61 protein-coding genes and 1 pseudogene (2 of these 62 only partly in view) are annotated in these 53739 nt (G+C 63.3%); 30 read left to right on the top strand and 32 right to left on the bottom strand.

Annotated features, from left to right (window positions below):
• Both JVX98_RS17200 and JVX98_RS17195 read right to left on the bottom strand, forming a co-directional pair.
• Positions 1-230 carry the 5' portion of a hypothetical protein gene (locus tag JVX98_RS17200; RefSeq protein WP_192447501.1) on the bottom strand. The gene continues 112 nt to the left of window position 1, outside the view, so only the first 230 of its 342 coding nucleotides appear in the window; it begins with the start codon at positions 228-230; its stop codon lies off the left edge, out of view.
• Positions 231-445: 215 nt separating this feature from the next.
• Positions 446-784, bottom strand: coding sequence for a hypothetical protein (locus tag JVX98_RS17195; RefSeq protein ID WP_205239277.1), 339 nt, complete (start codon positions 782-784; stop codon positions 446-448).
• A 218-nt stretch (positions 785-1002) separates the two neighbouring features.
• Between JVX98_RS17195 and JVX98_RS17190 the strand changes: the two genes are divergently transcribed.
• A complete protein-coding gene (locus tag JVX98_RS17190; protein WP_043610924.1) occupies positions 1003-1605 on the top strand; it encodes a superoxide dismutase in 603 nt (200 codons plus the stop codon).
• 81 nt (positions 1606-1686) lie between these two features.
• Here JVX98_RS17190 and JVX98_RS17185 read toward each other — a convergent pair whose 3' ends face one another.
• The gene (locus tag JVX98_RS17185; RefSeq protein ID WP_205239276.1) at positions 1687-2379 is read right to left on the bottom strand and encodes a YafY family protein; all 693 of its coding nucleotides are present in this window, start codon (positions 2377-2379) and stop codon (positions 1687-1689) included.
• Between the two features lie 130 nt (positions 2380-2509).
• Here JVX98_RS17185 and JVX98_RS17180 point away from each other — a divergent pair, with 130 nt between their 5' ends.
• The 4 genes from JVX98_RS17180 (at position 2510) to JVX98_RS17165 (ending at position 5576) form a co-directional block, all read left to right on the top strand.
• Positions 2510-3145 carry a LysE family translocator gene (locus JVX98_RS17180; RefSeq protein ID WP_205239275.1) on the top strand — a complete coding sequence of 212 codons (636 nt, stop codon included), beginning with the start codon at positions 2510-2512 and terminating at the stop codon, positions 3143-3145.
• Positions 3146-3374: 229 nt separating this feature from the next.
• Positions 3375-3821 carry a cytochrome c gene (locus JVX98_RS17175; RefSeq protein ID WP_205239274.1) on the top strand — a complete coding sequence of 149 codons (447 nt, stop codon included), beginning with the start codon at positions 3375-3377 and terminating at the stop codon, positions 3819-3821.
• A 106-nt stretch (positions 3822-3927) separates the two neighbouring features.
• Positions 3928-4842: a cytochrome c gene (locus JVX98_RS17170; protein ID WP_205239273.1), complete on the top strand. Its 915-nt coding sequence runs from the start codon at positions 3928-3930 to the stop codon at positions 4840-4842.
• A 59-nt stretch (positions 4843-4901) separates the two neighbouring features.
• Complete coding sequence (locus tag JVX98_RS17165) at positions 4902-5576, top strand: nitroreductase family protein (protein WP_043610916.1); 675 nt, start codon at positions 4902-4904, stop codon at positions 5574-5576.
• Between the two features lie 52 nt (positions 5577-5628).
• Here the strand turns inward: JVX98_RS17165 and JVX98_RS17160 are convergent, their stop codons facing one another.
• The 8 genes from JVX98_RS17160 to JVX98_RS17125 all read right to left on the bottom strand — a co-directional run bounded on the left by JVX98_RS17160 (position 5629) and on the right by JVX98_RS17125 (position 14547).
• On the bottom strand, positions 5629-6216 hold the full coding sequence (locus JVX98_RS17160) for a DJ-1/PfpI family protein (protein ID WP_205239272.1): 588 nt from the start codon (positions 6214-6216) through the stop codon (positions 5629-5631).
• 10 nt (positions 6217-6226) lie between these two features.
• On the bottom strand, positions 6227-6730 hold the full coding sequence (locus JVX98_RS17155) for a GNAT family N-acetyltransferase (protein WP_043610912.1): 504 nt from the start codon (positions 6728-6730) through the stop codon (positions 6227-6229).
• Between the two features lie 214 nt (positions 6731-6944).
• Complete coding sequence (locus JVX98_RS17150; RefSeq protein ID WP_043610910.1) at positions 6945-7358, bottom strand: helix-turn-helix domain-containing protein; 414 nt, start codon at positions 7356-7358, stop codon at positions 6945-6947.
• Between the two features lie 123 nt (positions 7359-7481).
• Positions 7482-8357 carry an alpha/beta fold hydrolase gene (locus tag JVX98_RS17145; protein WP_205239271.1) on the bottom strand — a complete coding sequence of 292 codons (876 nt, stop codon included), beginning with the start codon at positions 8355-8357 and terminating at the stop codon, positions 7482-7484.
• Between the two features lie 235 nt (positions 8358-8592).
• A complete protein-coding gene (locus JVX98_RS17140) occupies positions 8593-9060 on the bottom strand; it encodes a hypothetical protein (RefSeq protein WP_205239270.1) in 468 nt (155 codons plus the stop codon).
• A gap of 104 nt (positions 9061-9164) precedes the next feature.
• The gene (locus tag JVX98_RS17135; protein ID WP_205239467.1) at positions 9165-11501 is read right to left on the bottom strand and encodes a glucose/quinate/shikimate family membrane-bound PQQ-dependent dehydrogenase; all 2337 of its coding nucleotides are present in this window, start codon (positions 11499-11501) and stop codon (positions 9165-9167) included.
• Between the two features lie 430 nt (positions 11502-11931).
• On the bottom strand, positions 11932-13437 hold the full coding sequence (locus JVX98_RS17130; protein WP_205239269.1) for a YdiU family protein: 1506 nt from the start codon (positions 13435-13437) through the stop codon (positions 11932-11934).
• 153 nt (positions 13438-13590) lie between these two features.
• Positions 13591-14547, bottom strand: a complete 957-nt coding sequence (locus JVX98_RS17125; protein WP_205239268.1) for a homocysteine S-methyltransferase family protein — start codon at positions 14545-14547, stop codon at positions 13591-13593.
• A 238-nt stretch (positions 14548-14785) separates the two neighbouring features.
• Between JVX98_RS17125 and JVX98_RS17120 the strand changes: the two genes are divergently transcribed.
• The gene (locus JVX98_RS17120) at positions 14786-15400 is read left to right on the top strand and encodes a TetR/AcrR family transcriptional regulator (protein WP_192447490.1); all 615 of its coding nucleotides are present in this window, start codon (positions 14786-14788) and stop codon (positions 15398-15400) included.
• Between the two features lie 59 nt (positions 15401-15459).
• On the opposite strand, the gene JVX98_RS17115 is transcribed toward JVX98_RS17120, so the two are convergent.
• The 5 genes from JVX98_RS17115 to gstA form a co-directional block, all read right to left on the bottom strand.
• Positions 15460-15978 carry a DUF1697 domain-containing protein gene (locus JVX98_RS17115; RefSeq protein ID WP_205239267.1) on the bottom strand — a complete coding sequence of 173 codons (519 nt, stop codon included), beginning with the start codon at positions 15976-15978 and terminating at the stop codon, positions 15460-15462.
• A gap of 69 nt (positions 15979-16047) precedes the next feature.
• Positions 16048-18156 carry a S9 family peptidase gene (locus JVX98_RS17110; protein WP_205239266.1) on the bottom strand — a complete coding sequence of 703 codons (2109 nt, stop codon included), beginning with the start codon at positions 18154-18156 and terminating at the stop codon, positions 16048-16050.
• A gap of 147 nt (positions 18157-18303) precedes the next feature.
• Positions 18304-18516 (bottom strand): 4-oxalocrotonate tautomerase family protein, encoded by a 213-nt coding sequence (locus tag JVX98_RS17105; protein ID WP_192447487.1) that lies wholly within the window; start codon positions 18514-18516, stop codon positions 18304-18306.
• Positions 18517-18525: 9 nt separating this feature from the next.
• The gene (locus JVX98_RS17100) at positions 18526-18921 is read right to left on the bottom strand and encodes a nuclear transport factor 2 family protein (protein ID WP_192447486.1); all 396 of its coding nucleotides are present in this window, start codon (positions 18919-18921) and stop codon (positions 18526-18528) included.
• On the bottom strand, positions 18918-19532 hold the full coding sequence (gene gstA / locus JVX98_RS17095) for a glutathione transferase GstA (protein WP_205239265.1): 615 nt from the start codon (positions 19530-19532) through the stop codon (positions 18918-18920). Before gstA ends, JVX98_RS17100 begins: the two co-directional genes overlap by 4 nt.
• A 136-nt stretch (positions 19533-19668) precedes the next feature.
• Here gstA and JVX98_RS17090 point away from each other — a divergent pair, with 136 nt between their 5' ends.
• Complete coding sequence (locus JVX98_RS17090) at positions 19669-20070, top strand: helix-turn-helix domain-containing protein (protein WP_192447484.1); 402 nt, start codon at positions 19669-19671, stop codon at positions 20068-20070.
• A 3-nt stretch (positions 20071-20073) separates the two neighbouring features.
• Here the strand turns inward: JVX98_RS17090 and JVX98_RS17085 are convergent, their stop codons facing one another.
• Positions 20074-20994 (bottom strand): LysR family transcriptional regulator, encoded by a 921-nt coding sequence (locus JVX98_RS17085; RefSeq protein WP_205239264.1) that lies wholly within the window; start codon positions 20992-20994, stop codon positions 20074-20076.
• Positions 20995-21141: 147 nt separating this feature from the next.
• Between JVX98_RS17085 and JVX98_RS17080 the strand changes: the two genes are divergently transcribed.
• The 3 genes from JVX98_RS17080 (at position 21142) to JVX98_RS17070 (ending at position 22818) form a co-directional block, all read left to right on the top strand.
• The gene (locus tag JVX98_RS17080) at positions 21142-21414 is read left to right on the top strand and encodes a DUF2798 domain-containing protein (protein WP_192447482.1); all 273 of its coding nucleotides are present in this window, start codon (positions 21142-21144) and stop codon (positions 21412-21414) included.
• A 166-nt stretch (positions 21415-21580) separates the two neighbouring features.
• The gene (locus tag JVX98_RS17075; protein ID WP_156134166.1) at positions 21581-21946 is read left to right on the top strand and encodes an SH3 domain-containing protein; all 366 of its coding nucleotides are present in this window, start codon (positions 21581-21583) and stop codon (positions 21944-21946) included.
• Between the two features lie 113 nt (positions 21947-22059).
• Positions 22060-22818, top strand: coding sequence for a trans-aconitate 2-methyltransferase (locus JVX98_RS17070; protein WP_205239263.1), 759 nt, complete (start codon positions 22060-22062; stop codon positions 22816-22818).
• A 60-nt stretch (positions 22819-22878) separates the two neighbouring features.
• On the opposite strand, the gene JVX98_RS17065 is transcribed toward JVX98_RS17070, so the two are convergent.
• Positions 22879-25038, bottom strand: coding sequence for an inverse autotransporter beta domain-containing protein (locus JVX98_RS17065; protein WP_205239262.1), 2160 nt, complete (start codon positions 25036-25038; stop codon positions 22879-22881).
• 166 nt (positions 25039-25204) lie between these two features.
• Positions 25205-25891, bottom strand: a pseudogene (locus JVX98_RS17060) (NmrA family NAD(P)-binding protein); the annotation flags it as partial.
• Positions 25892-25893: 2 nt separating this feature from the next.
• Here JVX98_RS17060 and JVX98_RS17055 point away from each other — a divergent pair.
• Positions 25894-26208 (top strand): helix-turn-helix domain-containing protein, encoded by a 315-nt coding sequence (locus JVX98_RS17055; RefSeq protein ID WP_246765035.1) that lies wholly within the window; start codon positions 25894-25896, stop codon positions 26206-26208.
• 61 nt (positions 26209-26269) lie between these two features.
• Here JVX98_RS17055 and JVX98_RS17050 read toward each other — a convergent pair whose 3' ends face one another.
• Positions 26270-27148, bottom strand: coding sequence for a VOC family protein (locus tag JVX98_RS17050; RefSeq protein ID WP_205239260.1), 879 nt, complete (start codon positions 27146-27148; stop codon positions 26270-26272).
• Between the two features lie 299 nt (positions 27149-27447).
• Between JVX98_RS17050 and JVX98_RS17045 the strand changes: the two genes are divergently transcribed.
• The gene (locus JVX98_RS17045) at positions 27448-27870 is read left to right on the top strand and encodes a universal stress protein (protein ID WP_043620117.1); all 423 of its coding nucleotides are present in this window, start codon (positions 27448-27450) and stop codon (positions 27868-27870) included.
• 65 nt (positions 27871-27935) lie between these two features.
• Positions 27936-28280, top strand: coding sequence for a TraR/DksA C4-type zinc finger protein (locus JVX98_RS17040; protein WP_205239259.1), 345 nt, complete (start codon positions 27936-27938; stop codon positions 28278-28280).
• Positions 28281-28282: 2 nt separating this feature from the next.
• Here the strand turns inward: JVX98_RS17040 and JVX98_RS17035 are convergent, their stop codons facing one another.
• Positions 28283-28753 carry a GNAT family N-acetyltransferase gene (locus JVX98_RS17035; protein WP_205239258.1) on the bottom strand — a complete coding sequence of 157 codons (471 nt, stop codon included), beginning with the start codon at positions 28751-28753 and terminating at the stop codon, positions 28283-28285.
• Between the two features lie 243 nt (positions 28754-28996).
• Between JVX98_RS17035 and JVX98_RS17030 the strand changes: the two genes are divergently transcribed.
• Entirely contained in the window at positions 28997-29653 is a 657-nt protein-coding gene (locus JVX98_RS17030; protein ID WP_043620113.1) for a hemolysin III family protein, read from the top strand.
• Positions 29654-29660: 7 nt separating this feature from the next.
• On the opposite strand, the gene JVX98_RS17025 is transcribed toward JVX98_RS17030, so the two are convergent.
• From JVX98_RS17025 to JVX98_RS17015, 3 genes are all read right to left on the bottom strand, one after another.
• Positions 29661-30185 carry a hypothetical protein gene (locus JVX98_RS17025; protein ID WP_052201899.1) on the bottom strand — a complete coding sequence of 175 codons (525 nt, stop codon included), beginning with the start codon at positions 30183-30185 and terminating at the stop codon, positions 29661-29663.
• 106 nt (positions 30186-30291) lie between these two features.
• Complete coding sequence (msrB, locus tag JVX98_RS17020) at positions 30292-30699, bottom strand: peptide-methionine (R)-S-oxide reductase MsrB (RefSeq protein WP_192447476.1); 408 nt, start codon at positions 30697-30699, stop codon at positions 30292-30294.
• Between the two features lie 84 nt (positions 30700-30783).
• A complete protein-coding gene (locus JVX98_RS17015) occupies positions 30784-32376 on the bottom strand; it encodes an EAL domain-containing protein (protein ID WP_246765034.1) in 1593 nt (530 codons plus the stop codon).
• Between the two features lie 421 nt (positions 32377-32797).
• Between JVX98_RS17015 and JVX98_RS17010 the strand changes: the two genes are divergently transcribed.
• From JVX98_RS17010 to mucR, 8 genes are all read left to right on the top strand, one after another.
• Positions 32798-35158: a putative monovalent cation/H+ antiporter subunit A gene (locus tag JVX98_RS17010; protein ID WP_205239256.1), complete on the top strand. Its 2361-nt coding sequence runs from the start codon at positions 32798-32800 to the stop codon at positions 35156-35158.
• Positions 35155-35574, top strand: a complete 420-nt coding sequence (locus tag JVX98_RS17005) for a Na(+)/H(+) antiporter subunit B (RefSeq protein ID WP_192447473.1) — start codon at positions 35155-35157, stop codon at positions 35572-35574. Before JVX98_RS17010 ends, JVX98_RS17005 begins: the two co-directional genes overlap by 4 nt.
• A complete protein-coding gene (locus tag JVX98_RS17000; RefSeq protein ID WP_192447472.1) occupies positions 35574-35951 on the top strand; it encodes a Na+/H+ antiporter subunit C in 378 nt (125 codons plus the stop codon). The genes JVX98_RS17005 and JVX98_RS17000 overlap by 1 nt, the downstream gene beginning before the upstream one ends.
• A gap of 7 nt (positions 35952-35958) precedes the next feature.
• The gene (locus JVX98_RS16995; RefSeq protein ID WP_205239255.1) at positions 35959-37521 is read left to right on the top strand and encodes a Na+/H+ antiporter subunit D; all 1563 of its coding nucleotides are present in this window, start codon (positions 35959-35961) and stop codon (positions 37519-37521) included.
• A complete protein-coding gene (locus JVX98_RS16990) occupies positions 37518-37994 on the top strand; it encodes a Na+/H+ antiporter subunit E (protein ID WP_043620102.1) in 477 nt (158 codons plus the stop codon). Before JVX98_RS16995 ends, JVX98_RS16990 begins: the two co-directional genes overlap by 4 nt.
• The gene (locus JVX98_RS16985) at positions 37991-38374 is read left to right on the top strand and encodes a cation:proton antiporter (protein WP_205239254.1); all 384 of its coding nucleotides are present in this window, start codon (positions 37991-37993) and stop codon (positions 38372-38374) included. The genes JVX98_RS16990 and JVX98_RS16985 overlap by 4 nt, the downstream gene beginning before the upstream one ends.
• A 14-nt stretch (positions 38375-38388) precedes the next feature.
• Positions 38389-38730, top strand: coding sequence for a monovalent cation/H(+) antiporter subunit G (gene mnhG, locus JVX98_RS16980; RefSeq protein WP_192448289.1), 342 nt, complete (start codon positions 38389-38391; stop codon positions 38728-38730).
• A gap of 401 nt (positions 38731-39131) precedes the next feature.
• Complete coding sequence (gene mucR, locus JVX98_RS16975; RefSeq protein ID WP_043620098.1) at positions 39132-39563, top strand: exopolysaccharide biosynthesis transcriptional regulator MucR; 432 nt, start codon at positions 39132-39134, stop codon at positions 39561-39563.
• Between the two features lie 210 nt (positions 39564-39773).
• Here the strand turns inward: mucR and JVX98_RS16970 are convergent, their stop codons facing one another.
• Positions 39774-40469: an isocitrate lyase/phosphoenolpyruvate mutase family protein gene (locus tag JVX98_RS16970; RefSeq protein WP_205239253.1), complete on the bottom strand. Its 696-nt coding sequence runs from the start codon at positions 40467-40469 to the stop codon at positions 39774-39776.
• Here JVX98_RS16970 and JVX98_RS16965 point away from each other — a divergent pair.
• Positions 40463-41086, top strand: coding sequence for a substrate binding domain-containing protein (locus tag JVX98_RS16965; protein WP_205239252.1), 624 nt, complete (start codon positions 40463-40465; stop codon positions 41084-41086). The two genes, JVX98_RS16970 and JVX98_RS16965, sit on opposite strands and share 7 nt — an antisense overlap.
• A 233-nt stretch (positions 41087-41319) precedes the next feature.
• On the opposite strand, the gene JVX98_RS16960 is transcribed toward JVX98_RS16965, so the two are convergent.
• The 3 genes from JVX98_RS16960 to JVX98_RS16950 all read right to left on the bottom strand — a co-directional run bounded on the left by JVX98_RS16960 (position 41320) and on the right by JVX98_RS16950 (position 43263).
• Entirely contained in the window at positions 41320-41742 is a 423-nt protein-coding gene (locus JVX98_RS16960; RefSeq protein ID WP_192447469.1) for a SufE family protein, read from the bottom strand.
• A 173-nt stretch (positions 41743-41915) separates the two neighbouring features.
• Positions 41916-42632 carry a hypothetical protein gene (locus JVX98_RS16955; RefSeq protein WP_205239251.1) on the bottom strand — a complete coding sequence of 239 codons (717 nt, stop codon included), beginning with the start codon at positions 42630-42632 and terminating at the stop codon, positions 41916-41918.
• A 184-nt stretch (positions 42633-42816) separates the two neighbouring features.
• Entirely contained in the window at positions 42817-43263 is a 447-nt protein-coding gene (locus JVX98_RS16950) for a DUF5330 domain-containing protein (protein WP_205239250.1), read from the bottom strand.
• A 643-nt stretch (positions 43264-43906) separates the two neighbouring features.
• On the opposite strand from JVX98_RS16950, the gene JVX98_RS16945 reads away from it, so the two are divergent.
• The 4 genes from JVX98_RS16945 to JVX98_RS16930 all read left to right on the top strand — a co-directional run bounded on the left by JVX98_RS16945 (position 43907) and on the right by JVX98_RS16930 (position 47832).
• Entirely contained in the window at positions 43907-45472 is a 1566-nt protein-coding gene (locus JVX98_RS16945) for a HAMP domain-containing sensor histidine kinase (protein WP_192448287.1), read from the top strand.
• Positions 45444-46406 carry a peptidoglycan-binding domain-containing protein gene (locus JVX98_RS16940; RefSeq protein ID WP_192447466.1) on the top strand — a complete coding sequence of 321 codons (963 nt, stop codon included), beginning with the start codon at positions 45444-45446 and terminating at the stop codon, positions 46404-46406. Before JVX98_RS16945 ends, JVX98_RS16940 begins: the two co-directional genes overlap by 29 nt.
• A 78-nt stretch (positions 46407-46484) precedes the next feature.
• Positions 46485-46844, top strand: a complete 360-nt coding sequence (locus JVX98_RS16935) for a DUF1491 family protein (RefSeq protein WP_205239249.1) — start codon at positions 46485-46487, stop codon at positions 46842-46844.
• A gap of 64 nt (positions 46845-46908) precedes the next feature.
• A complete protein-coding gene (locus JVX98_RS16930; protein WP_205239248.1) occupies positions 46909-47832 on the top strand; it encodes a MerR family transcriptional regulator in 924 nt (307 codons plus the stop codon).
• A gap of 65 nt (positions 47833-47897) precedes the next feature.
• Here JVX98_RS16930 and JVX98_RS16925 read toward each other — a convergent pair whose 3' ends face one another.
• Positions 47898-48971: a DUF2336 domain-containing protein gene (locus tag JVX98_RS16925; protein WP_205239465.1), complete on the bottom strand. Its 1074-nt coding sequence runs from the start codon at positions 48969-48971 to the stop codon at positions 47898-47900.
• 294 nt (positions 48972-49265) lie between these two features.
• Here JVX98_RS16925 and JVX98_RS16920 point away from each other — a divergent pair, with 294 nt between their 5' ends.
• The 3 genes from JVX98_RS16920 (at position 49266) to JVX98_RS16910 (ending at position 50915) form a co-directional block, all read left to right on the top strand.
• On the top strand, positions 49266-49970 hold the full coding sequence (locus JVX98_RS16920) for an SH3 domain-containing protein (protein WP_205239247.1): 705 nt from the start codon (positions 49266-49268) through the stop codon (positions 49968-49970).
• A 169-nt stretch (positions 49971-50139) separates the two neighbouring features.
• Positions 50140-50421: a hypothetical protein gene (locus JVX98_RS16915; protein WP_192447462.1), complete on the top strand. Its 282-nt coding sequence runs from the start codon at positions 50140-50142 to the stop codon at positions 50419-50421.
• 323 nt (positions 50422-50744) lie between these two features.
• Positions 50745-50915 carry a hypothetical protein gene (locus tag JVX98_RS16910; RefSeq protein ID WP_164475067.1) on the top strand — a complete coding sequence of 57 codons (171 nt, stop codon included), beginning with the start codon at positions 50745-50747 and terminating at the stop codon, positions 50913-50915.
• A gap of 181 nt (positions 50916-51096) precedes the next feature.
• Here the strand turns inward: JVX98_RS16910 and JVX98_RS16905 are convergent, their stop codons facing one another.
• From JVX98_RS16905 to JVX98_RS16895, 3 genes are all read right to left on the bottom strand, one after another.
• Entirely contained in the window at positions 51097-51642 is a 546-nt protein-coding gene (locus JVX98_RS16905; protein ID WP_043620085.1) for a membrane protein, read from the bottom strand.
• Entirely contained in the window at positions 51635-52222 is a 588-nt protein-coding gene (locus tag JVX98_RS16900; protein WP_192447460.1) for a DUF1214 domain-containing protein, read from the bottom strand. Before JVX98_RS16900 ends, JVX98_RS16905 begins: the two co-directional genes overlap by 8 nt.
• Before the next feature lie 147 nt (positions 52223-52369).
• Positions 52370-53739 carry the 3' portion of a transglycosylase domain-containing protein gene (locus JVX98_RS16895; RefSeq protein WP_246765033.1) on the bottom strand. Its footprint extends 847 nt past the window's final position, so the window shows 1370 of its 2217 coding nt (coding positions 848-2217); its start codon lies beyond the right edge, outside the window — the gene reads right to left on this strand; it ends in the stop codon at positions 52370-52372.

Genomic DNA, 53739 nt, shown 5'->3' with positions numbered 1-53739 from the left:
TTGCACACGACAGCCTGAACCTTGGCCGGTGGAACGCTGATCAGCAAGGCGCCGTATTCGCGGTCGGCTTTTGACCACTTCTTGCTGACGCAATCCTTGTGAAGCGCCTTTTGCATGGCCGGGCTGCCCTGGACAGCGGTCTGCAGGCGGGCATATTCGTCCTGTGATGGTGCGCAGGCGGCAAGGGTCGTGAGGGCAACAACAAGTGAGGCGATGCGTAGGGACTTCATGACAATCTCCGGTTGGTGTTGTCCCGGTAATTGCATGTGTATCGATTCGCAACTCGTTGTGGCCGACGGAGGCAGGTTGTGACGGGCTGGAGATCGCACCACGGACCGTCGCCACCGCGACCGGCTTACGACGTCGAGTGCCTGCGCCTCGTGGCCCAGTCAGGCATAGCCGGCCCGGCCGCGATAGCTGTCGCCCGCGACCCTCGCTCATTGATCTACTCTGCCTTCGTCGGAACGGCGATGTTGACCGTATCTGGTGTCAGTTCGCCGCCGAGCTCCACCGTCTTCTTCTGCTTGTCGAAGACGCAGATCTGGGTCACGGCGGTGTCGGATCCCTTGGGCGTGCCGATCACCAGCGCCAGGCCGAAGCTTTCCGAGCCGAAGGGGTCGACGACGGCGCTTGCCTTTTCCAGCGACGCGGCGGCCGCCAGGCACTTTTCGGAGACCTCTGCCCGGAAACTTTCCCATGCATCGCCGGAGGAGGCGGCAGCCGTAGACGCAATGAACGTTGTGGCGGCGGCGAGGGCGAAGGCGGTAATCAGGCGCTGCGGCATGGACTGTCCTTTATGCATGGTTGCAACGGTCGCGAAGCTGCACGCGAACCGTGGCGTGAATGTGCTCGAAAGTGTCATGCTTTCAAAATGATGTTGAAAGTATATTCCGTGAGTTGAGGAAAAATTGGCATTGCATCGGTTGCCTCCATGGGGGTCGGTGCCTATGTTCCCGCTCACGGATTTCCCGACGAAATTCCATGCCAAGAGGAGATGCCCACATGGCTTTCGAATTGCCGAACCTTCCCTATGACTACGATGCGCTGGCGCCCTACATGTCGCGCGAGACGCTTGAGTACCACCACGACAAGCATCACCTCGCTTACGTGACCAACGGCAACAAGCTTGCCGAAGAGGCCGGCCTTGCCGACCTGTCGCTCGAGGAAATCGTCAAGAAGTCCTACGGCACCAACCAGCCGCTGTTCAACAATGCCGGCCAGCACTACAACCACGTCCACTTCTGGAAGTGGATGAAGAAGGGCGGCGGCGGCACCAGCCTGCCGGCCAAGCTCGAAGCGGCCATCAAGTCCGACCTCGGCGGCTACGACAAGTTCCGCGCCGACTTCATCGCCGCCGGCACCGGCCAGTTCGGCTCGGGCTGGGCCTGGCTCTCGGTCAAGAACGGCAAGCTTGAAATCTCCAAGACCCCGAACGGCGAAAACCCGCTCGTGCACGGCGCCTCGCCGATCCTCGGCGTCGACGTCTGGGAACACTCCTATTACATCGACTACCGCAACGCCCGTCCGAAGTACCTCGAAGCCTTCGTCGACAGCCTGATCAACTGGGATTACGTGCTCGAAATGTACGAAGCGGCTTCCAAGTAAGCTGCCCGTCTTCGATGCATGACGTTTGGACCCGGCGCTCGCGCCGGGTCTTTTCGTTTGCGCTTGCCGGAACTGTGCAGATCAAGCCGCTGGCGGCGTCTTCCAGCCGCTGACCCAGAGCTCTCTCAGATGATTTCCTTCGCCGGAAAAGAACGCTTCGACCGCCTCGCAATGCTCGACGCGGTCGGCACGAAAGTTGCGGATCGCCTGGCGCAATTCGCACCAGCCGACGATGTTGGCGGTTTCCGAATAGTAGATCAGCGCGACCGGCCGGATCGTGCGTTCCGTGGCGCGGCCCATTTCGTCGCGATAGTCTAGCTCGAGCTTCTGTTCGTCGCGGATCGCCCGACGCACCAGGGCGAGATCGATGCCGGCGGGCGAGGGGGCGATCGTTCCCCAGGCATGCAGCGCCTGCGAGCGGAACGCCAATCTGAGCGGTTCGGGCACGGCGGCGGTGATCTTCTGGTTGACGCGACCGGCGGCTGCCTTCAGTTCCTCGTCGCCGGTTCGTGCCAGCAGCGCCAGAGCCAGGGCGATCGCTTCCGTTTCCTCGATCGAAAACATCAGCGGCGGCAGGTCGAAGCCGGGCCTGAGAATATAGCCGATGCCGCGGCCGCCTTCGATCGGCACGCGCATCGCCTGGAGTGCGGAGATATCGCGGTAGATCGAGCGCACCGTCACCTCCAGCGTCTCGGCCATTTGCGCGCCGGTCACGGGCTTTCTCGCAAGCCGGAGAATCTGGATGATCTCGAAAAGCCGTGCCGCCTTGCGCATAGAAAATCTCCCCCGTCGTCAACGCTCCTGACACACCCTTGTCAGTTGCCGGGATCTATACCATCAGCCAACGGATTGAAAAAACAGCAATTCGATTGAGAAATGAAAACCCGGACGACGGACAACTGACATGACCTACACGGAAAATCTCTGGCTCTTCTTCACCCTCTTGTTCGGCATCATCATCGTGCCGGGCATGGACATGGTCTTCGTCCTGGCGAACTCGCTAACGGGTGGGCGGGCCTCCGGCCTGTCTGCGACCGCCGGCATCATGGCGGGCGGCGTGCTGCATACGCTTTATGCAGCACTCGGCGTCAGCGTTATCCTGCATCTGGTGCCCGGCCTCTTCAACGTGCTGCTCGTCGCCGGTGCCGCCTACATCGCCTGGATCGGTTTTTCCCTGGTCAAAAGCTCGATCACCATCGGTGGCATCGAAGGCTCGGGCAAGCTCTCGCGCTGGGCAAGCTTTCGCCAGGGCGCGCTGACGAGCCTGATGAACCCCAAGGCCTATCTCTTCATGCTGGCGGTCTATCCGCAGTTCCTCAAGCCGCAGTTCGGGCCGATCTGGTCGCAGGCCCTGATCATGGCGGCGATGATCGCTGCGACGCAGCTCGCCGTCTATGGCGGTCTTGCCCTTGCTGCAGGCCGCGGCCGGGACTTTCTGGTCGGCAGCCCCGAGACGACCGTGTGGATCGGCCGGGCCGCCGGGGCCGTGCTCGTTCTGGTCGCCGCCTTCACCGTGTGGCAGGGTTGGTCGGCGCGGTGATGCCGCCCCGGTTTCTGCAAGTATAAACATGAATATTAAAGTCATGTTATTGACAGGCTCGTGGAGATCCCCGAATTGCGCCGATCGACGGAAATTCCTTTGTCCTAACAAGAGCATCAAATAAATGTTACTTCCGTCGAATACTCAAAATGACATCATGCCGGCGCATTGGGCATGAAGGCCAGGCAGGCAGATTCGCCGATTAGATTTCATTGACCGGGAGATCCTGATGAAAATACGCGCACTCATGTTGGCTGCCGCACTCGCGGGCCTGGGTGTTACTGCCGTGACCGCAGCCGACGAGCCGCAGGTGGCTCGCCAGCAGGCGATGAAGAAGGTGGGTGCCGCGACCGGCGCGCTTGCCGGCATCGCCAAGGGCGAAAAGCCCTATGACGCCGAGGTGGTCAAAGCGTCGCTGACGACGATCAGCGAAACGATGAAGACCTTCCCGGACCATTTCCCGGCCGGCTCGGAAACGGGCCATGAGAGCGAGGCAAGCCCGAAGATCTGGGAAAACATGGATGACTTCAAGGCCAAGGCCGCCAAGCTCGGCACGGATGCCGGAGCGGTGCTGGCACAGCTCCCGGCCGACCAGGCAGCCGTTGGCGCGGCCCTCGGCGGCATCGGCAAGGACTGCGGCAGCTGTCATGAGAGCTACCGCCTGAAGAAGAATTGATAGGCGATAACGTCCTATCCGGCTGAATGAGGAGGCACGCGACGTCCCGCCGCGTGCCTCCATTCGTATTGAGCACGCTGTTTTCGGCAGGGCATGAGGGGAGACTATGGGTCGTCGGGCGAGAAAGCTGGTTTCGGGTCTTGTTGTGCTGGGCGTCGTCGGCGGTGCCGCCTTCTGGTGGCTGACGAAGCCGGCACCCTGGAGCGCCTCCCATTGGGAGGGCCTGGGTGAGCCGGATCTTGCCAATGGCGAACAGGTCTTCTGGGCCGGCGGCTGCGTCAGCTGTCATGCCGGCAAGGGTGCGGAAGGCGACGCACGCCTGGTGCTTTCCGGTGGCGCACCGCTGAAGAGCCCGTTCGGCACCTTCCACGCGCCGAACATCTCGTCGGACGAAACCGCCGGCATCGGCGCATGGACGCTCGCGGAGTTCGGCAACGCGATGACCCGTGGGGTGGGGCGCAACGGCGAGCATCTCTATCCGTCGTTTCCCTATGGTTCCTATGCGCGCATGACGGCAAAGGACGTCAACGACCTCTGGGGCTTCATGAAGACGCTGCCGAAGAGCACGGAGGTTGCGCCGCCGCACGAACTGCCGTTCCCCTACAACATGCGGATCGCGTTGGGTGGCTGGAAGTTGCTGTTCCTCACCGACAAGCCACGCGCCGCGGTGGACGCGAACGACCCGAAGCTTGCCCGTGGGCAATACCTCGTCGAGGGGCCCGGCCATTGCGGCGAATGCCACACGCCGAGGAATGCGCTCGGCGGCTTCGAGCCGGACCAGTGGCTCGCCGGCGCGCCGAACCCGGAAGGCGAGGGCCGTATCCCCGATATCACGCCCGGCTCCAAGAGCATCGGCAGCTGGAGCGCCTCGGATATCGCCTCCTATCTGGAGACGGGCTTCACGCCGGAGTTCGATTCCGTCGGCGGCTCCATGGTGGAAGTGCAGAAGAACATGGCGAAACTGACGCCGGCCGATCGCGAGGCGATCGCCGCCTATCTGAAGGCGGTACCGTCGCTCTAAGGCCTTGATCTGAGAGGCAAGGCGCGCTCAACTCCGCTTCGCAACGAGGAGGAGACTGAATGCGCCCACACGAAACCGCGCCCTACGACCAGTGGATCGAACGCAGCCCCGAGGAGATGGTGGCGCGCGCCGCGGACTTCTATGAGGAGGTCAACCGCCGCCGGACCACGCGCTATTTCAGCGATCGCCCGGTGCCGCGCGAGGTCATCGAAACCTGTCTGAAGGCGGCCGGCACGGCACCGAGCGGTGCCAACCATCAGCCCTGGCATTTCACCGTCATCGAGAGCGCCCGGATCAAGGCCGAGGTGCGCCACGCGGCGGAAGAGGAGGAGCGCATCTTCTATCGGGACAAGGCCCCGCAGGAGTGGCTCGATGCGCTGGCGCCGCTCGGCACCGACGAAGATAAACCCTTCCTAGAGACCGCTCCCTACCTGATCGTCGTCTTCTCGCAGAAGCGCGGCGGCCCCAATCCGGGGGATCTGAAAAAGAACTACTACATCAACGAAAGCGTCGGTATCGCCACCGGCATCCTGATCACGGCGCTGCATCACGCGGGCGTTGCGACACTCACCCATACGCCGGCGCCGATGAACTTCCTCAACGAGATCTGCGGCCGGCCGGACAGTGAAAAACCGTTCCTGATCCTGGTGGTCGGCTATCCCGCCCCGGATGCGACCGTGCCGGTCGCCGGCAAGGTGAAGAAGCCGCTCGATCAGATCTCCAACTGGCTCTAGGCAGTTTTCAAACAAAAGAGAGGCCGCTTTCCGCCCCGAAACGGAAAGCGGTTTACCCGATGCTGCCGCTGTCGTCCGGCCCATGCTCCCGCCCGTAAAGTGCGAGAAAGCCGTCGAGCTCGGGTGAGCCGAGGCCAAGGCCATGCAGGATCTCACCGGTAAAGCTGATCGGCGCCGTGCCGGCGGCGGTGACGACATGGCCGCTACGCATCGCCTGCGACTGATCGCGATAGTGCGAAGCACCATGATAGCCGGTCAGCGCCGCAAGGCTTTCAGCGCTGTTGCCGGTGTGGTCGACGCGGTCGAGAAGACCGCATGTCGCAAGGGCATGGACGCCGCCGCAAATGGCTGCGACCACACGCTTGTTGCGATCGAAGGCGCGGATCGTCGAGGAGAGATCGGGCGCCTCGTTCGTGTCCCAGATGGCGCCGCCACAGATCACCAGCCCATCGAAGCCGGCCGGATCGAGGGCATCGACCGAGAGATGCGCTGAAACGTCGAGGCCACCCATCGAGGTGACGCGCGCGCCGTCGACGGTGGCAACCTCGATATCGACGCCGAGATGGGTGCGCGCCGCCGCCATCAACAGCGCGCATTCCCAATCGGCGAAGCCTTCGCACAGGACGATTGCAAGACGCATCGGCAGCTCCTCAGCCAAGCTTCTGCATATAGCGCATGCCGGTCACCGGGCGAGGGACGAAGCGTTCGGATTCGTAGAAATGGTGTGCCTGGAAGTTACCCGTGGCGGCGCTGACCGAAAGGAAGTCGCAGCCGGCCATCTTCGCCTGCTCGCGCGCCTTGGCAACCAGGTGGCGGCCGATGCCGGTGCCGCGGTTTTCCGGGCGAACGAAGAGGTGATGCAGCTCCATGCCGCGCGCGCCTTCGGCTGCCCGGTAGATCGGCACCAGGATCGCGTAGCCGATCAGCCGGTTGCCGGCCTCGGCGACGAGCGCCGTGATCCAGGGCATGCGACCGAAGAGATCGCGCTCAAGCTGTTCCGGCGTGATCGGGGCGGCGTCGCCGTGATGGGCGGAAAGCTCCGCGATCATGTCGCGCAGTTCCGGCAGGTCGCGCTGCTTGGCTGAGCGGATCGTCACCATCGGCGGGCGTGTCGCCGGGGTCGCATGAAGGGTAGGGATGGCGGTCTGTAGCATGTCTCGGCTCCTCGGGTTTTCTCGCCATCAGGAGCCGGAAAAACAAAAGCCGCCTGATGGCGGCCTTGTTGAATATGATCAGCAGGCCGCTCCTATCGGAACAGCCAAAAATACACGCGGCAAATGGGTGCGTTCTTGATCATGGGCGCTAGATTGTTTGTTTTCGCACTTTTGTCAACGGGGATTTTTCAAGGCGACTAATTAAGCTGCCGCCTCAGTGTTCGCTCTCGCACATGGAATGGTCGGCGAGCGCCCGGATCACGTAGCAGTCGCCGACGGTATGGTTGCCGTCGCAGGCGACGATGCGTTCCAGTTCCTGCTCCAGCTTCTTCAGCCGCGCGATCTTCTCGCGGACCGTCGTGAGGTGCTCGCTGGCGATGCGGTCGGCCTCGCCACAAGGGCGCTCCGGATGCTGGCTGAGGGCGAGCAGATCCTTGATCGAATCGATCGACAGGCCGAGGTCGCGCGCATGTCGGATGAAGGCCAGCCGCTCAAGCTCGCTTTTCTCGTAGCGCCGCTGGTTGCCTTCGGAACGCTCCGGTGCCGCGATCAGCCCCATCTGCTCGTAATAGCGGATCGTCGGGATTTTGACGCCGGTGCGCCGGGAGAGATCGCCGATGGAATACATGTTCGCCTCAAACCTATAGCTTCTGGAGCATTAGATAGTTGAGCCTAACCCTGTGTCAATGGCAAGAAGGAGGAGGGGCCGGTCCCGGCCCCTCCGAATGCTGGACACTGCGAGCCGGTTTGACTAGTCGCGGTGGTTCTCGAGGAACGAGAGCAGGGCTTCGTCGAAGAGATCGCTTTCTTCCAGCTGCGGCGTATGCCCGCTCTCCTCGAAGAGCCGCACCGTCAGGTCTCTGAAGTCCGCCCGATATTCATCCCAGCTGAAGGCAGGAGCGACGAGATAGTCCGAGCGGCCGAGCGCAAGCAGCACCGGCGCCGCCAGCCTGTTCAGACCCTTTCGGATATCGATGTCGCGAAAGACCTCGCCCCAGAGATGGTCGAACACCGCATGGTTGACCGTGACATCGCGCCAAAGCGGCGCTGCGTCGAAGTCCGGCTGATGCCAGCTTTTCGCGCCGAGCCGGATCAGCAGGGCTTTGAAACGCGCCTCAGGCCGTGCGGCGATGTCGTCGCCAAGCTTGGCCATCTCCCGTTCGAAGATCGCCTTTCGCGCAGGCGACACGGTTTCTTCCCAGATCCGATCGGCGAGCGCCATGTGGCGGGCCGAATGGCTCGGGCCGGTGCCGACCATGATCACGTGGCTGACCCTCTCCGGATGCCGCTTGGCATATTCAAGCGCCATGCAGCCATGGCCGGAATGGCCGAGAATGGGGAAGCGTTCGAGACCCAGATGCGCCCGCATCCGCTCGATGTCGTCGAGCACCGTCTCGAAACCGATGTCGACAGCGGCATAGTCGGTCCGCGCCGGCGCGAAGCCGCGATGGTCGATGAAGACCAGCTGCAACCTCTCGCGAAGCGCTTGGGAGAAGGTGCGCGGGTAGTAGGTGGCGCTGCCGACGACGAGCAGCGGCATGCCGCTGCCTTCGATCCGATAGCTGAGGTCGAAGGGGCCGGCGCGAAGGCTACCGGCTTCGGAAACAAATCCGTCTTTGGTGGTCATGAGGATGATCCTAGCGATGGCCGGTGAACGGTCATATCCATGTCAGGCGTTCAGGCGGCCGGAAAAGCCATGCCAAAAACCGCCGAAAGGCGGCCGTGGCGTCGGTCGTTTTCTGCCGGTGAACGTCGCTAACGGATCAGGCGCATGGATCTCGGTCCTCTCTGGAGGATCGCTGGATATCATCGATTGTCCGAACGAGACAAGCCGATCGGCACAAGTGGCCCAAGCGGCCCAGTCAGAGGATGTCGCCGCCGCCATTGGCGATATCGGCGTTCGCCGTGTCGCGCTGCTGCTCGACACCCATTGCGCGCTCGATGGCCTTGCGGATCTCTTCTTCGGCGGCTTGCCGCTGCTCAGGCGGCATCTCCTTGAGATCACCTTCGGTCAGGCCCATTGCCTTGAGAACCTGTTCGCGGATTCTCTCGACGAGGCTCTTCTTCGCTTCGTTCAGAAACTCGTCGCCGACCGAACCGTCCGGAGCCGCAGGGCCTTCCTTGGCGGAAATCGAAGCCGTGCTCTCGCCGTCCCGGGTCGCCGTCATCCACAGCGCGTTGGAAAGCGCGTTCGATGTCGAAGGCGGCGCGATCGTTGGGGCCTGGCGTGGGCGCGCATCACTGCCGCTCTCTTCGATCGGCGTGATGGTGCCCCCCTGCTGGCGGCGCTGGGAGAAGTAGTAGCTCGAGATGCTGTTGTCGATCTTCATGGGAATCCCCCGGAATCTGTCGTCCGGGGGAAGCTGCTGTCGCGGGCTTGCGCGGAGCTTGCTTTTGCAACCATCTAGCGAGAATTAGGGATATCTCGCGCGCCTCACGGCAGGGTGTAGGCGATGATGTAGTCACCCGGCCTGGTGCCGACCGAGCCGTGGCCGCCGGCGACGATCAGCACATACTGCTTGTCGCCGACCGCATAGCTCATCGGTGTCGATTGGCCGCCGGCGGGTAAGCGCGCTTCCCAGAGCTGGCGCCCGGTCGTCAGGTCATAGGCGCGCAGGTAATCGTCGACCGCGGCACCCAGGAAGGCGACGCCACCCTTGGTGATCATCGGCCCGCCGATGCCGGGAACGCCCACCTTGAACGGGAACGGCAGCGGCGTCATGTCCTCGACCGTACCGTTCTTGTGCTTGTAGGCGATCTTGCCGGTCCTGAGATCGGCGCCAGCGACGTAACCCCATGGCGGCGCCTGGCAGGGAATGCCGAGCGGCCCGAGGAACGGCCCCATGAACACGCCGTAAGGCGCGCCGTCGTTGCGGTTGAGGCCCTGTTCCGAGCCCTTTTCGTCCTGGCCCTTCGGCGGCACCTGGTCGCGGGGCACGAGCCGTGAGGTGAATGCGAGGTAGGTCGGCATGCCGAACATCACCTGCCGTTCCGGATCGATCGCCACGGAGCCCCAGTTGAAGGTGCCGAAGTTGCCGGGATAGACGAGCGTGCCCTCGATCGACGGCGGCGTGTAGCGGCCCTCGTATTTCAGCGACCGGAACGCGATACGGCAGGCAAGCTGGTCGAACAGCGTGACGCCCCACATGTCCTTTTCCTGCAGCGGCGCCGGCATGAAGGTGAGGCCGGAGACCGGCTGGGTCGGGGCGGTGAAGTCCTCCGGGATCGCGCCGCCCGGCGCCTGCACCTCTTCGACCGGGATGATCGGCTCGCCGCTCCTGCGGTCGAGCACGTAGATGTCGCCCTGTTTCGTCGGGCCCACCAGCGCCGGCACGACGGTGCCGTCTTCCTTGGTGATGTCGAGCAGCGCCGGCTGGGCCGGCACGTCCATGTCCCAGAGATCGTGATGCACGGTCTGGCGCACCCAGCGCACCGCGCCGGAGTTGATGTCGAGCGCGACGATCGAGGACGAGTACTTTTCGACGTGCTCGCTGCGGCCCATGCCGAGCTGGTCGGGCACCTGGTTGCCCATGGGAGCGTAGACGAGGCCGAGGCCCTCGTCATAGCTCATCACCGACCAGCTGTTCGGCGAGTTCGTCGTGTAGGTTTGCCCCTCTGGAAGCGGTGTCGTCACGTCAGGATTGCCGCTGTCCCAGTTCCAGATCAGTGCACCCGTGTTGATGTCGAAAGCGCGGATGACGCCGGACTGTTCCTGGGTGGAATAGTTGTCGTTGACCGCACCGCCGATGATGAGCTTGCCGCCGACGGCAACCGGCGGCGACGTTGAATAATAGTAGCCGGCCGGATTGTATTTCATGCCCGTTTCGAGATGCAGCACGCCGTTGTCGGCAAAGCTGGTGCAGACCGAGCCCGTCGCGGCATCGAGCGCAATCAGGCGCGCATCCGAAGTTGGGAGATACACGCGTTCGGCGCAGGGGCTGCCCGGGGCTGCAGCCGGGTCGGCCCAATAGGTAACGCCCCGGCAGGTCTGGTGCTGGCGGTCCGGGTTCATGCCGGAATTGCTGTCATATTTCCACTTCTCTTCACCGGTCGCCGCATCGAGCGCGATCGCCCAGTTGTGCGGCGTACAGGCATAGAGCGTGTCTTTGATCTTGAGCGGCGTTACCTGATAGGTGGTTTCGCCCACGTCGTCGGGGCGTTTGACGTCGCCGGTCTGGTACTGCCAGGCGACCCTCAGCCCCGCGACATTGTCAGGCGTGATCTGATCGAGCGGCGAATAGCGCTGACCGTAGGCGGTGCGCCCGTACTGGTGCCATTCGTCTGGCGGTACCGAGCCGCCGAGCGGCGGATTTTCCGCGACGACATCGCTTGGCAGATCGCCGCGGATGTCATGCGGGTCCTGCATGATCGCGTATCCGGCGACACCGACCGACACCAGCACCGCAAAGGCCAACGGCCAGGCGCTCACGGCATAACGCTCGCCTGTCGGGCTCTCGAAGCCGAGCGGCCGGCGCACGGCAGGCAAGAGCAGCCAGAGCCCCAGAAGCACGAGGACGCCGCCGCGCGGGCCGAGCTGCCACCAGTCGAACCCTACTTCCGAAATCGCCCAGCCGAGCGAACCGAGGATCATGAACGCATAGAGCCAGATCGCCGCCGATCTCCGCGTGAACAGCAGCACCGCCGTCAGCAGGAAGCCGATGCCGATTGCGAGGTAGTAGGGGCTGCCGCCAAGCATGAGCAACTTGGCGCCGCCGCCGCCAATCGCGAGGCCGATGAGAGCAAAGACGATGGCCGTCAGTACGAGCATGATGGAACTCCCGCATCGAAGAACGGTGCCATGGCACCTTTCCATTGCGGCGGTCCTCGCCGGACCGCGTGAGACAGGTGGGTTTCGAGGCGGCGGTCGCGCGCATGTCGCGGCCGCCCGGTCAGGCAAGGCGCTGAGCGCCTGTCCTTCTAGCACCTAACGCGGCACCTCTGCCTTTCAATAGCCACATTCCGCAACGCGGAAATTTTCGCAGGCCCGCAATAAGCTTGCGCTCAAGCGAGGGACGGCCGAGCGTGAGCCACGCGCGTTGAACCGCTGCGGATAGCGCGTCCGAAAGCGATCAGCCGAAGGTCACTGCGTAAAAACAGTGGCATAGAGCGATTGGGTGAATCTGTCTGGCAGCGGATGCCCAGGGACTGTGGGAGCACAGGCATGGCGTGCCGCATTCCCTTATGGCGCCCCCGCATGGCGCCTATGTGCCGCAGAAGGTGCGCTGGACTTCCTCTTGCGGGCTCGGCGGAGCCTGGTAGCGGGCAAACTGCGGCTGGTCGGCATAGGGATTGGCGGTTACTTCGACCAGGGCCTCGAAGAGCGAGAAGTCCGCATCCTCGGTCGCGGCAGTGATCGCCTCTTCGATCCGGTGGTTGCGCGGAATATAGGCCGGGTTGACCGCCTTCATGGCGGTCGCGCGTTCATCCGGCGTCGCCTGCTCGCGGCTGAGACGCTGACGCCAGTCCTGCAGCCACGGGCCTATTGCCTCGGCCGAGGCAAAGGTCGAGGCGAGCACGGCGTCGGCGGCCGGGTCGCGGGCGCTGTCGCATAGCCGCCGGAAGGTGAGGGTGAAATCCGCCTCTCCCTGATGCATGGCCGTCAGCAGCGCCTGCAACAGGTCGAGGTCTCCCTCTTCGCTCATGGCCAATCCGATCTTGCGCCGCATGCCGTCCAGCCAGTGGCGCTGGAAGATCGCGCCGTATTCGCCGAGCGCATCGTTGGCCAGTTCCACCGCCGTATCCTGGTTGTCGTCGAACAGCGGCACCAGCGTTTCGGCCAGGCGCGCCAGGTTCCATTGCCCGATCGCCGGCTGGCTCGCATAGGCGTAGCGACCGACCTGGTCGATCGAGGAAAACACCTTCTTCGGATCGTAGGCGTCGAGGAAGGCGCAGGGGCCGAAGTCGATCGTCTCGCCCGAGATCGTCATGTTGTCCGTGTTCATCACGCCATGGATGAAGCCGACATGCAGCCAGCGTGCGATCAGCTCCGCCTGGCGCGCGGTCACCGCCTTGTAGAAGGCGAGATAGGGCCGTTCAGCGTCCGTGACCTCGGGGTAGTGGCGATCGATCGCGTAGTCGGCAAGCACCTTCACCGATTCCATGTCTCCGCGCGCTGCGAAGAACTGGAAGGTGCCGACGCGCATATGGCTTGTCGCAATCCGCGTGACGATTGCGCCGGGCAGGATCCGCTCGCGGTAGACCGGCTGTCCGGTGACGACGGCGGCAAGCGCCCGTGTCGTCGGAATGCCGAGCGCGTACATTGCCTCGCTGACGATATACTCGCGCAACACGGGGCCGAGCGCTGCGCGCCCGTCGCCGCGCCGTGAAAAGGGCGTCTGGCCTGGTCCTTTGAGCTGGATGTCGCGCCGCTTTCTGTTGCGGTCGATCACCTCGCCAAGAAGGATCGCGCGGCCGTCGCCGAGCTGCGGCACGAAGGTACCGAACTGATGGCCGGCATAGGCCATGGCAATCGGATCGGCACCGGCGGGAAGGCGGTTGCCTGAAAAGATCTCGGCGCCCTCGCGCTCGAGCGTCGCCACGTCCAGCCCGAGCTCCTCGGCCAACGGCTTGTTGAGCTTGATCAGCCAGGGCTCTGCGACGGGTGTCGGCGCAACACGCGCGAAGAACTGCTGTGGCAGGCGCGCGTAGCTGTTGTCGAAGGCAAGGGCTTCGGCATTTCCGGTCGGCGAGGGAGGAGCGTAATTCATGACGATGCAGTCAACGGCTCTTGCCGGGATGTCCGGCTGCCGTCCTTTCCGCCCAAGTCTACACGAGCGATGTGGCTTTCGCGAGGGTGGCGACGAGAAGGCGCCCTCCCGCAATTGCTTGCGAGAGGGCCGGGGAGGGCGAGGCCCCGCGCCTCAGGCGCTGAGCGCCGTCGGTGGAAGGCAGGCCTCGCAGATTGCCGCGATGTGGCGATGGTCGGTGCCGCAGCAACCGCCAAGGATGCGCAGTCGTGGCAAATGGGTCGTCAGTGTCCGATAACGCTGGCCGAGGTCGAGGGGATCCCCGGCATCCAGGGTTTCGCTGTTGTCGAGCTCGGCATGGCTCATCCTGGAGGCGTTGGCGCGGATACCGGCAATGCGCTGCGCCCAGGCGCTCCCCGTATCAAGGCTGGTCTCGAAATGATCGGGATGGGCGCAATTGACCATGTAGTAGTGCGGATAGCCGCCGGTCTCCGCATCCACCGTTTCGATCGCGGCCTGAAGGGTACGGCCGTCTGGGAGCCGGCCGTTGGTTTCCACGGTGAAGGCGATCGAGCAGGGCATGCCGTGGCTTTGGGCCGCCCGGGCAATGCCGGTCGCCTCGTCGATGCTGGTCAGCGTATAGGCGCCGACGATATCGGCGTCGCTGGCGGCAAAGGCCGAGATCTGTGGTCCGTGATAATCCTCGGCCTCGTCCGCGCTCATGCGGCCCAGGCGATAGCCGTCTCCGCGCGGCCCGATGGCGCCGCTCAGCACGATCGGTGCTTGCGGACGCTCGTACTCGGTGCGCAGTTCCGCCAACATGTAGATGGCGTTCTGGTTGACCTCGGCGAGGGCCGAGGCGTCATAGCCGAGCGTCATGCCCCAGTCGGCGCTGGCGCGCCAGGTGGGCGTGTCGAGCACGAAGCCGGTGCCGTGCTGGTGGGCGATCGCGAGGTATCGCTTGTAGTAGTCGAGCAAGCGTCGCCGCCCGTCCGCCGTCGAAATGAGCACGAAGGCGGCGAAATGCGGGAGGGAGATGCCCTCATGGAAGATCAGCGTCGTTTCGATGCCGCCGTCACTCAGGAACAGTCCACCCTTCAAGAGCGGCAGGCTGCGTCTGTATTTGGCCATATCGGTCTCCACCGGTTCAGTCTTGGCTGAAGGGCCCGCGGATGCCTCCAACACCGCAGAGCGAAGTAAATTTCTGCCTTATGATCATCTTCTAAACTAGACGACTTGCGGTATACTATTGCTAATATACTAAATTACTGTAGTAAAATCAGTGACTTACTGTTCTGTTGCCGTCGCTGCGCTAGGGGCTGGCCGCCGAGTAATTGCTGGAAACCGTACCAATGGTAGGGAGCAGCTAATGCGAAAGGGTGAGGAAACGCGCGCCAGAATCCTCGACGTTGCCGAGGCGGCGGTGCTTGCCAAGGGTTTCGGTGCGACGTCGATCGACGAACTGATCGCCGAAACCGGCATCACCAAGAGCGGGTTCTTCTATCATTTCCGCGACAAGAACGAGCTCGCGCGGGCTCTGCTCGAGCGCTACATCGAGAACGACGAGCGCATCTACGACGAGATATTCGGCCGCGCCCATCAACTGTCCGACGACCCGCTGCAGGCGTTTCTCCTGGGACTGAAGATGCTGTCGGAAATTCTCGCCGATCTGCCGAACGGCCATCCCGGCTGCCTGGTCGCTGTCATGTGCACGCAGGAGCGCGCCTTTGATCGCGAGATCCAGGAGATCAACCGGCAGGCGGCGCTGATGTGGCGTCGGCGTTTCGGCACGATGTTCGAGGCGATAATGCAAGTCTACCGACCACGCGAGCCGCTCGACGTCGACCAGCTTGCCGACATGGTCTCTACCGTGCTCGAAGGCGGCATCATCCTGTCGAAGGCGCTGAAGCAGCCTGAAACCCTACCGCAGCAACTGCTCGTGCTGCGGTCCTTCGTCCGGTTGTTGTTCCAGCCGACGGCGTGAGCAATTCCAGCAAAAGTGTGAAGCGGTCTTCCGTTCGGAACGGCGCCTTTTGAGGAGCGTCAGCCTTCCATCTCAAGCGCCATCGCAGCAAGCTTGCGCACCGTGTTGAGGTTGCGCGCCGTGCCGGACTTGGCCGCCGGCAGCTTGAACTTCGACCGGCCGGAGCCGTTCGGGAAGTGGATATAGATCTCAGTTCCGGCAACCTGGGTTTCTTCGCCATCGGGCGCCACGAGCTTGTCGAGCGCGTCTGATGGTTCCGGCTCGCGCAGGAAAACGACAAGCAGCAGATTGGGCTTGGCGTTCGGGAAGGGTGCCTGATCGGCGATCGCCTGCAATTGCGCGCCGCTCCTGATCATTACGCCCGGCGCCTTACCGAGCTTTTCCTGAAGGGCGCTGTCCAGCATTGCGGCTGCTTCTGCCGCCGGCAGATCGGAGCGGAACAGCACGTTGCCGCTCTGAATGTAGGTCTTGACGTCGGTAAAGCCGAGCCCCTCGCAGATCGCCTTGAGGTCGGCCATTGGAAGTGATCCCGTACCGCCGACATTGACGGCACGCAGCAGGGCGACGTGGACGGACATGGCGGGACCTCCGGGATCAGGTAAGAAAGGGACGAGGAAACCGCAAACAGGTTCCTCATCCCGATCCGTTTACATCTTGCCGGCGACCTTGATGGCAAAGGCGTATTCGAAGGCGATTTCCTCGAGCCGCTGGAAGCGGCCCGACGCGCCGCCATGGCCGGCGTCCATGTTCGTCTTCAACAGGATCGGCGCACTGCCGGTCGTCTTCTCGCGCAGTCGCGCGACCCACTTGGCCGGTTCCCAATAGGTGACGCGCGGATCGGTGAGGCCACCGAGTGCCAGGATCGCCGGGTAGGACTTCGCCTCGACATTGTCGTAGGGCGAGTAGCCGGTGATGATGTCGTAGAACTCCCGGCTCTCGATCGGGTTGCCCCATTCCGGCCATTCCGGCGGGGTCAGCGGAAGGGTGTCGTCGAGCATGGTGTTGAGCACGTCGACGAAGGGGACGGCCGCGATAACGCCGGTGAACTTCTCAGGCGCCATGTTGGCGATCGCGCCCATCAGCATGCCGCCGGCCGAGCCGCCTTCTGCGACGATCTTCGCGTAGGACGTGAACTTCTGTTGATTCAGATAGTCAGCGGCAGCGATGAAATCCTTGAAGGTATTGGTCTTCTTGGCCATCTTGCCGTCTTCGTACCAGGCAAAGCCGCGATCCTTGCCGCCGCGGATATGGGCGATTGCATAGACGAAGCCGCGATCGGCAAGCGACAGGCAATTGGTGTTGAAGCCGGCCGGAATGGTGATGCCATAGGCGCCATAGCCATAGAGCAGGCAGGGCGCCGAACCGTCGAGCGGCGTGTCCTTGCGGTAAAGCAGCGTCACCGGCACTTCGGTGCCGTCCCACGAGGGCGCGAAGACGCGGCGGGTGACATAGTCGTCCGGGTTGTGGCCCGAAGGCACTTCCTGGGTCTTCAAGAGCGTGCGGGCGCGCGTCGCCATGTTGTAGTCGAAGAGCTGCGACGGCGTGGTCATCGAGGAATAGGAGAAGCGGATGACGTCGGTGTCGTATTCGGCAGCGCCCGAAAGACCGAGCGAATAGGCTTCTTCCGCAAAGGCGATCGCATGTTCCTCGCCGGTCTTGCGGTCGCGGATGACGATCTCCGGCAGGCCTTCGCGGCGCTGCAGCCAGACGAGATGGCGGGCATAGGCCATGTGGCTGAGGACCAGCGTGCCCGGCTTGTGCGGCACCACCTCGCGCCAGTTCTCCTTGCCGGGTGCTGTAACCGGCGCTTCGACGATCTTGAAGTCCTTGGCGCCATCGGCATTGGTGAGGATGTAGAAGACGTCGCCGCCTTCGGTCATCGAGTATTCGAGGCCGGTGACGCGCTCGGCGACGAGCTTCGGCTCAGCCAGAAGATCCTTGGTCGAGAGCAGCCGGTACTCGCTGGTCTCGTGATCGTGGATGTCGATGTAGATGAAGTCGTCGAGCAGGGAGCCGCCGACCGACATGAAGAAGCCGGGATCGGTTTCCTCGAAAACCAGCCGGTCGTCGGCCTGGTTCGTGCCGAGGATATGGTGGAAGATCTTCGACGGGCGGTGATTGTCGTCGAGTACCGTGTAGAAGAAGCTCTTGCCATCCGGCGCCCAGGCGCCGCCGCCACCTGTGTTCTCGATCACGTCTGCCAGGTCTTCGCCCGTTGCGAGGTCGCGCACTCGAAGCGTGAAATACTCCGAACCCTTGTCGTCATAGCCCCAGATGCCGAGGCTGTGGTCGGTCGAATGGTCGAGGCCGCCGAGGCGGAAATAGGCCTTGCCTTCCGCTTCCTTGTCGCCGTCGAGCAGCAACTGCCGGATTGCCTCGTCCTGGTGGTCGCCGTCACGGGGAATGCGGAAGTACCGCGGCTGTTCGCCGCCGGTGACATAGGCATGACCATAGGCGAACGGACCGTCCTTGACCGGGATCGAGCTGTCGTCCTCCTTGATGCGGCCGCGCATCTCGGAAAACAGCGTCTTCTGCAGCGCCTTCGTGTCGTCCATCGCCGCGTTCATGTAGGCGTTTTCGGCCTCCAGATGCTTACGGATATCCGGATCGAGGATCGAAGGATCCTTGAACATCGCCTGCCAATTGTCCGCGCGCAGCCAGGCATAGTCGTCGGTGCGGGTAATGCCGTGGCGCGTGTCGCTGACCGGCTTCTTTGCGGCGACGGGAGCTTTGGGGAGGTTGCTGAATACGGACAAGATACGTCTCCGGGATCAATGCGGCGGGAGACAATGAGATAGAGACCCTGTCGAAAGCGATCAAGCGCAATCGAGCTGCGCGCGGATCACCGCGGCATCGGGTGGGCGGCTGCCCCTTCCATCGTGGTGGGTAGGGGCAGCGTGTTGCTACGATTTTTCGCCGACCTTTCGCCGGTACGCATCAACCGGCAGCCCGCCGACACCCCAGTCTTCAAGCGCGACTTCGTCGATGACGACGAATGTGGTGGCGGGATCCTTGTTGAGTACGGTCTGGAGCAGATCGGTGACACCCTTGATCAGGGCTGCTTTCTGCTCGGCGGTTGCACCCTCGCGGGTGATCTTGATGTTCACATAGGGCACATGCTTCTCCTATTGCGCTGATGCGATGTCGTAGTGGAAGACCTTGGCGATGATCTGCCAGCGGCCGTTAAGAAAGACCAGCGACAAAAAGTCGGTGAAGGCCTTCTCGCCGATGGCGCATTGCACCTTGGCAAACGCGGTTACGGGGCCGGCGAACTCGATCGAAAGAATACGGTCGATGCGCGCTTCGCCTCGGCTTTCGGGCGAGGGACGTTTTTCGACGATCGGAAAGTACCTGTCCATGTCGAGTTCGAGCAGGGTTCCGTCCGTCGCGGTGGCATAGAGCGCCTTCGGGTGGAAGACCTGCCTGAGAATGTCGGCGTCGCTGCGATAGAGCCCGTCGAAGTAGCGTTGGAGGACGTCGATGACGGCTGCAAACTGCGGATCCTTCGGTGACGCACTCATGCCGCGACCAGGCCTTCTGCCTGCATTGCGGTGCGCACGGCAGGACGTGCGCCGATCCGCTGCATATAGGCGGCGAGATGCGGCCATTGCGTGAGCGCGATCCCGGTGCCGCCGCTCCAGTTCACGACCGTGAAGAGATAGGCGTCGGCGACGGAGAAGGCCTCCCCGAGCACGTAAAGGCGCCCGTCCGCAAGCAGGCTTTCGACATGGCTGAAGCGTTTCGCCACCTGCAGCGTGGCTGCCTCCTTTGCCTCGTGGGATGCGGTCGGGTTGAACAGCGGCGAGAAGGCCTTGTGCAGTTCCGACGCGATGAAGTTCAACTGTTCCTGCAGGCGGGTGCGCGCCAGCGTGCCGTTTTCGGGCGCAAGCTTGGCCGCCGGAAAGCGATCGGCGATGTACTGAACGACGGCAGCACCTTCGGTAACGACTTCGCCGCTTTCCAGCACCAGCGCCGGCACATAGCCCTTGGGGTTGACCGCCTTGTAATCCGCACCGGTCTCGGTGCGATGCGTCTTGGTATCGACCCGCACGATCTCGAAGTCGGCACCGGCCTCGTGCAGGCTGATATGGGGGGAAAGCGAGCAGGCGCCGGGGGCGTAATAGAGTTTCATGATCTGGTTCCTTCTGAAATGATTGCTCGTTTGTCGAGACGGCGGAACCTAAGCCGAAGCGATAACATTTGTATATCAGATAACCTTATGTTACCTCCCTTTCCGGTTTCCCGGCGGTAACTGGAGAGTTTTGCCCATGAGCTTGAAAATTCGGAAAAATCGGGCTGCGGCCTTGCCGCCGAACTGCCCGGTCGGCGAGTGCATGGTGCTGCTCGGTGGCGCATGGACGCCGAACATCCTTTGGTCCTTGAGCGCCGGGCCGCGCCGTTTCAGCGAACTGAGGATCGACGTGCCCGGCATTTCCGCAAAGGTGTTGAGCACCCGGTTGAAGGAGCTTGAGGAGAAGGGGGCTGTCGAGCGGCGGATCATGCCGACGTCGCCGCCTTCCGTGGAATACAGCCTCAGTGAGCTCGGCGCGGAGTTCATCCCGGCCATTCACGCCATCGTCGAGGTCGGCTATCGGCTGAAGCAGCGGCGAGGCGTCGAGGTCGTGCGCAAGGAAACGGCTGCCGCTGCGGTCCCTGCCACCGGTGGATAAGACCTACCAGCGCCCCTTCAGGCTCGGCACCGCATGCTCGATGAACGCGCGCACCTTCGGCGTTTGCGCCTGGCGGTCGGCAAAACAGGCGTAGAAGTCGAAGGGCTCGTGGTCGGTGCTGGCCAATCCCTCCCGCGGCAGTTCGCCGAACAGCGGCACCACCAGCCCGCGTTCGATCAGCGGCGCTGCGATGAAGGCGCCGAGCCGGGTGATGCCGGCGCCGGCGATCGCCATCTCGGCGAGCGTGTCGATATCGTTGCTGACGATCGTCGCCTTCAGCTCCGGCTCGAAGCGCAGGCCGTCGCGGGTAAAGGCCCAGCGAAAGATCCGGCCATGCCCGGCATAGCGGTAGACGAGGCAATCGTGGTGCGCGAGATCTTCCGGCCGCTGCGGGCGGCCGCGTCGCTCCAGATAGGCGGGGGCCGCACAAATGATCATCGGCACGGAGGCAAGCTTGCGGGCAATCAGCCCCTGTTCGAGCTGCAGGCCGAAGCGCACACTGATGTCGATGCCTTCGCCGATATGGTCGATCTCGCGGTCGGTGACGACGAGTTCGATCGAGACATCCGGATATCTGGCGGCGAAGGAGGGAACGAGCGGCGCAACCACGTGCCGGCCGAAGGCGACGGACGAGGCAATCTTGAGCGGTCCGCGCGGCTCGGCGCTGAGTGCCGAGACGGCGGCGGCGGCAAGCTCCAGCTCGTGCACGACGCCGCGCACCCGCTCGTAATAGATCCGCCCGCTCTCGGTCAGGCCCAGCTGGCGCGTGGTTCGGCTCAAGAGCCGGCTTCCGAGCGTGCGTTCCAGGCGGGCGATGTTCTGGCTCGCGGAAGCGGGTGTAATCCCGAGCTTTCGCGCCGCCGCGGCGATGCTGCCTTCCTCGACGCTTCTCACAAAACTCTCGACGCCGCGCAAAGTGTCCATAATACAATCCATCGAATAGAAACTTCTATTCGATGGTTTTGACTGTTTCTGAACAAGGCTGCAATGGTCTACCTGGCTAAGACGCGATCCATATAGTGCGGCCAGAAACGAGGGGGTGGTCCCCTCGATCAAACCAGGAGACTTCCGATGGAAGATACCCTATCGGCGCCGCGGCTCGCGCGTAGCCGCAAGCTGCCGCCGCGCGCGGCGCCCATTGCCTTCGCCTTCTTCATGTCGGCGATCATGGCGTTCCTGATGTGCTGCGTCATCGTCGGCGCCAACACCGGCATCGACGCCGGCTACCCGGCCCGCGTGCTCGGTTCCTACGCGCTTGCCATGCCCGTCGCCTTTTTCTGCGTGCTCATGGTCCGCCCAGTGGTCGCGCGGCTGGTCGGCGTCGTCTGCCGCCTACCAGGCTGACGAAGCCCCGTCCCGGAAAACCGGGACGGGCGGCTTCGCCCAGGTCGTTCTCGGATAGGGCGGCATTCCCGTCGTGAAATCCATTCAGTTGCAATTCAGGCGAGGGGCCGCATTCTGTTTCCTGCCGCACAAACGGCGGCCTGACCAAGGGGCAATCGAGATGGGCATGTTCAACAAATTGATGCCGGCGGCCATCCTGGCCGGGGCGCTCTCCGCTGCACTTCCCGCCACCGCAAGCACGTTCGTCGCCTGGGAAGTGTCGGGTGTCGACTGGAACGACGTGCTCAACGCGCGGGCCTGGCCATCCTCCTCCTCGGCGATCCGCGCCGGCTATCCCAACGGCACGAAGTTGCAGATGACCGGCCGCTGCATGAACGGCGTCGATCTGAAGCGCATCGCCCGCTGGTCGGTTTCCGCCCAGCGCCAGGCCGTGCGGGCCACCTGGTGCCAGATCTGGCACGATCCTCAGCGCAACGGAAACTGGCAGGAGGGTTGGGTCTACGGCAAGTTCATCCGGCCGGCGCGCTTCTGACGCGTTTGGGCGGCGACGATAAACCGTAGGCGTGGCCGGCAAGCAACAACCCCTGGTCACGTACTCCTGTATAAGGCGCGGCGTTGCTTTGTGTTATCGGGAGCTGAGGTATCGTGAACAATACCTATGGTAGACTTGCCTCTCATGTTTATAATTTAGACAAATATATTGGAAAGTCCTTCGGCGACATCGAGTACTACCGGCAGAGGCTCCACGGCTGTCGTGGGCCGATACTGGAACCGGCTGTCGGCAACGGTCGAGCGTTGATCCCGTTGCTGGAGGCCGGTTTCGATGTCTCCGGGTTTGATGCTTCGCAGGACATGCTCGACTATTGCCTCGCCCAATGTGCTGGCCGCGGCTTTGCGCCGGCCCTGTCGCGCCAGACCTTCGAGACCTTCAGCTACGACGAGCGCTTCGAGGCGATTGTCGTGCCCGCCGGTTCCTTGCAGCTGATCGCCGATCATGCAGCGGCATCAGCCGTATTGAAGCGCTTTTACGATCACCTGGGGCCGGGTGGTCGGTTGATCTTCGATCTTTACCCGGGCGACATGGTCGCGGACCTGCAGCCGAATGTGCGCAGCTGGCAGACGGAGGCGGGTGAGCTTTTGACCCTGACCAGCCAGCGGGTGAAGACCGATATCATCGGTCAGACGACCATATCCCACCTGCGTTACGACCTCTGGCAAGAGGGTCGGCTGGCGTCGAGCGAGCTTGAATTCTTCACCATGCGCTGGTGGGGCGTTCAGGAAATGGCGCTGACGCTGCAGGCGGCCGGCTTCGTCGATCTCGCCGTTTCCGGCGACTACACCTTCGGCCGTACTCCAAAGGACGGGGACCACGTCGTCACCTTCGAATGCCACCGCCCGGCATAGTGCACCGAAGAAAACCGGCAAAAAGAGCCACGCCCGGCCGCCCGGGCGTGGCTTCGGCTATCAGCGGCAACGGGCCGCGGCGTTGCCCTGGTCGAGCTTGACGCCGTTGACGGTCAGAACCGAGCCCGGCGATTGGGTGATCGTCCCAGCCGACCAACCGTTGTCGAGCAGGCAATCCTTCGGCGTGTTGGTCACGCTGACATTGCCGGTGATGTCTTCGGTCGGGCCCGAGAAGTAGAGGCCGGCCTTCCCGGCCTTGTCGACGGTCATGTTCTTCAGCACGATGTCGCGCACCGGTCCTCCAAGGAACTCGAACTCGTTGCCGTAGATGAAGGCGCCATAGGTGCCGGCATTCGTTACCTTGACGTCCTCGAACGAAATCCCCGAGACCGGATTGAAGAAGATGCCGGCGTTGCGGGTGCCGTCGACGGTCAGTCCCTTGACGTTGACGTTGGTGGTCGTCGCATCGAGGTTCGGGCTCGAGACCAGCATCAGCCCGTTGATGCCGCCAAAGAGCCGCATGTCGTTGATCGCGACATTGGAGGTGCCTTGCAGCACCACGAGATCCATGTCCCGGTCCTGCTTGGCATTGTCGACCGTCACGCGGTTGAGGCTGACATCCTTTCCGGCGACGAGCAGCACGCCTTCGCGGCGGGAGTTGCTGATCGTCACGTTATCGAGCGTGACGTTTTGCGTGCCGGTGACCAGTTCGTAGTCGGTCCGTCCGACTTTCCTGAACTCGCCGCCGGCAAAGACCCCATAGGTGACCTTGTCGATGACAGTATCGCGTACCGTTACGTTGCGGCTGCCGACGGAGCTGACGGCGGCATAGGGCGCCTTGTTGGGGTTGTAGATCGAGAATTCGCAGGTCGTGTTGTTTTCGCAGATGTAGAGGTCGTGAATGCGGCTGTCCTGGACCAGCGCGCCATCGACCCGCGTGAAGCGAATGCCGTCATGGTTGGTCGCAGCAATATCGACATTGTCGACGGTAACGCCCTTGGAATCGGCCGCCGAAATACCGGCAAGACCGCCGCGGACCGAAAGCGACGAGATGGTGCTGCCCGACGCCATGGCGATGACGTCCTGGGCCGGGTTGTAACCGGTAATCGTCGTGGCTGCGCCCCGGTTGACGAAAGTTGCGGTCGCGCCGCTGCGCGCGCCGCTAACGGCAATTGCGCCGCCGCCGCCGAGGAGCGTCTGGCCGTTGCCGAGCGCGAGTGTCCGGTCGAGACCGAGGTTGCCGTCTGCAAGGATCAGCGCGTCGGCACCGGCAGCGCCGATCAGGGCGTTGATGTCGGAGGCATTGCCGGAGGCCGATGAAACGGTCACCACCCGGCCGGCGTTACGGCCGGTGCCGGCAAGCTGCGCGGCCTCGACGTCGCCGGTGGCGCCGGCATGGGTGCGGATGCGGGTGGCGCGCTCGACACGCTGAGTCATCGGATCGAAGGCGTCTGCGGTCGAGCCGGTCGCGCCGAACGGGATGCGCAGCCGTGCCATGACGGCGCCCTTCAGCTTGTCCTCGTTGTCATAGGTGCCGGTCACGCCGAGCGAGACAGTCGATCCCTCGGAAAGACCCGGCAGGTCGGCAAAGGTCAGCTCTGCACGCAGCTTGGCGCCGAACATGTCGCTGAGGTTGCGGCCGCCGTACCAATAGCTGCCGCCGAAAACCTTCAGCTGAACGTTGGAGTCTTCGGCGAAAACAGGCAGGCGTCCGCCGATTTCGGCGTCGATGCCGCGCCGCGCCCGTTCCTTGCCTTCCTGGAAGACGAGCACATGGTCGCGCACATAGGCGGCATTGAAGGCGCTCAGCGTCTTGGCGCCGGTCAATGGCAGGTAAAAGTTGCTGCGCATTTCGAGGTCGCCGCTGAGCGCCTCGAGGCCGAAGGACAGCTGGCTGAAGGAATTGCCGTAGTCGCTTTTCAGATAGTCGTAGTAGCCATAGCCGCCGATGACCCACTGGTCGTTGGCGCGGAAGCGATAGCCCGCACCGATGGAGCCCTGTCGGACGGAGTCATTGGCAATGGTCCCGCGTGTATCGATGAAAATCGCATTGCCCGAATCGAGCACGAAGGGGAGGAAGAAGCCGCCGCCGGCAGCTGACCCGCCGCTGAAGAACCCGCCTTCGATTTCCGCCTGCGGACGAAAATCCACCGCCAGCGCGGGGCTCGAAAGAAGTGTGCTGCTTGCCAGGGCAGCCGCAAGAAAATTCTTATTTTTCATATTATTAACTCCGCATGTATGCGGCCTTGGGCGAGGCCGGTTGGGCATGCGGTTAAAATATGTGAGTGTTATACTCAAGTTTATTGATCGGTTGTCGGCGAACTATCCAGCGGCGTGTTGACGCAGGCCGCCCGGGTGTGGACGGGCGACCATTGTGTGGGGCCGGTCAGGCCTTGAGGGCCGCGGAATTGTCTCTGGCGTAGGTTTCCAGGCTGCGCGGCGCGTGGCCGGTCAGCGTCTTCACATCGCCGGTCGGGTTTGCCACACAGCCTTCGCGCACGGGATGGAAGATCGAAGCGAGGAAGCGGGCGTAGTCCTCAGGCACGCCAGCGCCGACCAGCATGCCGACGAAGGTCCCGTCATCGACCGGCGTGTAGGCGACCGGCTTGCCGGTGACGCGCGACAGGATCGCTGCCGCCTCGCCATAGCTCAGCGCTTCCGGCCCGGTGAGGTTGAAGGCGCGGCCGTTGAAGGTGTCGCTCGTCAGCGCTGCCACGATGCTATCGGCGATGTCGCGGGTGTCGATGAAGCTCGTCTTGCCTTCGGCCGCCGGAACCGCGATGGCGCCGTGGCGGATACCTTCTATCCAGTAGCCCTGGAAATTGTCGGAAAACCAGTTCGGCCGCACGATGACGAAGGGCGTTCCGGTTTTCTCGAGCTGCAGTTCAAGCTGGCGATAGGGGATCTTGTCGTCCGCATCGACGCCGATGACGGTCATCAGCACAACCTTGACGCCTCGCGCGGCAGCGGCGGCCATGATCGGTCCGACCAGCCCGACCGGATCGAGATATCCCGCCGGTGTCAGCGCGAACAGGCGGTCGATGCCGTCGAGCGCCGGGCCAAAGGTCGCGGCTGGTGCTGGACAGGCTTGCCGACAAGTGGGCCGTGCTGGTGCTCGGAAAGCTCGATGAAAAACCGGTGCGCTTCAACCAGTTGAAGCGTGAGATCGACGACGTCTCGCAGAAGGTGCTGTCGCAGACCCTGAAGAAGCTGGAGCGGGACGGGCCCGTCAGCCGCAGCGTCTTTGCGACGGTGCCGGTGACGGTGGAATATGCGATCACGCCGCTCGGCCGCACACTGACCTCGACGGTCGCGGCGCTGACGCGCTGGGCGGAGGAGAACATCGAGGCCGTACTGCAAGCCCAGCAAAAATACGACCGCAGCGCCTGAGGCGGCTGCGGTCGGCAAGTTTGCCACGGGCGCAAAGGCGTCTGTGGCCTGGGAGAGAGGATCAGGCGACGAGCTTGAGGCCGATGCCCCAGGGATCGACGAGGCTGTGGCCACTGCCGTTGCGGCTGACGGCGATTTCCAGCGCTTCGAGCTTCGCAAGCGCTGCCGTGAGTTCAGCCGGCTCCTTGTACTGGATCGTGTAGTCCGACAGTCCGGTCATGTGGCCTTCGCGTTTGGGCGCGCCGCGCGAGTTCCAGATGTTGGCGGCGACGTGATGGTGGTACTTGCCCGCGCCGAAGAAGCTCGCGCCGGGATAGCGTGCCATCAGCCCCAGGCCCAGAACGTCGCGGAAGAAGGCGTCGGCCTGAGGAATATCGGAAACCTGCAGGTGGATATGGCCGATGGCCGTCCCGTCCGCCATGCCGCCCCAATTGTCCTTGGGCGCTTCGTCGTAGAGCGCCTGCAGATCGAGCGGCAGCGTATCCATGCCGACGGTGCCGTCGGCCTTGAAGCTCCATTCGGCCCGCGGTCGGTCGCGATAGACTTCGATGCCGTTGCCTTCGGGATCGGCGAGGTAGATCGCCTCGCTGACCAGGTGGTCGGACGCGCCCTGCAGCCGGACATTGTTGTGTGCGATATGGGCGAGCCAGCGGCCGAGCTCTTCGCGGTTCGGCACGAGAAAGGCGTTGTGGAACAGGCCGGGCGCGTTGCGCGGTGCCCGCGCGGCGTTGCCCTCGGTCGTCAGCGTCAGCAGCGGGCGGCCATTGACGCCGAGCGTCTCGCCGCTCTTGCTGGCTTCAATCGGGCTCAGGCCCATGATCTTCTGATACCAGGCGGAAACGGCCGGCAGATCCTGGACGACCAGATGCGCATGCTCGACATGCGCGGGCATGGCAAGCGCATGGTCGGTCGGCATGTGGAAAGTCTCCTGCGAGGTCATATCGGTCTCCTTGGCATCGAAGCTACGGCCGGTTCGCCGTTTCAGTCTCGTCGAAACTGCTCGGAATATGGGCCGCCTCGTTCGTTCACGGAAGACTGTCAGTCACTTGATGTTGTGTTCGACGCGCGTTGACAGTGATTGTTGTCGCCCTACCTCATTTCGAGTGGGGCCATGCGCGCGCAGCGCTTCGATTTGATTTCAATCAAAGCCGAAGATGCCGTCGAGGCGCAATCTTGAGGCGAGGGATTGGCCTGTGGCAGCAGCCTGGCGATCCGCGTGGGCAACAGAAGGAGTACAGCATGTACAAGAAGATCATCGTCCCGATTGCCATGGATCAGCTCGAACACGGCGAGTCCGTGCTTGGCATTGCCGAAAAGCTGATCGATGAAGGGGGCGAGATTATCCTGCTCAACGTCGTCGAGGACCTGAACGCCTATGCGCAAGGCTACATGATCGTCGACTTTCCGCTGGAAATGGTCGAGGAATCCCGCAAGCAGGCGCTCAAGACGCTCGAGGCGCTTAAAACCAAGCATGGGATCAAGGGCCGCATCGAAATCCGGACCGGCGGGGCCGCCGGCACCATCAACGCCTTTGCCAGCGAAGAAAACGCTGATCTCGTCATCATCGCATCCCATCGGCCGGGTCTCATCGACTACTTCATCGGATCGACGGCAAGCCGGGTCGTCAGCCATTGCCCCTGCGCCGTTCTCGTCGACCGGTAAGCCACGAACAACAAGAGCGCATGCGGCGCGTGACCTTCGCGCCGCCACCGCCAAGGAGTCTTCAGATGGACAAACATGGGCTTGACGACTTTCACGACCGCCTGACCCGCCGCAAGGCGGAACTGCAGGGGCGTCTGGTCAAGATCGAGCACGATCTCGATGAGCCGATGAACGCTGATGTCCCGGACCGGGTGACCGAGCGGGAAGGGGACGAGGTGCTCGAAGGCCTTGGCCTTGCGGGCCAGGAGGAAATCCGCGGGATCGACGCCGCGCTCGATCGGATCGCCGCCGGCACCTTCGGAACCTGCGTGCGCTGCGGCCTGCCGATTTCGGCGGCGCGCCTTCAGGCCGTGCCTCATGCCCCGCTCTGTCAGGACTGCGCCACCGAGGTCGCCCGCGGCGGGCGGTAACGTCAGGCGGTCGTGCCGCCCCCCAAATCCACTTTCAGCCGGGGCAGGAACCGCCCGGGGATCACGCTCGACGCGACGACCCCGTCATCGACTGCCCCCATACGGCGGTAAAAGTCGGCGGCACCGGGGTCTGCGTCGATCGTCATGACGGTCGCACCACGCCTGCGCGCCGCGGCGACGCACCAGTCGAAAAGCCGTCGGCCAATGCCTGCCGCCCGTGCTTCCGGTTCGATGAACAGCTTGTCGAGTTCGACGTGGTTGCCGCTCCCGCGGACCTGCGCCAGGCCGACGATGCGTTCGCCGTCCGTGGCCACCTGCAGGTCCGAATCCGTCCAGTCGTCGGCCGTAAGCGTCAAGGCCGGTCGGCACGCTTCAAGAAAAGCCTCGTCATAGCCCCAAACAGCCTTCGATCGCAGGCAGAGGTCGCTGAGCACGGCCGCTTCCTCCGGCTGAGGGGTGCGCAAGACTGACATGATGATCCTCCCGATCGGCGTGTTCCGGCCGTTCATGTGGTCATCGCGGTGGCCTTGGGCAAGTCTCCTTTCAAACTTCGCAGATTTGTTATGGGATTGTTGTAATGCGTTGCAAAAGTTGATGCTTTTGCCGCGGCGCTACTTCTTTGCGGCGGCGAAGCCTTGTGGCAGGATGGTGGAAACGTTGCGGTGCGACGGGCATGCGCGCCGCTGGAGAAGATAAGGCTCGGGGAGAGGGAAGACGTGGAATTCGCAGGCGTCAAATGGAACTATGACCGCTCGGAACTGATTGCCGACGGCATCGTTCACGGCATCGGCCTGGCGGCTGCACTGGTTGGCGTGACCGCGCTGATCTTCTACGCAACGCTATGGAGCACGACCGGGCAGCTTGCCGCCGCGGCCGTCTATGGCGCCGGGCTGCTTGCGACCCTCTCGATCTCCTTTCTCTATAATCTCTACCCGGTTTCACGCACCAAGTGGTTCCTGCGCCGCTTCGACCATTCCTCGATCTTCGTTCTGATTGCCGCCACCTATACGCCGTTCCTGCAGCGCGGCCTCGATGATCCGTTCCTGTTCGTGATGCTGATCGGCATCTGGGCGATCGCCGGTCTTGGCGTCGCCATCAAGTGCCTCTTTCCGGGGCGCTTCGACCGGCTGGCGATCCTGCTCTATCTTGCCATGGGCTGGAGCGGCGTGCTCGCCGTCGGCCCGCTGTTGTCGGCGCTGACGGCAACGACGCTCGTGCTGATCCTGATTGGCGGCATCATCTATTCCGCCGGCGTGATCTTCCATGTGTGGGAAAAGCTGCGCTTCCAGAACGCCATCTGGCACGGCTTCGTCGTGACAGGGGCGGCGGTGCACTATTCGGCCGTGCTGACCTGTTTCAGCGCCGCGTCCTGAGGGGCGATCAGTTCGGCGCTTCGCCGGCCGCCGCAGCGATCGGTGGATGCTGACAGCCTTCCGAAGGCCTCAGGGCCTCCGCCATCCGCGAAATCACGCCGTCGAAGCTGGTGAGCCGGGTCTTGCGGTACTGCAGGCGGAAATAGGCGGCGCTGCCGTCACAGAGCGCGATGGCGCGGGTGTAGAACACTTCGTCACCGCGCGCGCCCGAGAAACTCGCCCAGGCCGCCGTTACGCGCGAATAGGAAATCCGCCAGTCACCCTCCCGCTCGTAACCCATGCGGTCGTTGACGTCGGTCTCGAAGTCACCGTCCATGAGCGTGCTGCCGAAGACCGAAAGGGTCGCGCCGTTGTCGCTGGCATGAAAACTCGCGCCATCGCCATTATCGCCCTCGCTCTGCAGTTCGAAGCCGGGGGGAATGTCGAGCACATAGCCAAATCGAGCGTTGGCGTAGGGAACCCAATCCTCTGCCGCCGACGCCGTCAGGGCGGAAGGGAGCAGCAAGGCGAGGGCAGTCAGGATGCGTAGCATGCGGACCTCCTCTCGCTTGCTCGATCTATAACTTCTACCGCGGTTGGCGCCACGGGGCCGTTCCCGGCGGAACAGCACTCCATGCCACTCCTTCCAGGCTCCGGTGTCAATCCTCGGTAAACGTCATCGCATGGCCGTTCAGGCAATAGCGCAGCCCCGTCGGCGGCGGGCCGTCGGGAAAGACGTGACCGAGATGGGCGTCGCAATCGGCGCAGCGGATTTCCGTGCGCACCATAAAGTGGGAGCGGTCCTCGATCTCGCGGATCGCCTGATCGTCGATCGCGGCGAAGTAGCTCGGCCAGCCGCAACCGGAATCGAACTTGGTGTCGGAGCGGAACAGCGCCCGGCCGCAACAGACGCATTCGTAGGTGCCGGTCTGCTTGTTGCTGAGGAACGGACCGGTGAACGGACGCTCGGTGCCCTGTTCTCGCGTGATGCGATACTGCTCCGGCGAGAGCTGCGCCCGCCACTCCGCATCGGTTTTCACCACTTTCGGCGTCTTTACGGTCGTCATGAAAGTCTCCTGTCGTTGCGGCGACTATATAGGAATGCGCGACCGCGCGCGCAAACATCGCCAGCGCCCGTTCCGTGACGCACCTCAAGCGATTTCGCGGCGGATCACCGCCGGCCCGGCCCCGAGCCTGCGTTTGCTGTCGTTGTAGAAGGCAATGAACTCGGCCGCCGGCAGCGCCTTGGAAAACAGCCAGCCCTGGCCGTATTGCACGCCCCGCTCGATGAGATAGTCGGCCTGCTCCTGCCGCTCGATCCCCTCGGCGACGATGTAGAGATCGAGCGATTTGGCGATGTCGATGATATGGGGTGTGATCGAGCTGGTGGCCGAATCGGTGCCGATCGTGTCGATGAAGGACTTGTCGATCTTCAGCGCATCGAGCGGAAGCTCCTGCAGGTATTGCAGGCTCGAATAGCCGGTGCCGAAGTCGTCGATGGCCACCGAGTGGCCGCGCCGACGCGCTTCCTCGATCGTCGTCCGGGCGGATTTCACGTCCATGAAGCCGCGTTCGGTTGCCTCCAACCAGATCTGTTCCGTGATTATGCCGGTGTTTCGAAGCGCCGTCTCGATCACCGGCAGGATGCGCCCGGATTTCAGGTCGTCGGCGGCGAGGTTGATGGCGATGTGCAGCGAGCGGTCGGCGACGAGCACGCTCTTCAGCTCGGCGATCGTCGCATAGAGAACCTGATCGGTGATCTCCTCGATCAGCCCGTTTTCCTCCGCAAGAGGGATGAACAGATCCGGGCGGACCATCTGCCCATCCGGCCGCCGCCAGCGCACCAGAGCCTCCGCGCCGACGCAGATGCCGGTCTTGAGCTCAATCAGCGGCTGGTAGTGCACGATGAACTCGCGCCGATGCACGGCAATCGAAAGCTCGCCGAGCGGCGACAGGCGACGCCGGGACAGCCAGACGACGAGGCCGACCATCAGTGCCGCGACCAGCGCCCCGCCCGGCAGGAGCAGCAGGCGTTCCCGATCCATGTCGCTGAGAATGGCGATACTGGGCGCAGTGGCAACCGCGATCCAGTTGGCGTCCCGTGACGTTGCAAAGAGGTCGTCGGCATTGCTGCCGGTCTTCGGAAGATCGGCAAGATGCTCCGTGAGCTGCGGGTCAGGATCGTTGAGGGTACTGATCAGCACGCCGTTTTTGGTGGCGACGGCAAGCCGGGTGCCGGGCTCTGCGATCACGTCCACGAAACGGATCGGATTGGTCAGCACCGTATAGGAGCGGTACCGGAAAGCCGTCATGGGCGCGCCGGTGCTGATTGTCGGATACATCCGCGGGATGACCTCGACGCCATTGCTTGCGAAGAAATCGGCCGGTGGTGCGCGGGTGAGGCGGCGCGGCGGGTAGCCCCACGAGGTGCATCTGAGCAGCCCGTTCTCGAAATAGCCGATGTCCTCGATGGCGGTGGTGTTGACGACCAGCGAGCGCAGCGCCGCGATATGCGTGGCCATGCATGGCGGAATGTCGAGCCGGTCGGCGGTCTTCAGCGCCCGCGACGCCTCATCGAGCGCGGCGTCGGCGCGCATGATGGCATAGTCGGCAAGACGGGCAAGCCGTGCCTGCTCGCTGCGCACGGCGATCGACCAGGAAAGGTAATAGGCTGCCAGCATCGGCAGGATCGCGCCGAGGGCAGCCAGGATACTGGCGATGACGACTATGCGAGATCGTTCCAAGCGGGTCCCGCCCATTCGTTATGTGGTCTTCTGTTTCGTGCCCGCCGCTAGCGACAGCGGCACGGGCAACCGCGTCTCAGCCGTTGCAAGGTCTGCCGGCGTCGTCGTCGCATCTGTTCATTCTGAATTGAGGGCGTCTGCAAATACAACTATCACGTCTTGCAGTTCGGTTTCCAGAATGTTCGATCTATCCCCCGCCGCCCGATGAAGATGTTGCTAACAGCATTTTAATTGTTGTTGGCGGCCGCCGCCTAAAGCGCGCGAATCTGGTATTGCAGGGGCTCCGCTTCGGTTCGTCCGGCCGAACTGACGGACACATAACGCCGATTTTATCTGGATAAGGCTTGAGACCCCAACCCCCTTCTTTTATGTCGGGGGTTCGATCGATTATACGATGAATTAAAAGGAGCAGGCCTGGACGATGGATGTTGCGGCCCTGACATTTCTGGCCCTTGCACTGCCTTTCGTCGCGGCATTGCTCGCGCCGCTTCTGACGCGCCTTCTCGGCCACAATGCGGCCTGGGTGCTTGCGCTGTTCCCCTTGGGCATCGTTCTGCATTTCGCCGGTTTCTGGGCGGAAGTGGCCAAGGGCGAGGTGGTTACTGGCGGTTACGCCTGGATACCTTCGTTCAATGTCAGCTTTTCCTGGCTGATCGACGGGCTGTCGCTCACATTCGTCCTGTTGATTGCCGGCATCGGCATGCTGATCGTGCTTTATGCCGGTGGCTATCTGAAAGGCCACCCGCAGCAGGGACGGTTCTTTTCCTTCATCCTGATGTTCATGGGCTCGATGCTCGGGCTCGTGGTCTCCGACAGCTTCCTGATGCTGTTCGTGTTCTGGGAACTGACCTCGATCACCTCGTTCCTGCTGATCGGTTTCGATCATTCGCGCGAGGCGGCGCGGCGCGCGGCCCTGCAGGCGCTGGTCGTGACCGGGGGCGGGGGCCTGTTCTTGCTCGCCGGACTGCTGATCATCTGGAACGTCAGCGGCGTCACCCAGCTCTCGCTGCTGTCGGCCTTCGGGCCGGAGATGCGCGAAAGCCCGTTCTATCTGGCGGCACTCCTTCTCGTTCTCGGTGGCGCATTTACCAAGTCGGCGCAGTTCCCCTTCCATTTCTGGCTACCGAACGCGATGGAAGCCCCGACGCCCGTCTCCGCCTACCTGCACTCGGCGACGATGGTGAAGGCTGGCGTCTACTTGCTGATGCGGCTGAACCCGGTGCTCGGCGGCACGCCCGAGTGGCAGATCCTTCTGCCGCTCTTCGGGGGGGCGACGCTCGTCATTGGCGCGGCTCTTGCCTGCCGCCAGACCGACCTGAAGCTGATGCTCGCCTATACGACGATGGCGTCGCTCGGCCTGCTGGTCATGCTGATCGGGCTTGGCGTGCCCCACGCGATCGAAGCGGCGGTGCTCTACCTCGTTGCCCATTCGCTGTTCAAGGGCGCCCTGTTCATGGTCGCCGGCATTATCGATCACGAGACCGGCACGCGCGACGTGACGAGGCTCGGGGGCCTTCGCTCCGCCATGCCGCTCACCTTCGTCATCGCGCTTGCCGCGGCATTCTCGATGGGCGGGCTGTTTCCCTTCTTCGGCTTCATCGCCAAGGAGGAGATTTACTACGCTCTCTCCGGTTTTGATCGCCGTTCCCTGGTCTTTGCCGCAATCGCGATCCTCGGCAACGCGCTGATGTTCGCGGTGGCCTTTGCAGTTGCGCTGAAGCCGTTCATCGGCGCCAAGGTCGAGACGCCGAAGGCGGCGCACGAGGCGCCGATCCTGCTCTGGCTCGGCCCTGCGCTGCTTGCGGCCAAGGGGCTCTCCGCCGCCTTGCTTTCGGGGCTGACGCACGAACTGGTATCGACGCCGATGGCGTCGGCGATCGCGGGCGAACCGCGCGCGGTGACGATAACGGTCTTCCCGCACATCGGGGTGCCGCTCGCCATGTCGGCTGCGACCGCATTGATCGGCATCGCGTTCTACCTGAAGCTTGACCGCGTGCGCGCCTTCATGGCGGCGATCCTTTCCGATATCGGCTGGGGTCCGGATCGCGGCTTCGACCAGTTCATTCGCGGCCTCGTCCGTTTCTCCGTCGCGCTGACGCGACGGATGCAGTCGGGGCGCCTCGAAGTCTACATGACCGCTACCTTCATCCTGGTCGCCTTCGTGCTCCTGGTCGTGCCGATCGCCTATGGCGAGTTCCCGCGCGCGCCGTTCTTTGCCGCAGACGTGCCGCTGCATGAACTGGCGATCATGGCGATCGCGGTCATCGGCCTCGTCGCGGTGGTGCTTGCCGCCGACCGGCTGACCGCCATCGTCTCGCTCGGCATCCAGGGCTTTGCCGTTGCCGTTATCTTCCTGCTCTACGGCGCACCGGATCTGGCCTTTACCCAGTTCATGATCGAGACGCTTTCGGTCGTCGTGCTTGCGCTGGTGATGACGCGGCTCCGGCTTTCGCCGTCGGACCATCGTCCGCTTGCGCAGAAGATCCCGGATCTCGCCATCGCACTCGCCTGCGGTCTCGGCTTCGGGCTGATGCTGCTGAAGGTGACGGGGGTGCCCTTCGATACGACGCTCACCGACTTCTTCAACCTCTATTCGAAGTCGATCGCCCACGGCGCCAATGTGGTGAACGTCATCATCGTCGATTTCCGCGGCACGGACACGCTAGGTGAGATCGCCGTGGTGATGGTCACGGGCCTTGCGATCCTGTCGCTCGTTCGCCTGAGGGCAGGTTCGCTCCGGCGTATCGCCGATAACGATCCGGATGCGGAGGAGCGCGCATGAAGTCGGTGATTTTCCGCGCCGTCGCGCCGTTCCTTACGAGCCTGATGGTGTTGTTTTCGATCTTCGTCCTGTTGCGCGGCCACAACGAGCCGGGCGGCGGTTTCATCGGCGGCCTCATCGCGGTGTCGGCGCTGGCGATCTACGGCATCGCTTGCGGCGTCGAGACGGTGCGTCGTGCGATCTATTTCCACCCGATGGCGATTGCCGGGGCGGGCCTCCTGGCCGCGACGGTCGCCGGCCTGGTCTCGATCGCCGCCCGCGTGCCCTTCATGACCGGCCTGTGGATCTATCCTTCGGTGCTCGGCCTGGAAGTGCCGCTCTCGACGGTGATGCTGTTCGATTGCGGCGTCTATCTGGTGGTCGTCGGCGCGATCAGTTCGATTGCGCTTTCGCTCGAAGAGCGGGGAGGCGAGTAATGGAAGCCTGGTTCGCTCTGCTTGTCGGCATCTTCTTCACGGTCGCCGTCTATCTGCTCCTGTCGAAGTATATCATCCGGGTGCTGCTTGGCGTCGCCATCCTCGGCAATGCCGTCAACCTTTTGATCTTCACCGGCGGTCGGCTGACCCGCGGCGTGCCTCCGGTCGTCCCTGGCGATCAGGATGCGCTCGTCGGTCCCGCCGCCAACGCCCTGCCGCAGGCGCTGATCCTGACGGCGATCGTCATCTCCTTCTCCTTCTTCGCGTTTCTGCTGGTTCTCGCCTGGCGGGCCTACGAGGAGCTGCAAACCGACAACACCGACGAGATGCGCGTTGCCGAGCCGAAGGACGAGCCGGCCCCGCCGCTTGGATACTGACCGACCCATGGCCGCTACAACCTCTCCTCCCGCAGATCTCTCCGCCGCACTCGTGCTCGAGCCCGTCGCGTCTGCCGACTGGCTGGTGATCCTGCCGGTTGCCTGGTGCCTTGCAATCGGCGCACTGCTCGTAATGCTGCGCCGGAAGATCGATTGGCATCCCTACGTCGCCGTTGCCGGGCTGGCCGGGCTCGTCATCATCGATGTGCTTCTTCTGCGCCATGTGCTTGCAAGCGGACCGGTAACGATGGTGATGGGGCGCTGGCTGCCACCCTTCGGCATTGCCTTCACCGTCGACCTGACCGGCGCGCTCTTTGCGCTCACCGCCTCCGTCGTGGCGCTCGCAGGCGGCATCTATTCGCTTGCCGATATCAACGACAGCGGCCGGCGCTACGGCTTCTATCCGTTCCTGATGCTGCTGATGGCGGGGGTGTCCGGCGCCTTCCTGACCGGCGATGTCTTCAATCTCTACGTCTGGTTCGAGGTGCTGCTGATCTCGTCCTTCGGCCTGATCGTGCTCGGCTCCGAACGCGAGCAGATCGACGGCGCGGTGAAATACGGCTTCCTCAACCTCGTTGCGACCACCCTGTTCCTGATCACCACAGGCTATCTCTATGCAAGCTTCGGCACGCTCAACATGGCCGACATCGCCCGCAAGGCCGAGGGGCTCGCGGGCACTGCGCCGCTGATGACGCTGACGGCGCTGTTCCTGCTTGCCTTCGGCATGAAGGCTGCCGCATTCCCGGTGAATTTCTGGCTGCCGGCCTCCTACCATACGCCGCGCGTGGTGGTGTCGGCCCTGTTTGCCGGCCTTCTCACCAAGGTCGGGATCTACGCGCTCATCCGCGTCACCGTCATGCTGCTGCCGGTCGAGCGCGAGGAGTTGAGCTTCTTCATCGCCATTGCCGGCGCGCTGACGATGCTCGTCGGCGTGCTTGGTGCGCTGGCCCAGTCGGACTTCCGCCGCATGCTCGGCTATCTCGTCGTCTCCGGCATCGGCTCGATCCTCGCTGGCGTCGCCGTCGGCGGCCCGGGCGGTATCGGCGGCGCGATCTTCTATGCGCTGCATTCGATGCTCGTCATGACCGCGCTTTACCTGGCGTCCGGTATCGCAGCGAGGCTCGGCGGCAGCTTCTCGTTGACCTCGCTGGCAGGCCTCTATCGCCGCCATGCCGGTTTCGCGGCGCTGACGCTCATGCTTGCCTTCGCCGTGTCCGGCCTGCCGCCGTTCTCCGGCTTCTGGCCGAAGGTCATGCTGGTCAAGGCGGCGCTCGATATCGGCGCCTGGTGGCTGGCAGCCGTCCTGCTTCTGACCGGCTTCCTGACGACCATCGTCACCGGCCGTTTCTTCCTGCTCGCCTATTGGCGCGATGCGGGGTCCACTGAGGGCGCCTCTGCGTCCGCGACGATCGCGCCGGCGGCTCTGTTGCCGCTCACCGCCTTGACTGTGCTGGCGCTCGCCATCGGCCTTTATCCCGAGCCGCTGCTATCCATGGTTCAGAATGCCGCCGCAGGCCTTTCCGAGCCGTCGGCCTACCTGAACTCGGTCTTCCCGGGAGGTGCCCCGTGACCAAGTTCCTGACCATCAATCTCGTGTTCACGGCGATCTGGGGCGCGATCAGCGCCAGCTTCTCGCCGGCCAACCTGATCCTCGGTTTTGCCGTCGGAGCGCTGTCGCTCTTTCTCATCCGGCGCGAGCTTGAGCCCGTTGCCTACCCGGTGCGCCCGATCAAGCTCTTCCTGCTGACCGCGCTGTTCTTCAAGGAACTGGCGATCTCGGCGACCAAGGTCGCCTTGTTGGTCATCCAGCCGAAGATGGTGCTGAAGCCCGGCATCTTCGCCTATCCGCTGACGGTAAAGAGCGACTTCGAAATCGCGCTGCTGGCCAATCTCATCACGCTGACGCCGGGAACGCTGTCGGTCGACGTCTCCGACGACCGCAAGACGCTCTATGTCCATGCGCTCGACTGTGCCGATCCGGGCGGCCTCAGGCGCGATATCGCCAATGGCTTCGAGCGCCGGATCAAGGAGGCCTTCGAATGACCCTGTCGGCACATATCCTCGCCCTTGCCACCGGCTTTGCGCTGGCCGCGCTGTCGGCAGCGCTGCTGATAACGGTCTGGCGCATCATTCGCGGCCCGACGCTGCCGGACCGCGTGCTCGGCCTCGATATGCTGGTTGCGATCGCCATCGGCCTCATCGCCGTCGTTGCCATTCGCACCGGCTTCAACCTCTACATCGACATTGCCATCGCGCTCGGCCTTGTCGGCTTCCTGGCGACGGTCGCTTTTGCGCGCTTCGTGCTGGCGCGCGGCCTCTCGCCCGAGAAAGCCGTCGCCGACGGACGCGTGCCGCAGGCCAAAGGCGGGGCGGCGCCAAGGGGCAAATCGACGCAGCGCAAGCGCAAGGGAGGACGCCGATGAGCCCGGTGCTCGATATGGCCGTTACCCTGCTGGTCGCCGTCCTGTTGGTCGTCGGTGCGATCTTTTCGCTGCTGGCGGCGATCGGCATCATCCGTTTCCCCGATCTCTATACGCGCATGCATGCGGCCTCCAAGGCCGGCACGATCGGATCGGGCCTGTTGCTTCTGGCCGCGGGCGTGCATTCTCTCGATCCGGCTATTTTGATTCGCGCGCTTGCAGGCTTCCTTTTCTTCGTTCTGACTGCGCCGATCTCGGCTCATCTCTTGGCAAAAGCCGCACATCAGGCAGGTTACAGGCTGACTAAGCTGTCTGTCATAGATCAGCTTCCGCAAAAGGAAGAGCCGCGTTGCGACTGATCGACGACAGTTCTGAAACTGTATTTCAGAACATTACGATCGAGTGTGGCCATTTTAGCAATTTGGAGATAAACTTGCTAAGCGCCGCTAAATTTATGTTTGGACATTTCGCGCATCGATGTTAATCGAGTAAATGTAAAGTGTCGTCGTGGAAAATACTTTGATCTGAAATTCCAGCTTGAGTTGTGAATGTTGATCGTTGCTTTGAGAGTTCGGTCGTCACCGGTGACTCGGCAGCAGGTTTTGTAATCAAGTTCCAGCTCTTGATATCGCGGCCGGTGTTTCTCCTTGCCGCGTTGATGGTCCATCCCAAGGCAGCCAAGGCTTCCTGACGGCTCTTGCAAGCGTTCCTCCCCCGAAACGCCGTTTCGGGTTGTGCTTAAGTCCGATAGGAGAAAGAAATGACTGAAACAGCGCTTGGCGCGAGCCATGAACTTCTGGTTGAGCTGACGGCGGAAATCGTTGCCGCCTACGTCAGCAATCATGTGGTTCCGGTCGCCGAGCTTCCCACGCTGATCGCAGATGTGCATTCGGCGCTGAACAACACGGCGGCTCCCGCGCCGGTCGTCATTCCCGTCGAAAAGCCGAAGCCGGCCGTATCGGTTCGCAAGTCCGTTCAGGACGACCAGATCACCTGCCTCGAATGCGGCGGCACCTTCAAGTCGCTGAAGCGCCACCTGATGACCCACCACAATCTGTCGCCGGAAGAATACCGCGAGAAGTGGGACCTGCCGACCGATTACCCGATGGTCGCGCCCGCCTATGCGGAAGCACGCTCGCGCCTCGCCAAGGAAATGGGCCTCGGCCAGCGCCGCAAGCGCCGCGGCAAGTAAGACCAGTCGTCCCGCTGAAGATGCGGGCAGCCCGTGGTGGCTGCTTGGCCGTGAGCGGGAAATTCAATCACGATGGCCGGGCCTATGCGCCCGGCCATCGTGTTTCAGCCGCCTGGTCCACGGGGGCCCGCCACAAATGGATGCAGCATCACAACGTATCATGATCGCCCTTGGCGTCTGGGGAAGATGAGTGGGCGCATCCAGCGCGGCTCAAAAATATGCATTGATCTCCGGATATGGCGCCGCATGCTCAAAGAGCGCCTCGGACCGCCCATCGGCGAGGAAGTTCGTCACCAACGTCGACGTCTGCAGCCACAACGTCTGGGGAATCCATGACCTGACGCTGATCCGAGATAAACCAAGCGCGGATAGTTCAGCGGCGGCAGGCAAGCCGGGCCAGGCAATGACGTTCAGCAGCAGTTCGGTGCCTTTTGCGATTTCACGAATCTCGGTCCGATCGGTCACCCCGAGCACGAACAAGCCGTCGGCTCCCGCGTCCCGGTACTGTCTGGCGCGGGCAAGCACCTCCTTCACACGGTCGCTGGCGGCTGCGAGTGCTCGCGCGTAAACATCCGTGCGCGCGTTGATGTAGAGTCTGATGCCAAGCCGCTCCGCCGTCTCTCGGGTCCGCTCGATCTTGCGGCAGAGCAGATCCGGCGTGCCGGCGCCATCCTGGATGTTGATCCCAACCGCGCCGGCCTCGATGAAACGAGCGATCGTCCGGGCCATCTCCGCCTCGTCATCGGTGTAACCTGCTTCAATGTCGACGCTGAGCGGCACTCTGGTCACGCGGGCGATTGCTGCGACGCTTGCCAGGTGCCCGTACAGTGGAACGGCATTTCCGTCGCGATAGCCAAGTGACCATGCTACGCCGGCGCTGGTCGTCGCGATGGCACGTCGTGCCATATCTGTCGGCCTTCCTGGCTGCTTACCCGCAACTGCGGCTCGACCTTCTGATGACCGACCGATACGTCGATCTCGTCGCCGAGGGGGTTACGGTGGCAATCCGTATCGGCAATCTCCAGGACTCGAGCCTGGTCGCCCGCAAACTTCTCAGCAATCGCAGAATTCTCATGGCCTCGCCGGCCTATCTCGAAATCCATGGCGATCCCGCGGAGATTGATGAACTCAAGCGGTACGAATGCGTCGTGTCGACGGCAAACCACGACGGTGAGGTCTGGCGGCTGTTCGGCCCGACCGGAGGAAGGTCCTTTCGGCCGCGCGGGAGGGTGCGTGCCGACAACGGAGACGCGGTCCATCAGCTTGCCATCGATGGCCAAGGCATCGCCTTTCATTCTGAGGTGACCATGGCCGCGTCGATCCGCAGCGGCAAATTGGTTCAGGTACTCCCTCGTTGGGCAGGAAAGGAGACAGGCATCTATTGTGTTTGTCCGTCCCGGCCGATGGGGCCGGCGGCCCGGGCCTTGATTGATTTTCTAACCAACCGTTGGAAGGACGCCGTGACATTGGACATGGTCGAGCATCCGGCGGAAGAAGAGGTCAGTCTCCATGCAGGACGCTGACATGGGGCAAGCGGGACGGTTCGCCCCCTGACTTTTTCCCGCGTCGATGCCGGAGTTTGGCTCGAGCAGGCGACGTGCTGGCGCACCCTCCAGGAGAGGCAACTCCAAAACGTCGGCGTCCCGAAGTCCGGCCACGACGATTGCCACTACAGCGCGGCGCGTCATACCGGACGCGCAAAGGTCAGTGAAAGGTCGCGCGTCTTGAACGCGCGATGCTCGCCAATGGCTGCGCGTCAGGCCGCCAGGCGAAGCTCCGCCTCGTTCTTGATGCGGCGGATCATCGAGCGCAGGCCGTTGGCGCGCTGGGTCGAAAGGTGTTCGATCAGGCCGATCTTCCCGAAGGTGTCGATCGCGTCGGTCCTGGCGATTTCGGAGGCATGCTTGCCGGAGTAGATGGCCAGCACGATGGCGACGAGCCCGCGCACGATATGGGCGTCGGACTCGCCTTCGAAGTTGAGGACGGGATCCTCGGGATCGCCGGCCGCATTGGTGACGAGCCAGACCTGGCTGGCGCAGCCCTGAACCTTGTTTTCCTGCGTGCGCTTGGCTTCAGGCATCTCCGGCAGCGCCTTGCCGAGCTCGATCACATAGCGATAGCGATCCTCCCATTCTTCAAGAAAGGCGAAATCGTCGATGATCTGGTCGAGCGTCGTCATGGTCTGGTCCATTCGTCGGGAGATTATAAGCTCGACGGCCCTTGCCGCGAACACTTTCATCCCTGTTCTTGCCCGTCGCCTTCAGGCGCTCGGGCGTTCAGCCATCATATAGGCGATGGCAGAGCCATTGAGAACCGGCAAATGTGCGACGGATACGGCAACCGCTTTCCCGGTCAGACCGAGATACTTGTCGGGATGCTGAGGGAAACGGTCGTGCCACCGCCAGCGCTCTCGATGTTGCTAGTGGCGGCCGAAAGCGCCTGGCCGGCAGTACGGGCCTCATCCGCATCACGGCCGGATCCCTTGGCGCGCAATTCCTGCTCCGCCTTGCGCAGCAGTTGTTTCACCTGTTCGGCAACGGATTTGAGTTCGGCTGCCACCTTCGCCACGACGTCAGAGCTGTCGTTATCCCCGCCGAATTCGCGGTAGGCGCGCTCGGCAAAGCTTGCCGGTCCCGATGAGGGCTCAGCCTCACTGTCAGCGGTGGCATCGGCTTGCGCGCCCGACGTATCCGCCTGCGCGCTACCGGCATCGGCGAGCGCGGTGGCTGCCGTGGTGGCCGCAGCCGCGGCGGATGAGACGCCAGCTCCCCCGCCGCCGGCGCCGGCCAGCTGCTGGGCGGCCGTGCCGAGCTGTTGTGCAAGCTGCTTGGCAAGCCTTGCAAGCGTTTCCGGGTCCGATGCGAAGAACCGCAGCATGCGGAGCTGCTCCTTGACGTCGTCGAGCTTCTTTTTTGCGGCAGCAGCGCGGTTCGCGGCACTTTCGTCATTGCGGCCAAGAAGCAGGGCGGTTGACGCAGGGCTCTTGCTTTCGCCCACTGCTCCGAGGGCGGCGCCGGACGTTGCCGGACGTGTCACGCCGGCGTTCGAGAAAAGCCCATAGATCTGCATTGTCTGCCTCCGCGTGTCGGTGTGGCGGACCTAAACAGGCAGGGCTTGCGTGTGGCTGTGCGGCGAGAAAATCAGCGGTTGCGGGCGCAAAAAAGAAAACGCCGCGAGGGGATGGGTTCCTCGCGGCGGCCGCAACAGGACGGCAAGTCAGGCAGTAAGTCAGAAATGTGCGGAAGGGGTGGTGTTACTGGATAACGGCAGCCTTGGGGTCGAGGCGCCTTTCCGGAACCGGGGTGCGCTTGAAGACGGGTTCGGCGTCGATAGTGCTGACCTCGGTCGCCGGAGTTGCCACGTCGGCAGCCGGTGTGACCGTACCGGTCGTCACCTTGGCATCCGGCGTCGTGGCATCGGTTTCGGCAAACTGGGTGTCGAGGAATTCGTAGGCAATGCGGGCGCCTTCGCGGGCCCGGTGGCCCAGGGCAACGAAGGTTTCGGCACCCTTCTCGCAGACATCCGGCTTCTGGATGCAGATGGCGCTGATGTACTGGAAGGCCTCATTGGCAGCGGAGAAGGTGTCGCCCAGTTCTACTTTCGGGGCGTGTTCGAGTTTCTGCGCGCTCGAAGGGTCGAGGAATGGCAGCAACACCAGCACCAGCGAAAACCAGAATGTCGCCTTGATGAGAAACCACATGTTCTGCCCATCCTTCGTTCGGCTGCCGCGGCCCGCCAGTCTTGTAGCCGGCTTTTGCACCTTCGGCACCCCGCAGCGCCGTGGTATCCCCTGATACCCGTTCACGCCACCTTCTAAACCTTAGGAGCCTGCCGGCGTTCTCTTGGTGCCCGGCCCCTTGTTGAGATCGACTTTACGGCGGGAATCACAAGACGGCTTTTCGAAATCGAGCGGCATTTGCTTCAAATTTTAATGAAATGCCGGTGTCCGGCGATTTGCCGGGGCATTTGTGTCGCATTTTAGCGTTTGCCGTTAAGGTTCGTGGCAGAGCCGCGCGCGGCAACCCCGAAGGCAGCGGGAATCGCACCGCAAAACCCGCGCCACAATCGTTAACACAGTGCAGAAAATGCACAGAAATCCGCTGCTTACGCCCCATTAACCACAAGAAATGAAGGTCGCCCGATTTGGCTCAAAACGGGATTTTTCGACCGTTTCGCACGGTTCCGGCACGGCCGCGTTTATTCTTTCATTAAGCCGGGGATGCGAGATTCCGACATGTCACGAGGCGGCTTGAGTCTCGATCCAAAGGGTCGTGAAAACACAGAGTGTCGGTCTCGCAAGAACAACAAATGTAGCAGGGTAAAGCGTGAGCGTATTGCGTAACATGGCTGGCAGATGGACGTCCCGTGTGGACGAGGTCGCGGCCCTGTGGCTTCCCCGTCGTGAAGCGTCTTCGCCGGCCGATCTCCGCCACGTGAAGCGCCTGCGTACCCTCGCGGCCGTTTCCTTGACGGCTCTGCCGGTGGTGCCGCTTGCCCTGTCGCTCGCCATGCCCGTGTCTTCGGCTCTCCCTCTGGGCACCGCCCTTTGGGCCTCGGCCTCGCTGCTTGCGGCCGCTGGCGCGATTGTTCGCGGCCGCGCGCCGGAAGAGGTGGCCGCCGTATCGGAGCCGGTCGTGCCGGACCTCTCTGCCGCCTACGACCTCTTTGCGGGCCTGGTGACCGTGCACGATCTGCGCGGCAACGTGCTTTCTGTCCATGGCCGCGACGCGGCCGAGCATCTGACCCTGATGCGCGATCCGGCAGGACGCGGTTTCATCGAGCAGATCCACGTTTCCGATCGCATTACCTTCCTGAGCGCGATCGACATCCTTCGCCAGGGCGGCGACCGGGCGACGGTTGACATCCGCATCGAGCGGCGCACGTTGCCGATCGAGGGCGAACAGTTCGTCTACATGTCCTGCGAGTTGGCGCCGCTGCGCGACGACAATGGTCGCCTGGTCGCGATCCTCGCCCAGTCGCGCGATGTCTCGCAGGAAGCGGGCCTGCGTGCCGAAGCTGCAGCCAGAACCGCTGAGGCGGTATCGGCAAACGATGCCAAGACGCGGTTCCTGGCCGCCGTCAGCCACGAATTGCGCACGCCGCTCAACGCCATCCTCGGCTTTTCGGACGTGCTTGCAGGCGAATATTTCGGCAAGCTCGAGAACGATCGCCAGCGCGAATATGTGGGCCTGATCCACAAGTCCGGCGAGCACCTGCTTTCCGTCGTCAACACCATGCTCGACATGAGCAAGATCGAGGCCGGTCGCTACGAGCTGATGCCCGAGCCCTTCGGTGTCGCCGAGGCGGTTTCCGCCTGCGAGGCGATGCTGTCGCACCAGGCCACGGAAAAGGGCGTCAAGCTTGCAAGCCGCATCACCCGCGGTCTCGGCGAGATCAACGCGGACCAGCGCGCCTTCCAGCAGATCCTCATCAATCTGGTCGGCAACGCCGTCAAGTTCACCGATCAGGGCGGCGTCGTGACGATTGACGCGGAGGCCGACGGTGCGATGCTGAAGCTGTCCGTCAGCGATACCGGCATCGGCATTGCGGCTGACAAGCTGGCGCTGCTTGGTCAACCTTTTGTCCAGATCCAGAACGACTATACTCGCCGCTACGAAGGCACCGGCCTTGGCCTCTCGCTGGTCAAGGGCCTGGTTGCGCTGCACGGCGGAGAGCTTTCCATCCGCAGCCGCGAGGGCGAGGGGACCGTTATCGTCGTCACGCTACCGCGTGATGGCTCCGGTATCGCCTGCGCGGAGCAGGAGGAAGCACGTACACCGGTGACGGTGGAATTTCCGCCGCGCCTGAAGGATTGTGATGTCGCCCCGGCCGCCGAAGGGGGGCGGTTCGAGGGGAAAAGTTTGAACGAGGAACGGGGATATGGCGCCGCGCAAGCGAAAACAGCCTGAACGGAAGAAGGCCGCGCGGCAAACGCCCGGCCTGGCCGTGCGCGGGCTGGTCCTTGCCGGACGGGGTGCTGGGCTTGCCGGTCGTCTGATGGCGCGCCATCCGCTGGTGTCCGGCGGCTCGGCCGCCTTTCTCGTCGTGTTCTCCTTCGTTGCGGCCAATGCCATGTGGTATCAGCACGGCACGCACCCGTCGCCGCTTCTGCGCACCCGCGTTCCGCTCGTCAGCGCCGAAACGGCGCAGCGCATCGCGATCGCCAAGGGCGAGGAGATCGAGCCGCGAAAGGTAACCACCTTCGTCATCGAGCGCGAGGGTGAGGCGCAAGCTGAAAACGTCGAGGATGTGATCGCGGCCGCATCCGCGGATCCGCAGTCGGAAAAGCCGTCGCCCGAACGGGTGGCGAGCGTGCCGGATCCGGCGCAGTCGAAGCTTGTCTCGGAGATCCAGAAGGAACTGGGCCGCATTGGCCTTTATGACGGCGCGCCGGACGGGCGGAGCGGCCCGCGGACGGCAGCGGCAATCCTCCGCTTCGAGGAGCGGGCGGGCCGCACGGGGACCGGCGCGGCGAGTGTCGAGTTGCTCCAGGTCTTGAGATCTGCACCGGCTGAAAAGGCTGCCGCGGTTCCGGCCGGCCGACCGCTTTCGGAAGCCAAGGGCGGCGGCGTGGAGATTGATCCGGTCGCTGCAGCCATCCGCTCGGCCGAAAAGGAAAGCACCTTCGTTCCGCGTGCGGAAATTCCAGTGTCGAGCGAACTGGTGCTGAACATCCAGAAGGGTCTCAGCAACCTCGCCTATGCGGACGTGGCGGTCGATGGCGTTGCCGGAGAGCAGACGCGCGCAGCGATCCGCCACTTCGAAAAACATTACCGCCTGCCGCAAACCGGCGAACCCAATCCGCAAGTGCTGAAGAAGCTCAAGGAAATCGGCGCGCTCTGACGCATTTGATGCGCGCTCACCCCTGTCGTCGCTCAGGCGCGATTTGCCTCCTTCGCCGTGCGCGTGTATCAGCCTCCCATGCGCCTGAAGTCCCACATCTTCGTCTCGTCTCTGCTGCGTCGTGCGTTTTCGCTCGGCGGCTATGCGGCGGTGCTGCGCAAGGGAGCCGAGGACGCTGGCGCAATCTTCATTCGCCAACGGACGCGGATGGGTACCGAGACGCTCTTTGCCCCGGCGCCGCAGAACTTCTTCGCCGACGAGATCGATCTCGGCCGCAAGTTCGAGGTGCGGCTGCAGGACAGCGACGCCGAAAAGGTCGATGCGGCGCTTGCAAGCGAGATCCGCTTCGATCCGGATTGCTGGATCGTGGAGATCGAACTGGACGACCGCGGCGACCTGTTCGAGGTCGTTGCCGACGATGGCAAAGGCCGACCCTGACGCCTCTTGCCGATTGCACCGGCCTGCTTGACTCTCCACTTGGTGGAGGCCGTAGGACGCGTTCATGGACGATCAAATCTTTTCGATAGGCGAAGTTTCGAAGCTGAGCGGCATACCGGTCCGGCGGCTTCGGTTTTACTCGGACAAGGGGTTGCTGCCACCCTCCGCACGGACGGAGAGCGGCTACCGCATGTATTCCGGGGCCGACCTGGCGCGGCTGGACCTCGTGCTTGCCCTGCGTGAAGCGGGCGTGAGCCTCACGGATATCCGTAAGATCCTGGCCAATAGAACCTCGCTTGCCGACGTTCTGGCGTTGCGGCTTCAGACGCTCGAAACGGAGATCCGGTCAAAGCGCCGGATCGCCACGGCCCTGCGAATGGCTTTGAAGATCCATGAACCCTCCCCAACGGATCTCAGGAGATTGTGGACCGTGACCAGGATTTCAAAGACGGAATTTCGCGCCGCGCTCGAGCGTTTCTATGATGACGTCGCCGGCGGCGCGCCGATGGATGCGGCGTGGAAAAAGAAGATGATGGATGCCAGTACGCCAGATCTGCCCGAAGACCCGGCAGCCGAACAGATCGACGCCTGGGCGGAACTGATGGAGATGCTGTCCGACAAAGCCTATGCCGCCGAGATGCGCGCCCATATGTCGAACCTGTGGACCGAGGAATTCGACCCCGCTGCCTACGCCCAGGCGGCGGACGCCACCTTCGGGCGGGTGAGGGCAGCGATGGACAATGGCCTGGGGCCTCAGTCGGCGGTCGCCAGAGAAATCGCCGCCGACTGGCTGGCGCAGTCGGCAAGGGCGATGAAGCGGGCGCCGGATGAGGCTTTCCTGGATTGGCAGCTCGAACAGTACCGCAAGCACCACGCGCGTTCGGCGCGTTACCAGGAATTGATGGCGTTACTGCAAGGGCAAGCGCCGCAGGCCCCGACCGGTCGTGAGTGGAGTTGGATCATCGACGCGATGAAGCAGCTCTTCTAGGGTAGGGACCTCGGCTCCATTGGGCCGACATTGCCGGACATGCCCCGCGTGGGCGGAAGCATGTATCAGCCGCGGCGGCGGCCAAACAGTCGCTGCGGCTGCACGTTGACGGCCGTGGCTGCGACCTTGCGCGCGCCAACGTGGCGCGTGTCGTTGGCAGTGTTTTCGGCAAAATAGGCTTCGTGCCGTGCCGCGGGCGTAGCTTCTTCGGCTTCCGCCTTTAGCCACGCATCCAGTTGCGCGCGGCAGGCGCTGCGGTCCATGGCGCCGATCAAGGCTGCCGCATGGCTGGTGTCGCCAAAGGGCTCACGAAGATGCGGATAAAGGGCCTGAAGCACGAAACCGGCATCGGCCGCCTCGATGTCGAGCGCGACCAGGCTCGTTGCAAGGAGCTGTCCGGAAATATCGAGCAGGATACGCTCGACCTGCGCATCCCTGGTGTCGAGGGCCTGGCCGAGGACACGCGAAAACAGGATGATCTCGCCGCTCCTGGCAAAGCGCACGAGCAGTGCAGCCATGACGTCGGTAATCGTCGTCGACGAAGGCGTCTGTGGAATATCGCGCGACCGGGCGCCGGCAAGCGCCTTGATCTCGCCGCGAAGCGCTTCTTCGCGCGCCGAGCGCAACGAGGCGGCCTCGTCTTCCTGGCTCGTTTGTTCGGCTTCTGTCGCTTTCACGGCGCTGCTGCGCGCTGCCAGTCCCGGCGGGTTGTGATGTTCGACGAGCGCATCGACGACGAGGGGAGAGAGGTTCGGGCGGCGGCCGATGGCGGCGGCATGTTCCGGCCCGCGCTCGCGGATGATCGTTATCAGCGTCCGGTCCGCGATCGCCTTCGAGCGGGTCAGGAAAATCGCAGCGATGGCAATCGGCATGCCGCCGATCAGCGCTGCGACCGTCTCCGGGATTTGCTGGCATTGCGAAAGGGCTGCCGCCGCCTGGCGGCGGGCTTCGTTGCTGGAGCCGAGGAACAGCGGCTCGAACAGCTCGGCAAATTGCTTCATGTCGGACTTGCGGGGGAAACGCAGGCTTTCGAAACCGGTGACGGTCGCCATCAGGACGACGTCCTTCAAGCGGCCAGTCTGTGGCCTTTCCAACTCACGAAAGCGATCCGTCACGATAATTCCTTGCACGCAAAACATGATCGCCATTGCCGGCGATCCGGAACGGCACACGTCGCAAAAATTAGAAGAAAAGCGTTAGCGCACTGTTAACTATGGATGTTGGAGCTTTATTCAGGCTTGCGGCACCCCCAGGGCGCGCGATGCGCCCATGGATCGCGCTATCGGAACGGCAAAACTCGGGGACATCCGCGGCGCCAGCCATAAAAAATCCACATGCTGTCATGAGTTATCGCGGCGACGGTGAAGGGCCCGGACGCCCGCCGACGTTTGGGGCCATGTGAAGAGGGGCCTCTCCATGGGAGATATGGAACTGTGAAGAAATTTATTCTGCGCGCAGCGGCGGTCTGCGCGCTCCTCGTGGCGCCGGCGATTGCTCAGGCGGCCGAGGGTTTTGCCACCGCCAACGTCAACATGCGCTCCGGCCCGAGCACGCGCTACCCGGCGGTATCGATGATCCCGGTGGGCGAATCAGTCGAAATCCACGGCTGCCTTGCCGACCTTCCGTGGTGCGACGTGTCGTTCTACGGCGGCCGCGGCTGGGTTGCTGGGCGTTATGTCCAGGCCGACTATCGCCGCAACCGCGTCTATGTCGAGCCGCGCTACTATCGCCCGCTCGGCATTCCGACTGTCGTCTTCCAGTTCGACAGCTATTGGGACCGCAACTACCGCGGCCGCGACTTCTATCGCGATCGCGACCGCTGGCGCCGCGGACCGGATTGGGTCGATGACCGGCGTGATCGCCGCGACTGGGAACGGCAGCGCGAGCGTGACCGCCGTGACTGGGAGCGCGATCGCCGAAAGGAACAACGCGACTGGGAACGCAGGCAGCGCGACGAGGACAAGTGGCGCGACGACGAATGGCGCCGTCAGCGCACGGAACGCGAGGACCGCCGTGACTGGGAACGCCGCAGCGATGGTGGCGTGCGCGTTCGGCAGGACGACGGCACCGTCTATGAGCGCGCCCGCCCGGCTCCGATGGTGCGCTGCCAGATCGACGATCCCTACTGCGAGAACTGATCCGGGCACCACGCATCGGTGCGGCCCGGTCTGATGAAAAGTCTGAGTGGAAAAGAGCGGGCGGCCCTGGTCGCCCGTTTTGCGTTTCGCAAGATCCGCTTTCAACCGACTTTGGCGGAACCAAACTCCAGCCGGCGCGTTGAGCCCGCGCAGACAAGGGAGCGTTGTAATGGTCGAAAAGAAACTGCAGGCGGTGGAAAAAGTTGCCATGAGTGAAGCGGAATCAGGCGCTCGCGCCGAGGTCGATGCACAGATCGCCGAGTTGCGCGCGGAAATCGCCCGGCTGACGGAAACGGTCTCAGCGATCGGAACGAGTACGAAAGCGGTTGTGCAGAGCGAGGCGGATCTCCTCGCAGAGCGCGTGAGAGAGCGTGTGCGTGACGAGCCGCTATCGACCCTGGTCGCCGTTGCGGGTGTGTCCTTCCTGTTCGGTTTGATGTCCCGCCGTTAGCGGCAGAGGCGAGGCTTCGCCCGGATTGCCGCTGTTACCTTGGATACATCGCCAGGGCCGGTCGGCAGACATACTGAACGCAGGTTGGGGTTGCAGAACGTGTATTAGTAATCTGTTAACCAACCTGTGGCTCAATCGAAGTGGGCCCTGTATTATCGGGCCGCGTCGTGAACCAGAACAGCAACATCCGGGCGACCGGAAGAAGGAGCAAACGAGAAAGGCGCGCCTGTCCAGGGAAGATCTGGGAAAATGCGCTGGCCCGAGAAGGGCAGGGTGAAATCTGTACGGTAGTTCATCCGTCTCAAGACTTTGTGGAGACGAGCATGGCAGACGTGATCAGAATTCAGGACCGCAAGGTCCGTATACCGCCGCACCGGCCTCCGGCCATTTCGGGTGGAGCGAAAGTGCTGCTGTTCACCGGCATCCGCTACGAGCGCCTCGATCGCGACCCGCAGCCGACCGCACCGGACGGGCGCCGCATCAAGAAGCAGTGAGCCCCAGCGCTCCTGCGCAATGGGCGAGCGAAACGGTCGCGTTCAAGTCACTGTTCTTGCCCGGTACCTCGGGCCTCTCTCCTATGCACCGCTGCGCTCGACGCGGTATCGGATCATCGCCGCGTATCTCGGCGCAGCTTTATAAGTTTGCTGCTGTTGGCCGACGTCTATCCAGGATCGTCTAGCGACGGAACGGTTCGCAGGTCGATTCCGCAAGGAAGTTGCGGACCTGCTCTTCGAAGCTGTCGACCGGCGCCATCGCTCTCAGCACGGCAAAGCCATCCTGTTCCTTCATCTCGATCATGATCGATTGTGCGAGCGCCTGCGGCGGAGACTTTCGCAGCTCGACCAACTGGATCGGCGTTGCGACGACGAGGTCGAGCTTGCCGTTGACCGCCGTGTGGTCGTTCATGCTGAAGACTTCATTCGAATTGCCGTCGAAGACGGCCAGCGACCAGAACGGTACGTTGCCACTGGCGAGGAAACGCGCCGGTCCGTCCGAGATCGAGAAGCTGCAGACCGCGGTTCTCAGATAAGGATCGTCGTTGGCAAGGCCGGTCGGGCCAGGCGTGCTGGTCAGCGCAAAGAAACTGTCCATCTCCAAAAGCCCGAGGACGCGGGTATAGGCGTCACGGCCCGTGAACTGCGGCAGCGCCAGCACGATGATGATGTGCAGCAGCGCAGCGCCGACCAGGCCGAGGATCGTGGCAAAGAGAACGCTACGCATCGCCGCAACCCGTCTTGGTGATCACCGGCATGGCGAGATCGATCAGGCCGGAGGAGCCGGCCGTCGGCGTATCGAGCAGCGTCAGCACCAGCCGGAACGTGCCCGCGTGGCGCACGGCCAGCCAATTGTCGGGCTGTGCGTTCGGCGACACATGGATGGTGAAGTTGCTGTTTTCGCCGCGCAGGACCGTCCAGGAGTTGAGCGCGGAGGGGAGGTCGGAGCCGGGCCGCAGCGGCAGGCCCTCTGCATTCGCGGCGTAAAGCGTCCAGAAGCGGGCCTGTGGGGTCAGCCCAGCAACATCATAGGAGCAGGCCGCCTGGAGCTTTTCGCCCTTGCTGTCGGCCTGGGCGCTGAACATCAGCCCTTCGGCGCCGCCATAGAGCAACTCGCCGGCGCGCGCCCGATGCGCCTTGGCATAGGGGTCGGCATTGGCCGTCTGCGCCTCAGGAAAGGCGACCCAAGGGCCGATCGCGATCGAGCCGAAGCCGACGGTCGCTTTCAGCGCCCATACCGCCGAGGCGATGCCGCCGCCGAAGGCGATGGCAAGGGTAAGCGCGACGAGGAAGGGGATTCGAAACAAGGGCGACTCTACCGGATATGGTCCCGCGGCGTAGCACCGCCGGGTTGACCCACTATGTCGCCGAAATCCGCGGCCGGCGCAACGGCGACGACCTCGAACCGGACATCGCAACCGGGATACGAAAGCAAGGCGGGCATGGCCGAACGGTCAGTTGCTGGCTGCATCGGGCTTTGCCTGTCCGGATCGTGGTTCTTCAGCCGCGCCGAGAGAGGCAAGCTTGCCGCCGGCCTTCTCGGGTGCCTTCAGTGCCGGTGCCTTTTCGAAGGTCTCGCCGATGCTGCGCAGAAGCCGGGTGACGTCGGTCGAAAGCGAGCGCGGCCGCACCAACGGCGGCAACGCGTTTTCGTCCGGCTTCGCTGACGCCACCTGCGGCGGCTGCTTTGCCGGCGTCGTCGGCGCGGTAATCCCTGGGATCGTCCGGTGTTCGATGCCCTGCTCGGCGTAGTCCATCAGCCGCTTGAAGGTCATCGCCGGTAGCGAACCGCCGGTCATGTTGTTGGTCGAGGTGTAGTCGTCGTTACCGAACCAGACCGCAGTCGTATAGTCACCGGTGAAGCCCACGAACCAGGCGTCGCGATAGGCCTGCGTCGTGCCGGTCTTGCCGCCGACGACGATGCCGTTGTCGAGCGCGGCCTTGCGCGCCGTGCCGATGATCGGGATCTGCGTCAGCATGGAGTTCATCGACGTGTTGGCGGTTTCGGAGAGGATGCGCCGCGCCGGCGGCGCGTCGCGTCCGAAGTCGTAGAGAATGTCGCCGTCATAGTTGAGGATCTGGCTGATCCCGTGGCGGCGTGACTGCATGCCGCCGGCCGGAAACACCGCGTAGGCGGTCGCCTGGTCGAGCACGGTCACTTCCGATGTGCCGAGCGGCATGGTCTTGTCGGTCCGGATCGGGGTCTCGATGCCCATGTCCTTGGCCGTTTGGGCGATCAGGTCCGTGCCGAGCTTGTCCTTTGCGAGGCGCACGGGAATGGTGTTGATCGACTTGGCGATGGCCGTCAGGATGGTGATGCGGCCGGCATAGCTGCGGCCATAATTCTGCGGCGACCATCCGCGCCAGGTGATCGGCGCGTCGACGACGACCGTCTCCGGCGTCATGCCTTTTTCCATCGCTGCCGCGTAGGTATAGACCTTGAAAGATGAACCCGGCTGGCGCAATGCGCGGGTGGCGCGGTTGAACTGACTCTCGCCATAGTCGCGGCCGCCGACCATGGCGCGCACGGCGCCGCCGTTCTCGACCATCACCAGCGCACCCTGCTTGACGCGGAAGCTCTCGCCATATTGGCGCAGGCTCGATTCCACCGAATCCTCGGCGGCATTCTGCAGGCCCATGTCGATGGTAGTGCGCACGATCAGCGAATGTTGCGCGAAGGGGCGGGCGATGCGCTGGACTTCGTCGAAGGCCCAGTCGAGGAAGAAGTCGGGCGCCTTCACCTGGGCGCGATCGATGACTGTCGCCGGATTGAGGCGCGCGGCGATCACCTGACCCTCGGTCATCAGGCCACCCTGGACGAGGT

The organism is Ensifer sp. PDNC004 (genome assembly GCF_016919405.1).
In the GTDB taxonomy this organism is placed as follows: Bacteria; Pseudomonadota; Alphaproteobacteria; order Rhizobiales; family Rhizobiaceae; genus Ensifer.
This window is presented reverse-complemented; position numbering and strand designations above follow the sequence as displayed.

What these genes read in the sequence shown, in the direction of transcription:
- JVX98_RS17195 (WP_205239277.1), bottom strand. Translation starts at nt 784, where the DNA reads ATGCCGCAGCGCCTGATTACCGCCTTCGCCCTCGCCGCCGCCACAACG.
- JVX98_RS17190 (WP_043610924.1), top strand. Translation starts at nt 1,003, where the DNA reads ATGGCTTTCGAATTGCCGAACCTTCCCTATGACTACGATGCGCTGGCG.
- JVX98_RS17185 (WP_205239276.1), bottom strand. Translation starts at nt 2,379, where the DNA reads ATGCGCAAGGCGGCACGGCTTTTCGAGATCATCCAGATTCTCCGGCTT.
- JVX98_RS17180 (WP_205239275.1), top strand. Translation starts at nt 2,510, where the DNA reads ATGACCTACACGGAAAATCTCTGGCTCTTCTTCACCCTCTTGTTCGGC.
- JVX98_RS17175 (WP_205239274.1), top strand. Translation starts at nt 3,375, where the DNA reads ATGAAAATACGCGCACTCATGTTGGCTGCCGCACTCGCGGGCCTGGGT.
- JVX98_RS17170 (WP_205239273.1), top strand. Translation starts at nt 3,928, where the DNA reads ATGGGTCGTCGGGCGAGAAAGCTGGTTTCGGGTCTTGTTGTGCTGGGC.
- JVX98_RS17165 (WP_043610916.1), top strand. Translation starts at nt 4,902, where the DNA reads ATGCGCCCACACGAAACCGCGCCCTACGACCAGTGGATCGAACGCAGC.
- JVX98_RS17160 (WP_205239272.1), bottom strand. Translation starts at nt 6,216, where the DNA reads ATGCGTCTTGCAATCGTCCTGTGCGAAGGCTTCGCCGATTGGGAATGC.
- JVX98_RS17155 (WP_043610912.1), bottom strand. Translation starts at nt 6,730, where the DNA reads ATGCTACAGACCGCCATCCCTACCCTTCATGCGACCCCGGCGACACGC.
- JVX98_RS17150 (WP_043610910.1), bottom strand. Translation starts at nt 7,358, where the DNA reads ATGTATTCCATCGGCGATCTCTCCCGGCGCACCGGCGTCAAAATCCCG.
- JVX98_RS17145 (WP_205239271.1), bottom strand. Translation starts at nt 8,357, where the DNA reads ATGACCACCAAAGACGGATTTGTTTCCGAAGCCGGTAGCCTTCGCGCC.
- JVX98_RS17140 (WP_205239270.1), bottom strand. Translation starts at nt 9,060, where the DNA reads ATGAAGATCGACAACAGCATCTCGAGCTACTACTTCTCCCAGCGCCGC.
- JVX98_RS17130 (WP_205239269.1), bottom strand. Translation starts at nt 13,437, where the DNA reads ATGAATTACGCTCCTCCCTCGCCGACCGGAAATGCCGAAGCCCTTGCC.
- JVX98_RS17125 (WP_205239268.1), bottom strand. Translation starts at nt 14,547, where the DNA reads ATGGCCAAATACAGACGCAGCCTGCCGCTCTTGAAGGGTGGACTGTTC.
- JVX98_RS17120 (WP_192447490.1), top strand. Translation starts at nt 14,786, where the DNA reads ATGCGAAAGGGTGAGGAAACGCGCGCCAGAATCCTCGACGTTGCCGAG.
- JVX98_RS17115 (WP_205239267.1), bottom strand. Translation starts at nt 15,978, where the DNA reads ATGTCCGTCCACGTCGCCCTGCTGCGTGCCGTCAATGTCGGCGGTACG.
- JVX98_RS17100 (WP_192447486.1), bottom strand. Translation starts at nt 18,921, where the DNA reads ATGAGTGCGTCACCGAAGGATCCGCAGTTTGCAGCCGTCATCGACGTC.
- gstA (WP_205239265.1), bottom strand. Translation starts at nt 19,532, where the DNA reads ATGAAACTCTATTACGCCCCCGGCGCCTGCTCGCTTTCCCCCCATATC.
- JVX98_RS17090 (WP_192447484.1), top strand. Translation starts at nt 19,669, where the DNA reads ATGAGCTTGAAAATTCGGAAAAATCGGGCTGCGGCCTTGCCGCCGAAC.
- JVX98_RS17085 (WP_205239264.1), bottom strand. Translation starts at nt 20,994, where the DNA reads ATGGACACTTTGCGCGGCGTCGAGAGTTTTGTGAGAAGCGTCGAGGAA.
- JVX98_RS17080 (WP_192447482.1), top strand. Translation starts at nt 21,142, where the DNA reads ATGGAAGATACCCTATCGGCGCCGCGGCTCGCGCGTAGCCGCAAGCTG.
- JVX98_RS17075 (WP_156134166.1), top strand. Translation starts at nt 21,581, where the DNA reads ATGTTCAACAAATTGATGCCGGCGGCCATCCTGGCCGGGGCGCTCTCC.
- JVX98_RS17065 (WP_205239262.1), bottom strand. Translation starts at nt 25,038, where the DNA reads ATGAAAAATAAGAATTTTCTTGCGGCTGCCCTGGCAAGCAGCACACTT.
- JVX98_RS17050 (WP_205239260.1), bottom strand. Translation starts at nt 27,148, where the DNA reads ATGACCTCGCAGGAGACTTTCCACATGCCGACCGACCATGCGCTTGCC.
- JVX98_RS17045 (WP_043620117.1), top strand. Translation starts at nt 27,448, where the DNA reads ATGTACAAGAAGATCATCGTCCCGATTGCCATGGATCAGCTCGAACAC.
- JVX98_RS17040 (WP_205239259.1), top strand. Translation starts at nt 27,936, where the DNA reads ATGGACAAACATGGGCTTGACGACTTTCACGACCGCCTGACCCGCCGC.
- JVX98_RS17035 (WP_205239258.1), bottom strand. Translation starts at nt 28,753, where the DNA reads ATGTCAGTCTTGCGCACCCCTCAGCCGGAGGAAGCGGCCGTGCTCAGC.
- JVX98_RS17025 (WP_052201899.1), bottom strand. Translation starts at nt 30,185, where the DNA reads ATGCTACGCATCCTGACTGCCCTCGCCTTGCTGCTCCCTTCCGCCCTG.
- msrB (WP_192447476.1), bottom strand. Translation starts at nt 30,699, where the DNA reads ATGACGACCGTAAAGACGCCGAAAGTGGTGAAAACCGATGCGGAGTGG.
- JVX98_RS17010 (WP_205239256.1), top strand. Translation starts at nt 32,798, where the DNA reads ATGGATGTTGCGGCCCTGACATTTCTGGCCCTTGCACTGCCTTTCGTC.
- JVX98_RS17005 (WP_192447473.1), top strand. Translation starts at nt 35,155, where the DNA reads ATGAAGTCGGTGATTTTCCGCGCCGTCGCGCCGTTCCTTACGAGCCTG.
- JVX98_RS17000 (WP_192447472.1), top strand. Translation starts at nt 35,574, where the DNA reads ATGGAAGCCTGGTTCGCTCTGCTTGTCGGCATCTTCTTCACGGTCGCC.
- JVX98_RS16995 (WP_205239255.1), top strand. Translation starts at nt 35,959, where the DNA reads ATGGCCGCTACAACCTCTCCTCCCGCAGATCTCTCCGCCGCACTCGTG.
- JVX98_RS16985 (WP_205239254.1), top strand. Translation starts at nt 37,991, where the DNA reads ATGACCCTGTCGGCACATATCCTCGCCCTTGCCACCGGCTTTGCGCTG.
- mnhG (WP_192448289.1), top strand. Translation starts at nt 38,389, where the DNA reads ATGGCCGTTACCCTGCTGGTCGCCGTCCTGTTGGTCGTCGGTGCGATC.
- mucR (WP_043620098.1), top strand. Translation starts at nt 39,132, where the DNA reads ATGACTGAAACAGCGCTTGGCGCGAGCCATGAACTTCTGGTTGAGCTG.
- JVX98_RS16970 (WP_205239253.1), bottom strand. Translation starts at nt 40,469, where the DNA reads ATGGCACGACGTGCCATCGCGACGACCAGCGCCGGCGTAGCATGGTCA.
- JVX98_RS16960 (WP_192447469.1), bottom strand. Translation starts at nt 41,742, where the DNA reads ATGACGACGCTCGACCAGATCATCGACGATTTCGCCTTTCTTGAAGAA.
- JVX98_RS16955 (WP_205239251.1), bottom strand. Translation starts at nt 42,632, where the DNA reads ATGCAGATCTATGGGCTTTTCTCGAACGCCGGCGTGACACGTCCGGCA.
- JVX98_RS16950 (WP_205239250.1), bottom strand. Translation starts at nt 43,263, where the DNA reads ATGTGGTTTCTCATCAAGGCGACATTCTGGTTTTCGCTGGTGCTGGTG.
- JVX98_RS16945 (WP_192448287.1), top strand. Translation starts at nt 43,907, where the DNA reads ATGGCTGGCAGATGGACGTCCCGTGTGGACGAGGTCGCGGCCCTGTGG.
- JVX98_RS16940 (WP_192447466.1), top strand. Translation starts at nt 45,444, where the DNA reads ATGGCGCCGCGCAAGCGAAAACAGCCTGAACGGAAGAAGGCCGCGCGG.
- JVX98_RS16935 (WP_205239249.1), top strand. Translation starts at nt 46,485, where the DNA reads ATGCGCCTGAAGTCCCACATCTTCGTCTCGTCTCTGCTGCGTCGTGCG.
- JVX98_RS16930 (WP_205239248.1), top strand. Translation starts at nt 46,909, where the DNA reads ATGGACGATCAAATCTTTTCGATAGGCGAAGTTTCGAAGCTGAGCGGC.
- JVX98_RS16925 (WP_205239465.1), bottom strand. Translation starts at nt 48,971, where the DNA reads ATGTTTTGCGTGCAAGGAATTATCGTGACGGATCGCTTTCGTGAGTTG.
- JVX98_RS16915 (WP_192447462.1), top strand. Translation starts at nt 50,140, where the DNA reads ATGGTCGAAAAGAAACTGCAGGCGGTGGAAAAAGTTGCCATGAGTGAA.
- JVX98_RS16910 (WP_164475067.1), top strand. Translation starts at nt 50,745, where the DNA reads ATGGCAGACGTGATCAGAATTCAGGACCGCAAGGTCCGTATACCGCCG.
- JVX98_RS16905 (WP_043620085.1), bottom strand. Translation starts at nt 51,642, where the DNA reads ATGCGTAGCGTTCTCTTTGCCACGATCCTCGGCCTGGTCGGCGCTGCG.